The sequence below is a fragment of the Mycoplasma zalophi genome (assembly GCF_025486335.1).
In the GTDB taxonomy this organism is placed as follows: Bacteria; Bacillota_I; Bacilli_A; order Mycoplasmatales; family Metamycoplasmataceae; genus Metamycoplasma; species Metamycoplasma zalophi.
In genome coordinates, this window is the sequence record NZ_JAOOPZ010000001.1 from 115,343 (window position 1) to 173,013 (window position 57,671).

A 57,671-nucleotide genomic window follows, 5' to 3' on the forward strand; every position below is an offset into this window, starting at 1 on the left:
TAACTAATTTTGATTTTGCAATTGAACAAGATTTTGTTAAAAATATTATTGAATGATTATCAGGAGTTGGAGAAATAGCTAATTTAAATATAATAAATAAAAAACTTTTAACGCATTTAAATAACAATAAAGAATTATTTCTATTTCAATTCTTTTTTCCCAATAAACAATGGCTGACTATTAAATTAGATAAAAAAGAAAGTAAATTAATGTTTTATTTTTACTTTACAAACAACTCAATTAAACCTAAAGAAATAAAAAAATTCTTTATTGATAATTTAAACATTTTAAATAAATAATTTGCATTAAAATTTAAAAAATCATTCTTTATGTTTGATTTTTTTATTTTACTTATTTACGGAAAACAAATAATTTTATATTAAAATATAAAGTAATAATGTGAAAAGGAGAGTTATGGGTTTTTTAACAAAACTTAAACAACGTATTTTCAATAATTCAAAAACAGATGATTTAAATAAAGAAACCAAAAAAGTAAATACTTATGTTTCTGGATTAACCAAATCTAATAGTTCTTTTACAAAATTAATTAAAGAAATAGAAAATAAGCACAATAAAATTGATGAAGAATATTTTGAAAACTTAGAAGAAATATTAATAATGAGTGATATTTCTATGAAGCTTGTTGATGTTCTTATTAAAGAAATAAAAAAAGAAGTTAAAATAGAAAATATTGAAGATCCAAAACTAATTAGAGAAATAATAGCCGATAAATTATTTACACTTTATGTTTCAAATTCAACTGTAGATACAGCTTTAGATGTTCAAAAAGGTAGATTAAATGTAATTTTGGTAGTTGGTGTAAATGGAGCAGGGAAAACAACTTCTGTTGCAAAACTAGCAAATAATTTTCAAAAACAAGGTCTAAAAACTCTTGTTGTTGCTGCTGATACATTCAGAGATGCAGCGGTTGAACAATTAGAACAATGAGCAGATAAAGTTAAATTTAATTTATTTAAACCTCTTGAAAATGAAAAAGATCCTTCTGCCGTTGTGTTTAGATCATGTGAAGAAGCTATTGAAAAAAAATATGACGTTTTATTAATTGATACTGCAGGTAGATTACAAAACAAAGTAAATTTAATGAATGAACTTGCAAAAATTAAAAGAATTATTTCTTCAAAAATTGAAAATGCACCACATGAAAGTTTGTTAGTTGTTGATGCAACAACGGGACAAAATGGTATTAGTCAAGCAAAATTATTTAATGAAATAACTGACTTATCAGGAATTATTTTAACGAAAATGGATGGAACATCTAAAGGTGGAATTATTTTAACTATTAGAGATGAAATAGGAATAAATGTTAAATTTGTTGGATTAGGTGAAAAAGTTGATGATTTAATGGAATTTGATTTAGAAACATTTATTTTTGCTTTAATGAAGGATGATAATGACAAATAACGACATAGAAGAGAGAGAATTTTTTTCTATTGCATTTGAAAAATACCAAAACTTACTAACCCAAACACAAAAGCAAGCACTTTATTTACATTTATTTGAAGATTTAAGTTATAGTGAAATTGCAAAAGAACTTGTAACAAGCAGAAGTGCAGCTTTTGATGCTGTAAAAAAAGCAAAACAAAAATTACTTAAATTTGATAAAAAAATTTCTGATTAATTATTTAATTGCATTTTTTAAAAGTAAAATAAGCATTAATAATGTAAAATAAAAGAAATAAAAAGAGGGGATTATGGAATACAAACGGGTTTTAATTAAATTATCTGGAGAAGGATTAGCAAATAAACAAAAGTCATTAGCAATAGATTATGAATTAGTACAAAAATTTGCATCACAACTTAAAAAAATTATAAATAGTGGTGTTGAAGTTGCAATAGTTGTGGGTGGTGGAAACTTTTGAAGAGGAACCAGCGCTGAAAAAAATGGAATTAACAGAGTAAGAGCTGATTATATAGGTATGTTAGCAACTACAATGAATGCACTTGCACTACAATCTGGATTTGAAAAACATGGACTTGAATGTCGTGTATTATCATCACTAACAATGGATCCAAAAGTTTGTGAAGTTTATATTAATGAAAAAGCAAAAAAATATTTATCAAATAAAGAAGTGGTAATATTTGCAGGTGGAACAGGAAGACCTTTTTTCACAACTGATACAGCATCAACACTTTTTGCAAGTGAAATAGAAGCAGAAGCAATATTAATGGGCAAAAATAATGTTGAAGGTGTTTATGACTCAGACCCTAAAATAAACCCTAATGCAAAAAGATTTAGTGAAATTTCATACACCGAGATTTTAGATAAAGATTTAAGAATAATGGATTTAACTGCTGTAAGTATGGCTAAAGATAACAATATTGAATTACTAATTTTCAATATAAATGAAGAAGATTCATTGCTAAAGGCAATAAACGGAACAATAACACACACAAGAGTACACAAATAGGAGAAACATGGAAATAGATTTATATTTAATGGAATTAGAAGAAAGAGCCAAAAAAGTTATTGATAATTTTGATAATCAAATGCAAAAAATTGCTGTAGGAAGAGCAAATCCAAATTTAGTAAATAAAATAAAAGTAGATTATTACGGTTCAGAAATGACTTTAGATGAATTAGCTTCTATTGCTATTGCAACCCCTTTACAATTACTAGTAAAACCTTATGATGTTGGTTCAACCAAAGAAATTGAAAAAGCAATTAAAGATTACAATTTACCAATTCAAATTGCAAATGAAGGTAACCAAATTAGATTAACTTACCCTTCAATGACTACTGAAAAAAGAAAAGAAATGGTTAAAGAATTAAATCATTTAACAGAACAAGCAAGAGTTGGAATTAGACAAATTCGTCAAGATATTAATAAATCAATTAAAAATGATAAAGAATTAAGTGAAGACATTCAAAAACATTATTTAGATGTAATTCAAAAAAATGTTGATTCAAATATCGATAAAATAAACAATTTATCTTCTGTAAAAGAAAAAGATTTATTAACAATATAATATGAAAAATATAATAAAAAGATCGAAAAGTGTTTTAATATTACTACTGATTTTAATACCTCTAATTTTTATAACTTATTATGGTCAGTTTGTTGGTAAAATTATTGGCTTTTCTTTTTATTTATCGATTTCAACATGAGCAGCATATGAAGTTATAAAACATACTAATTTTAAAGAGATATCCAAAATTTTTATTATTTTAGCTTCACTGAGCATTTGAGTTTTTCCACTTAATTTATTTACAAGCGACTTATTTTTTAATGATTTAACAGGTTATCCTATTGAGTTTACAAAAATTAGTTTGAACTTTGTAATGTACCCTATCGATTTTGGTAAGTTTGCATATTTTAATGTTATTTTAGCATTTATATTTTTAACAATTGCTTACTTTATAAGCTTTGGAAAAGTTACTTGAAAAGATTTTTTAATTGCTACATTTTCCGCAATTTTTATATCATGATTTTTTAAAATTTTGTTTGTTATCAATATTGCTAATTTTTATTATTTAATTGCTTTAGAACTTATTGTTGCAGCAGTAGATACTTTTGGATATTTTGGAGGTTATTTTTTAGGTCATAAATTTATAAAACAAAATTTAATGCCAAAAACTAGTCCTAATAAAACTTATGAAGGTGCTTTCTTTTCTTTATTTTTTGGTTTAATAGTAACCTTTTTAGTTGGTTACTTAGGATATCTAACTCACAATTCTTTTGCCACTATGTTTACAAATACTCCACAAATAGTTTTAGCTGTATTACTATTGAGTCCTTTTGCTATTTTTGGTGATTGAATGTTTTCAAAAATGAAAAGGTATTTTGGAATCAAAGATTATAGTAATTTAATTCCTGGTCATGGGGGAATTATGGATAGATTAGACTCTTTGAGTTTCGTTACAATTATTTGAACAATTTTATTTATTTATGTTTAGGAGAATATTATGGATAAAACTCTTTTAAAATTTTGTAATGAAATAAATTTTCAACCCGATGAAGATTTTGAAAAATGCTTTGTTGACAATGTAGAATACTCAGAATCAGAAGGTAAATTACATTTACATATCGTTTTTGATTATCACATTGGTATTCAAAAATATAAAAATTTCTTAGAAGCTACTAAGAAATTAAATATTCCACTAGACCTGGAAATTTCTGTTCAAGTTCCACAATATGACCCAAAAACCATGCTTGATTATTTACAATTTGGATTAGAAAAAGAAAATCCCAGCATTGCTTCAATTACAAAAGAATTATCACATATAAATATTGAACATAAAGACCCAAATATTTTAATAATAAAAGGACAAACAGAAACATTCTTAAATAGATTTAATAAATATAAAGAAGAATTTGAAAATGTTTTACATAAATATGGTTATCCTGAAATAAAAATAATGATACAAAGATTTGATCAAGTTCAAAATAAATCTAATGCAAGCAACATTTACAAAAAAAGCATTGAAGAATTTTGAAAAAATGAAGACAATAAAAAAGACCAACCCCAAAGCTTTTCAAAACCCGAAAATAATTTTTATAAAAAAAATAAAAAAGAATATAAGGAAGTAAAAATTGATGAGCTTGATACTGAGTTTGCAGTAAATTTAAAAATAAAAGGACAAATTTTTAATGTTGAATATAAAAACATAAAAGAAAATTTTACTATTTTAAAATTTACAATAAGTGATTTCACAGAAGCTAAAATAGTGACACAAAGAAATCCGGAAATTAAAGATCTAAAAAATGGTGATTTTGTTGAAGTTTCAGGAACAATGGATTATGATAATTATTTAAAAATTAAACTTATGAACGCTCACATAATTCAAAAAATCAATCCATTATGAAATAATTTTTTAGACACTGCAGCTAAAAAAAGAATTGAGCTTGCAATAAGGGGTAACTTATCCACTCAAGATGGTTTAAATTCTACACAAGATTATATTAATTTAGCACAACGATTAGGTCATGAAGCGATTGCTATTACAGATACAGATTCAGTACAATCTTTTCCAGATTTAGAAAAAGAATCAAAAAATGCAAATATAAAACCTATTTATGGAGTAACTTCAAATCTTATTAGTAAATCTAATGAAATCGTTTATGGCACAAAAGATTTTGATTTAAAAAATCAAAAATACATTGTGTTTGACTTAGAAACAAGTGGTTTAAGTCCTATTTATGATGAAATTATTGAATTTGGAGCAGTAATAATTCAAAACGGAGAAATATTAGAAAAAATTCAATTTTTTATGAAACCCACAACTCCTATTTCAGCATTTACAACTGAGTTAACTAAAATTGATAATGATATGTTAGAAAGTTTAGGACTAAGTCAATTAGAAGGTGCTATGAAAATTCATAGTATTTTACAAAGCGGTGTTGCAGTCGCTCATAATGCTTCTTTTGATATTGGGCATGTTAGAGAGTTATTTAAGAAACACAATTTACAAGAATTAGATATTTTAGCTTTGGATACATTAAATATAGCAAGAATATTATTTCCTCAAAATACACGTTTTAGACTTTCTTCTGTTTCTAAAAAGTTTGATGTTTTTTATGACGATGATAAAGCACACCGGGCAGATCAAGACGCTAAAGTTTTAAGTGATGTTTGAATAAAAATGATTATAAAACTAGAAAGAGATTTAAAAATCACTAATTCAAGTCAATTAAGAAATTACATAGATAGTCTTTATTATTCAAAAAAAATACCTTATGAAGTACGTATTTTAGCGAAAAATCAAACAGGATTAAAACAGCTATTTAAAATTTTTTCTCAAGCTTCAACTGATAATTACAACGCAGGAGCAAGAATCTTTATTGAAGACTTAGAATTTTCAAATGATTTATTTATTGGCACCTCAACACACAACTCATATTTTTGAAATACAGTTTTCACAGGAACTTCAAAAGATGTTGAGGAATTGATAAAAAAATACGATTACATTGAGTTTGCACCTTTAAGTACTTATAATTATCAAATTAAAAAAGGTCAAATTTCAGAAAATCAACTAAAAGATGCTTACAAATGAGTTATTAAATTGGCTAAAAAATATAACAAAATTCCTGTTGCAGTTAGTGATTGTCGTTATATTGACGCGATTCAAAAATTAGCACATCAAGTGTATATTTTTGCAGATCAAGTAAATGCTAAAAAACATTGATTATTTAACTACAAAACTAAAGACATTAATTTTTATCCTACTTTAGATTTTAAAACAACAAATCAAATGCTAGATGAATTTAAATTTTTAGAAGATAAACAAACAATTGAAGATTTAGTTATTAATAATACACATTTAATTGCTTCACAAATTGAAAAAATTCAAGTTATTAAAGATAAATTATATGTTCCTAATTTTGATAATAGCCCCGACAAATTGAAAGAAATTGTTTACAAAACAGCTTATGAAAGATATGGAAATCCTTTACCAGAACTAATTGAAACTCGAATTAAAAAAGAATTAAACCCAATTATTGAGTATGGATACAGTGTTATTTACTGAATAAGCCACAAATTAATAAAACAAGCTGGCGATGATGGATGATTAGTTGGAAGTCGTGGATCTGTTGGATCAAGTATTGTTGCAAACTTAAGTGGAATAACTGAAGTTAATCCACTTCCACCACATTATTTATGTCCTAAATGTAAATATTTAGAAATGTTTGAAACAACGGCAGAACTATCATGTGGATGGGATTTACCTGATAAACATTGTCCAAATTGTAATGAAGCTTTAATTAAAGATGGGCATTCAATACCATTTGAAACATTTTTAGGTTTTAATGCTGATAAAGTTCCTGATATTGACTTAAATTTTTCAGGAGAATATCAAAATATAATTCACAATACAGTTAAAGAAATGTTTGGAGAAAAACACACATATAGAGCTGGGACTGTTTTAAAAGTTAAAGAAAAAACAGGATATGGATTTGCTAAAAAATATGACGAATTAATAAATGCTGGTCAAGAACGGTTTTCAAATCAATTTTTAGACTTTTTAGGAAATCAATGTACAAATGTAAAAAGAACCACAGGGCAACACCCCGGGGGAATAATAATAATTCCAAAAGAGTTTGACGTTGAAGACTTTACACCTGTTGTTTATCCTGCAAACGATGATCAAAATGAATGAAAAACTACTCATTTTGATTTTAAATCTATTCATGATAATGTTCTAAAACTTGACTTACTAGGAAAAGATGATCCAACCACTATAAAAATGCTTGAAAATTTAACCAACGTTAAATATGATAGTATACCTAAATCAGATCCTAAGGTATTATCTTTATTTAATTCAACAGAAGCTTTAAATATTACTCCTGACCAAATAAATGAAAGAACAGGTGTAAAAGGTATTCCTGAATTTGGTACACGTTTTGTTCGAGGAATGTTAAAAACTTATACAGCAACATCATTTGCTGATTTAATCAGTTTAAGTGGACTTAGTCATGGAACAAACGTTTGAACTGGAAATGCTGAAGAATTAATAAAAACAAGGCATTTAAAATTAAATCAATTGGTTTGTTGTCGTGATGATATTATGGCTTATTTAATGAGAAATAAAGTCGAACCTCTTTCAAGTTTTAAAATTATGGAAAAAGTTCGTAAGGGAAAAGGAATAACTGACGAAGAAGAAAAAATGCTTCTTGAGCACAATGTTCCTTCTTGATATATTGAATCTATGAAAAAAATTGAGTATATGTTTCCTAAAGCTCATGCTGCTGCTTATGTAATTATGGCTTGAAGAATTGCCTGATACAAAATATATTATCCTTTAGAATACTATGCAAGTTACTTTACAACAAGAGCAAGTACATTCGAAATTGAATCTATGACCAAAGGTAAAGAAGTTGTGGATAAAAGAATTGTTGAAATGAATAAAAATTCTTATAAATTATCATCAAAGGAACAAGCAGCTTTACCTGAACTAGAAATAGCTCAAGAACTTTATGCTAGAGGATTTAAAATATTACCTGTTTCTATTGAAAAATCACAAACAAGTGAATGAATAATAGATTATGATCAAAACGCTTTAATACCACCATTTACAACTATAGACTCAATGGGTATCTCTGTTGCTCAAACAATTGTAGAAGCAAGGAATCAATATCCAATTTTAAGCGTTGAAGATCTAATGACAAGAACAAAAGTTAATTCAAGAATTCAAAAAACAATGCAAGAATTAGGAATTTTAGACGGTTTACCTGAAGACAATAGAATTAGCTTATTTGATTAATTAACTAGTGCTTTATTGCGCTAGTTTTTATATTAAAAAAGAAAGCCTAGCTTTCTTTTAAAATAATTATTTTCTCTTTGAATTTTGTACAAACAAGTTCAACATACTTACAACAATTATTCATGATGATACATAAATAAATGAACCTCATCATTCAATATCTTGACCAAATAAAATAATAAATTCTTTGGTTGTATTTGTTTGTCCAGAAATTCCTAATCCTTCTAATGCAAAATGCTTAATTAAATTACTAATTTGAGTAGATGGTATTAAACTTGATATTTCTGCTATTCCTCTAGGAAAAGTTTGTAGTGGAACAAACGCTCCAATTAAAAATCCTGCAATTGCACTTAATGCAGCTGATATAGGGCTAAAAGCAGAACTGCTTTTTAAAAAACTTAATAAAAATACAAATATTGAGCTATTTAATAAACAACCAACAATTATAAATATGAAAATATAAAAACCTTTTTCAACATCGATAGATTTTATACCATTTACTGTAAAAGTTTTATCTATTAACATTCATATTATACTTACTAAATACATTAATGTGGTAATGATTATATTTAAAAATATATTAAATAATAAGTAACTTACTCTTACTATACTGCTTTTTACTGGTGTCATATACAAATCGTTTAATATTTTTTTCTCAGCATCAGATATCATAACCGATGATAAACTAATTGCACTAGTAAATGTAGTAACTGATAAAAGTCCAATCATTAAATTTATATCAGCATATTGATTTTTAATATTATCAGGTACCATTTCAGGTAATTGTGCCTTATATATTGCTCTAGCAAACAGAATAAAACATAAAAACACTATCATCGGGCTCATAAATGTAAAAAAAATTCTTTTTTTATCTTTGATAAAAATTAAAAAATGTCTTTTGTATAAATGCCATAATTGACTTGTCATTATAAACCTCCAAATAGTTGTGTTACATTTAAAAATACTTCATCCATTGTACCTTTATAGAATTCATAATCTAAAATTTGTTCTATATTTTCTTTAATTCATTGAGAACCTTTTTCAAAACTTTCAAATTTAATTACATAACTTCCATTTACCACTGTACAGTTTAAATAATTATCTAAATTACTATCTAATTTTTCTTTTAAAATTTGTGAACATTTGTGTATTTTTACAGTACTACTTGAGTATTTTGTCTTTAATTCAGCAGGTGTACCTTCAACTAATTTTTGACCTTTTTGAATAATAATAGCATGATCACAATTATCAGCCTCTTCCATATAATGAGTTGTTAAAAGTATTGTTAATCCTCTTGATTTTTGAATCTTAGTAAGAATTTCTCAAACTAATTTTCTTGTACTTGGATCAAGACCAGTTGTTGGTTCATCTAAAAATAAAATTGATGGTTTATGAACTAATGCTCTTGCAATATCAACTCTTCTTTTTTGTCCACCACTTAATTTTGAATAATTTCTATGAACAAAATCTTTTAATTGAAACTCTTCAATTATTTCATTAACAACTTCTTTTATATTTCTATCTTTAAAATAAGATTTATACAAACTAGCTCTTACCAATAAGTTTTGATAAACACTTAACCCAGGATCTAAAATCGATTCTTGAAATACAATACCAATATCATTTCTAATGGAAACAATATCATCATCTATTGATTTGTTATTTATATATATGTTTCCACCATCTTTTTTTAACAAGCCTAAAATTATATTTAGTGTTGTTGTTTTTCCTGCGCCATTTAAACCTAAAAATCCAAACAATTCACCTTTTTTAACAGAAAAAGATATTCCTTTTAAGGCCTGAAATTTTTTAAAATTCTTTTTTAAATTTTCAATAATAATTACATAATTATTATCATTTGTATTAACTACATCACTCTTTTCTTTATTCATAATTAACCTTCTACACTTATAATTATAATATTAATTAATAAATTAATATGTATATATCATATGGTTATAATGTATAATTTATAAACATACAAAATTACAAATATTGAAAAATTTTCTTTTTTTGGTACAATTATTAAGAATAAATGCGAAATGGACAGGATATAGATGAAAGACTATACTTAGGTGGTTTAACGCGTTAAATTAAAAAACAAAGTATAAAAATGAAAGGATTTAATATGGCAAAACAAGATTTTGACCGTTCAAAAGCTCACGTTAACATTGGAACCATAGGACACGTTGACCATGGTAAAACTACTTTAACTGCTGCTATTGCTACAGTTTTAGCTAAAAAAGGGTTATCAGAAGCTCGTGACTATGCATCAATCGATAACGCTCCAGAAGAAAAAGAACGTGGAATTACAATTAATACAGCTCACATTGAATACAATACACAAATTCGTCACTATGCACACGTTGACTGTCCAGGTCACGCTGACTATGTTAAAAACATGATTACAGGAGCTGCACAAATGGATGGAGCTATCTTAGTAGTAGCTGCAACAGATGGTGCTATGCCTCAAACACGTGAACACATCCTACTTTCAAAACAAGTTGGAGTTCCAAAAATGGTAGTATTTCTAAATAAAGTAGATATGCTAGAAGGTGAAGAAGAAATTATCGACTTAGTTGAAATGGATATTCGTGATTTATTATCATCATACGGATTTGATGGAGATAATACACCTATTATTCGTGGATCAGCTCTAAAAGCACTACAAGGTGATGCTAAATATGAAGCTGGAATCGAAGAATTAATGAATGCAGTTGATGCATGAATAGATGAACCTCCTCGTGAAACAGATAAACCATTCTTAATGGCTGTTGAAGACGTTTTCACAATTACAGGACGTGGAACAGTTGCAACAGGAAGAGTTGAACGTGGACAATTAACAATTAACGAAGAAGTTGAAATTGTTGGACTAAAACCAACCAAAAAAACAGTTGTTACAGGAATTGAAATGTTCCGTAAAAACTTAAAAGAAGCTATGGCTGGAGATAATGCTGGATTATTACTACGTGGAATTGATCGTTCAGAAGTTGAACGTGGACAAGTTTTAGCAAAACCTAAAACAATTATTCCTCACACAGAATTCAAAGCAACAATCTATGCACTTAAAAAAGAAGAAGGGGGACGTCACACACCATTCTTCTCACACTATAAACCTCAATTCTACTTCAGAACAACAGACGTTACAGGTGGAATTAAATTTACTGATGGACGTGAAATGGTTGTTCCAGGAGAAAACGTTGACTTAATTGTTGACTTAATCTCACCAATCGCTGTTGAAAACGGAACCAAATTCTCAATCCGTGAAGGTGGAAGAACAGTTGGTGCTGGTACAGTTGTAGAAATTGTTAAATAATTTCAAATATTTAAGCAGAGCAACAATGCTCTGTTTTTTATATTTTCAGTGATTTTTTGTGTTAAAATAAGTATGCCATAAGAATAATAACCTTGTAACCTGGTCAGGATGGAAACATAGCAGCCACATCGAGAAGTGTTATGTCTTATGGTTTTTTTATAAATTTAATGAACTCTTTTTTGAGTTTATTTTTTATTAATTTAAAAAATAAAACAATGTATATAATATTATTTAATTCACAAAAAAGGATAACTATGAAATCATTAATTTTAACATCACTTAATCTTTCTATTGTAACAACAACACCTTTTAATAATTTACCTATAACAAACCAAAACTTAGAACATAGTAATTCAAATTATTCAGAGTAAGAAATTAAAACATTAAAAGAATCATTTATAAGTATTTTTGAAACTACATTTCAAAATGACTCCATTTCCATACAAAATGAAATAAAAAACATTGACCAACAGCAACCTAAAAATCAAATCAATAATCAAATAAATAAATATGTTAATGACTTTTTAAAAACAATAGTAGGCAATTTAATATTTGAACAAAATAATAATACATTTAATAACAATCAAATTCAACAAGAATTAAATAACCAAATCAACTCAATAAATTTTATAAATCCAGAAGTTATAAATAAAACAATACAAAATATATTTAAATATCTAGGACAAAGATGAATTGATGAAAATAAAAATAATTTTAGTTACGAAGAATTAAATAAAGATTTAAATAAATCACCTTGAACAATAAAACAAGAAAATAAGAAAAAATATGAATATTGAGCAAATCAAGCTAAACAAATTTTTAGTGGCTTTTATTTTAGTGAATTAGATAATAATAATTCTTGATTTGTTAATGATGAAACTCAAAGAACTGATGATGAATCACAAAATATTTATTTTGAACATGTAATAAAACCAAAATTATATTTATTAGATTATGATCCAAAATTAGAATACAATCAAAAATCTAAGAAAATAAAAACTAATGCTGAACTTGAAAAATTAATTAATAGTTTGAATCTTAATAATCTACAAACATATAAAAATCTTTTAAATTATTATGCAGAATATTTTAAAGATGAATTTTATAGATTTCATAAAAACATTAATTATACATTTTTTGAAATATGAAGAATAAATCCTTCAATTATTTTTTCAAACGAAGAAATTTTAGACCCAAAATACATTCCAAAAGAAAATGTAAAAAATATGGTTAAAAATTTCTATTTAGAAGATATAAAAACTTTATTTAACTTAAATTTAAATATTAATGATATAAACTGAAATAATAACATTAATTTCACAAATAAATTAAATGAAAATGCTTCATTAATTTATAAATACATAGCAAATCCTTTAATTGATTACATAAAATCTAATGTGTTAGAAAATTTATTTACAAAACATAAAATTACTCAGCAAGATAAAACAAGAATTTTAAACCTATTAAATGAACCTAAGCAAGAACTTAGGTTATTAATTGATACCGTAGGAATTTATCCAACAAATAGCACAACCCCTATAAGTGTTTCGTTACCACAAATAGCATTTTTTAACATAAAACTAAAATTACAACAAGTAATAAATGAAATTGGAAAAATTGTAAAACCAAATTTAAATAGTGACTCTGATTTAAATTTTTATAACTACAAAATTAATGATTTAGATGCTGAAAATGAAAACAATGAAAACACATTTATTTCAGATGTTGCAGAAACAAATACAAATGATGAAAATAATAATAATTCTACAGAAAAAATAGATAATTCTAAAACAAAATTTTCACAAGATGCTAATGAAATTTCAAATAATAATCAAAATAATTCAAATACAGATAATGTAAAAAAAGAAGATAAAACAGCAAATTGAAATAGTAAAAAAGAAAATGATTTAGAAACTAAAACTCCAGAATCAGATAATAAAAACAACAATACCAACACAAGTACAGAAACCAATAAAACAAAAGAAAACACTGAAAAACATACTCAAAAATCACCTGAAAATGATACAAAAGATATAAAAGAAAAAACAAAAAACTCATTAAATAAAAATAATAGCAATAATAAACTAATAATTTTTATTTCTGTTTTTTCTTCATTATCATTTTGTTTGGTTTTACTAGCTTATTTTTTAAAAAGAAAGCAACACAAAAGAAATAAAAAAACCCACTAGGGGTTTTTATTTTAAAAATTGTTATTTTGTTGTCTTAACTTCATTTGCAAATGCTAAGGAATTTGCAAAAAATTTAAAACTAAGAATAATTATAGTTAATGAGCTAATGATGGTTACAAAGAAATAAGGATTTTGTGACAGTGATTCAATTGATTCTTTTAATACTACACCTATTGTGGCATATGATGAATTATTAATAAAATCTAAAAAACTTATTGCACTTACAATTAAAATTCCTAAAGCTATTCTTTCAACAAAGAAAATGGAAACAACTGAAAAAATATTGCTGAATATATCAGTAAAAATAATTTGAAAGTTATTTTTCCCAATAGCCTTAGATGCTAAAATAAAATCTAAATTTCTTAATCTTTGTACCTCTTGTTTTGCAAGTTCATAAAAAGGTATTCAACTAATGACTAAAAAACTCACAAAAATACTTAAAAGTGAACCATTATATAAAGCACACAACAAAATTATTCAAATAATTTCTGGAATAGAAGATATAACATAAGAAATCATAACAACAATCTTAGAAATAAATTTATTTTCATTTAAGGCAACATAAGAACCTAAAAATGTTCCTATTATTGCATTTAAAAATGTAACAATTACCAATATTGAAATTGTATTGAAAATTGAATATCAAACTCTTGATCAAATATCAATTCCATTTGCATTTGTTCCTAAAATAAAATTATAATTATGTACTTCTTCTGAAAGACCGTTTAACTCAATTGCTTTTAATAAATCATAAGGATTATATATTAAAGTAACTATATCAGTATTTATTGTTTTATTTCCTCCGCCTGCTAAATAAGATGAATCAAACAATATTTTAAATACTGGATCAATTAGCAGATTTTTTGCTCTTATTTCTTCTAAATCTCTTATTTTATAAACAAAATTTAGTGTATCACCACGTTCAAAATTTCTTTTTATAAGTGGATTTAATGCAGGATTTAAATTATTTACTAAATCATTTTCAACACTGACTGATTGTTCTGGATTATATTGAATAAAAATCCTAAAACTTATCAAACATACACAACTTAATATAAAAAGTACAAGAATAAAGTAATTTATTTTTTTTGAAAAAAATCTTTTTCAAAATTGTTTTTGTTCTGTTTGTTTTAATGGTACTTTATCATTATTGTAAGTTCACTTATCAATAAATTTAAAATTATTTGGCTGCATACTTAAACCTTCTTACTGAAAAAATTGATAAATTATTTTGTTGCAATGTTTGTTGGGGATTTAAAGTATTTATTAAAATGTCAAATAATGTTTGAAGTACCACCATTATTATTAAAGAAAAAGTAAAAAAGAACATTAATATATCAATTTCTGCTCTATTGTAGGCAAAACTTATTAAAACGCTTTGGCCAGGAATATTAAATATTCTTTCAACAACTAATGAAATTGTGATTAACGTTGTATAAATAGGAAATAAATATTTAACTTGATTAATAACTAATTGCTTTAAAATAAATTTTTTAAAAATTGTTATGTAACTAAACCCCAAAGCTTTTGCAAAAGTATAATGTTCTGAATTTATATAATCTAAATATGCTTTTCTTGATTTAAAAAAGAAAAAATTAACTGTGCCTATAAAACAAATAAATATAGGTACTATTATTGAAAATTCAGTATATTTTGAGTTAATTATGTATTGAGAAGGAAAACCTCAAGCACTAGAAAAAACTAATAAAATAATCATTAATATAATTAAAGGTATTGAAGTAAAAATGTTAATTATTGTTGTAAATAATTTATCAGGAACATTATTTATATATTTAGCACTTATAATACCTAAAATATTACCAATAATTAATGAAAATAAAAATGTTATTAAACAAAAAATTAAACTTAGTCCAAAATAACTAAAAAACAAATAAGGAATTGATACATTTGTTTTTGCAATAGTTTCTGAATAAATTTGACCAAATGAACCATTAAATATATTTTTTACGTAATTTATAAAGTTTAATAATATATTTGTTTCGAAATTGTTGTTTGTATTTTGTTTAATTTTTGATTGCATTAAAATATTTATAATAAAAAAAATCACAGTAAAACTGACAATAAAAATTAATATGTTTATTAAAAATTTATTTTTTATTTTTTTTATCATTCTTATAATCCTTTAACAAATTATACATTTTTTATGTAATAAAGTTTCTTTTTTTAGTGTATTTTATATATTTAAATTTAAATAAATTTATAATTATTATATGGCTAAAAATAAATGAAAATATTTAGTTTTATATACTTCGATAACTTGCAGTTTAATTCCTGTTTTTTTTGTCATTTCATGTAAAACTTATGATAAAAACAGACCTAATTGAGAAAATATAAGTAACAATTCAGATTCATTTTTTTTAGATTTTACAACAGATAATAGCCCATCTTCACCTATAATTAATCCCAAATATAAAGAACCAGATAATTCTAAACCTAAAAACAATAGTTCAGAAACACCAAAAAAACCCGGAATTGAAAATCAAAATCCTTCAAAACCAACAACAAAATCACTAACAAGTTTATTTGGCTATAAAATAGTAAACTCAGTTGGAAATTGAGATAATTATTTTGAAATTCATCGATCAGAAACACAACCTATTTTAGAAAAAATGAATTTCAAAAAGAATATAGATGTTGCTGACATAAGTGTTAATGAATTTATTGAATTATTTAATAAAATTAAAAAGCAATTAATTAAAGCAAATGATTGAAAAAATTATCAAATAGATTATTTTCAAATTTTTAAAGATGAAGAGATAAATAAATATTTTTCAGTTGATATGCCCCCTTTGGATTCAATTGAAAGGAGATCATATCGAAGTTATATTGATATTAGATTCTTTTTTGATGTTGTTCCAAATAATCCTAATTTAATAAAATTATCAGTTCAAATTAATCATGACGCAAAAAATCATTTAGATCGTAGAAGAAGATCAACAGCATTATTAAGAAGACGAAGACATGATCCAACTGTTTATTTAACACCTTTATTCACCATAGAAATACCTTGAAACACAAATTAAAAAATCCAGTGTGAATCACTGGATTTTTATTAATAACTAATATTTGTCGCTTTCTTCTACAGTTGGTATCATTTGTGAAAGAACTAATTCTTCTAAAACATCCAATGGAATATTTCCATATGATAGATATAAGTTGAACATTTTTTTCAATGTTTCTTTGTCTTCTGCAAATTCTTTTCTTGTTTTTCCTGAAGCTTTTTGAACTTTTTTGTAGATATCTTTCATAACTTCTTTACCTGTGTTGTAAGAAGTAGCTTGTCCTAAGTATCCTAAGTAACGTTTTGGATATGCATTGATATCTGAAGGTAATTGTAAGTGTTTTTTCATGAATTCTCTTTGGTCGTTTATGCTAATTCCTGAACCAATGTATTCATCTGGTGAATCAATAACACCATGTAATGCTGTATCTAGAGCTAGACGGTTATCACGTAAAGTAGCTTCGTTAATTGCTCCATAGTATTGCATTAAATTACCAATTTGAATTGCTATTTTAGCTGCTTCAGTATCTGTTAAATTTGTTTGAACTGATTTTGCTAAATTTCAGTATGTTCCTCCAGCAACTTCTTTTAAATATGCTATTTCTTCAGTTGATGCTTGTCCATCATTTGCTAAAGCTGGTAAATATCCATCAATTGCATGGTAGAAGTCTGTAGGAATTTTATCATAGTTATTTGCATCGCTATAATCTGGTGTTCCATATCATCCTGTTTCAATAGCAAATCATTCCATAAATAATGCTCAACCTTCAGCATAAGCAGTAGAATCAAAAATTTCTAGTTTTTTATCTCCTTCTTTGGCTGCATATGATTTTGTGTATCATAATTGGTTGTGGTGTCCCATTTTTGATTCATGGTTAACAAATGATGTTGTTGATCATTTTGGTAGTCCCATGTATGGTTTTAGGTTGAAGAAGAATGCACCTTGTTGTGTACTGTATGAACCTAAGTCATCTGAATCTTCATCAACAGGAACAATCTTAACATTTTCTATACCTTCATTGAAGTATGAAGATGCAAAATCTTGTGTTTTTTCTCTTCAAATATTGTATTGTTTTAGAGCTTCTAATCCTGAAGCATACATTTGTTTGTTTGTAATTGATTCATTAAAGTCATATTTATCATTTGAATCTTTATATTTTGCAAATCCTTTAGAATCAGCTAACGCAACATATTCAGCATATGCTGGATCTTTAATTATTTGATCAGCTTTTTCTGCTGTCATTGTAGCTTCTAAACCATAATACATATCGTCTTGGGTTAATCATTTGTATCATTCTTCAATGTTTAATTTTCCACCGACACGAATATTTAATGTAACATCTTCAGAAGTAGCTTTATTATTAGATGTTGCATCTAATTTAATTGCATTATATTTAACTGTTGGAGTTCAATCAGCGCTTTCTGAACCTGTAACTAATGTTGCAATTTTATTCGCAACAAATTCAAATGCCGCTAAGTCACCTTTTGATCTTTCAACTCCTCAATCATAAATTTCTTGAGCTGTTTTTTTGATTGTTAAATTACTAAATAATAATGCTTCATATATTTTTTTAGCAGCTTCTTTGTTTTTCATTCCACCTAATCCAACATTTTTAGCTGCCAAATCAGCATTTGTATATCCTAATCCATATATTTTGTCATCTAATGTACCAGGTAATACATATGTGTCTTCTTTTTCAAATTCTGGCGCTTTATCATTATCTGAGAAGTTTGATTTTGATAATGTAATTGTATCTAAACCTTCACCATGGGCTTTTGCTAAATATTCTGTTCCATAGTATTTTAAGAATTTTTTAATAATTTGTTGACGTGAAGTTAATTCACCCATTAAATCTGTATCATCTAAAAATGCATTTAATGTCAATTTATCTTTACCATCTGCCTTAGTTTTAAAGAAATTGTCTAGTTGTTTTTTGAAATCTCTTTGTAATAATGTTGCTACACCACGTTTTACATAAACTTTAGAGTTTGTAATTCCTTTTTCAGCTCCTGCTTTTAAGTTAGCGATAATTTGGTCAATATATGCTTCTGTTGCTCCATAAAATTGTCAGTAAATTCCACTGAAGTAGAATTGAAGCATTGAATCACTTGCTAAAGCAGCTGCATCTCCACCAACATATCTAATGTCTGATTCAACTAATGCAATATCTTGTTGAATTTTGGTTATTATTGATCCTATTCAAACTCTTTCACTTGTAGAAATTTGTTTTGTTAAATAAGCTTGGAATTCTGCTAATTTAGCTTTTTCATATTTTAATAAAGCTTCTTTAGTTTCATCTGTTAAAGCTCCAGCTGTTTCTCCAAATAATTTTTCTCTTTCAGCTGTAAATGAATTGTACATTTTAGTGATTTCATCTACATATTCAGATGTTGATTTACGTAATTCATCTAAAGAAGGTGATTTAGCAAATTCATTTTTAAAATCTGTATATTTTTGTTGTAAATTATCTACTTCTGTTTTGAATGTGTCAGCATCTTTAATGTCTTTTAAAACATTAATTGATTGTAATATTCCTAGCAATTGATTTTTGTAATTACTAAATTCTTTTGCTCATAATTTGTCATTAATAAAATTACTTGCACGTTTTGTAATATCTTGTATACGAGCTAGTTGTGCTTCAATAGCTTGTTTATCTTGTTCGTTTTCTACTACCTTACTTGGTGTACATGAAGCAGCAACTGCTGGTGAAATAGTTGCTATCATTGCCGCAGTACCTAAAAATAAGTATAAAGAACGTTTTTTGAATTTCATTTTTTGGTCTCCTATTTTTTCAAAAATGCAAGTACATTTAAACAAATGTACCTATTAATAATTTTAGTACTTTTTAAGCCATAAGACAACTAATTTAAACGAATAATTTTTAATATTTATTAAAAAACAAAAATTCCTTATATAATAATATAATTAACTTTTTTGTTTGTTTATAAAAATTTAATTAAAATATCATTATTAATTTTTTTGTGATATATTTATATACAAGCAAATTTAATGGCTGAATAAACCTTACTTGGGGTTAAAGCATTTTTTCTTGGGGGTGAAATTCCCTTCCAAAAGAGAAGCTAATGTATAGCAATTGAGAAAAAAGTAAAAATTAGCTGTTGGTTGTTAAAAAGTATTCTATAACTCTGTTGCTGTAAGAAATTGTGAATGTGAGAAAGCAATTTCTTGATATCAAACAGTAATTTCAGTTGAAACATAGTAATATGCGTATAAAGAGTCTGTATAGAAGTAGAAACGAAAAACTGAAGAAGAAAACTTAGATTTTTCAATAATCAAAGGCAAGTTTCTTGGGTAAAACCTCACAATACATTCGAAATAGCTAACCGAATGGTGATGACTGAATGTTTAACAATTTGATAGTTAAGTTGGGATAAGTGATTCTTATTTCTTAAATTTGCATAAAGCAGGGTAACTTTTGTACCCTGTGTTTTTTATAAAAAAATCACCCAATTAAAAAGGGTAATTTTTGTTTCTTATTAGTTTCATTTAAATGGCAATGCTAATAATCCATAAAAAGCAAGTACAACAAAAGCTAATCCGACTACTATTACAATAAAGCTAAAAACTAAACGTTTTTTACTTCATATTGTTTTTGTTATTTTTTTAATTTTTTCTTTTGTTTTAAATGTCATAATTATCCTTTTGTGGCTTGACCTTGTCTTGAAATAGCATTCATAATACGTTTTCTAAAGAAGAAATAAGTTATGAACATAGGTAAAATTACTAAAATTACTGCTGCCATACGAATGTTTATAAATACACGTGAAACTTCAGTTTCTGTACTTTTTCCAGTTGTAAATAGTCATAAGTTTAAAACGCTATAACCATTATTATTTGATCCACTTAAAATTAAACTTGGTCAAATAAAACTGTTTCATGCTGCAAAAGCTGTAAGAATTCCAACTGTTCAGGTTGTTGCTTTAACCATAGGAATTGCTACTTTAACAAAGAATTTAAATTCACTTGCACCATCAATCATAGCACTTTCTCTTACTGAATCAGGAATTGCTTCAAATGCATTTCTATACATAAAACCAGAAAATACTGAAGCAACAAATGGCATAGATAGTGAAACTAATTGCATTGGTCCAGATTGTCATCCTAATGTTACTGCTATTTTATATTGTCCAGATAATAAAGCTACTTCTGGTAATACTAATAAACTTAAAAATAACAATCATGAAGCATTTTTAAATTTTCATTTTCTCAAACTAAATGCATAACCAAATGTTATACTGAAGAATATTTTTCCTACAACACTTATTGCAGTTACACCAGCTGTCATAACTAGTGATTTAAAATATCCTGATTGAAAAGCTTGTTTAAAGTTTTCAAAATGTAAACTTAGTCCATCTCCTTCAAATTTTTTAGGATAAATGGGTAAGTTAGAATTATCTGATATCAATACAACTTGTGTGTCAAGTAATGACATAGAAATCATAAAATAGAATGGGAATAGGATTAATAATCCAAAAAATACGAACACAAAAAATTTAAAGAAGAATCCAAGTAAGTTTCCAATTAAATTCGCTGTTTCAACTTGTTTTGAAATTTTTTCTTGTTTAGAAGCTAAAGATTTTTTTAGATACTTTTCTTTTATTCATAATTTTGTTCGAAACATTTTTAACTCCTAAATTTATACTGATATTGTATGTAATTGTTACTAATCGTCTTAATGTAAATGAAATAAATACTCCTAAAACAAATAAAACAAGTGACGCAGCTGCTGCTAGGTGTACATCTTCACGCACAAAGTAGAAGATGTATAACATAATACTTGATCCTCCATTATGGAATCCTTCTAAAGCATTATTATTAAATAAGGCTAATGGGAATATCTTGATTCCACCAATAATTCCAATCGTTATTAAAAACGATACTGTTCTTTTTATTGATGGTAAAGTAATTGAGAAAAATTGTTGTAATTTATGAGATCCATCAATACTTGCTGCTTTATACAAACTAGGATTAACAGATAACATAGCTGTTGTTAATAAAAGAATTTGAAAAGCTAAATTACCTCATACCCCTCTAATTAATATAACAACAAAAGCATAAAATGATGAAGTTTCTCCACTAGTTAATCAAGGAATTGGTATTTTTTTATCAATAAGTTGATTAATAAAACCATTTTGAGTATCAAATAAGAAATAGAAAGTAACTGATACTGCTATTCCGCTTGTTACATAAGGAATAAAGAATATGGTTTGGAAAAATCCTCTTAATTTTTTTCTTAAAACGTTTGCGATTGCCGAAGATATAAGTAGTGAAATTACTAGTGATATAGGTAATGCAACAATCGCATAAATGATTGAGTTTCTTACACCTGCTACAAATCATTTATCTGCTTCATATGTTTGTGTTACACCATCTGAAGTAAATGTTCCTCCAAATAATTTAACGAAGTTACCATGACTTAATTCTAAATTACCAGCATTAAAGCTATTTCTTTGAATTAAGAAAGCATCCATAATAACTAATATAAAAGGTATTAATGTAAATAATAATATTGTCAATAATGACGGTAAAATCAATATAAAAGGTTTGTAAAAAGGTTGTTTTTGATTTATTACGCTAGCCGCATTGTAATGTTTTTTAATACGGTATTTTTTAATAAATCTTAATTTAATTCAACTAAGCATTATTGTTCAACTCTTTGTGTGGTTTTTATATCGAATAAGTGTATTTTATCTACATTTTTTAAATTTAGTGAAATTTTTTCACCAATTTCATAGTGATCTTTTTTAGTTAAGTAAACATTAGCTAATACATTTAAATCATCTAAATAAATTTGTGATTGAATTTCTTTTCCTAAATATTCTACGGTTTTTAGGGTACCATTAATAATTCCATTTTTAGCTTCAACTAATGTTTCCCCTCTAAATCCAACTTTAATTTTGTCATTTTTATAATTTTTAAGCTCTAAAATTGGGTTTTTATTAATCATTACTCAGTTATCTTTTACTTCAGCTTCAATAATTGTCATTTCTGGCATACCAAGGAATTTTGCAACAAATTCATTTTTAGGTTTTTCATATAATTCCATTGGTGTTCCTAATTGTTGAACTAAAGCGGTTGACATACAAATTATTCTGTCACTAATTGACATAGCTTCCTCTTGGTCGTGAGTAACAAATACTGTTGTAATACCACTTTCTCTTTGTAAATCACGTATTCACTTTCTTGTTGAAATACGCAATTTAGCATCTAAGTTACTTAGTGGCTCATCTAAAAGTAAAATTTTAGGTTTTTTAACAATTGCTCTAGCTATCGCAACACGTTGTTGTTGTCCACCACTTAATTGTGTTTGTCTTTTAATTAAGTTTTTAGTTATATCAACTCTACGTGCAACTTCTAAAACATCACGGTTAATTGCTTCAGAAATAGTAACTATTTCTTTTGCAAGTTCTTTTATTTCTGTTTGTAAGTCAGAAGGTAATTTTGTTTGCAATTCAGTAATTTTTGAACTAAATGTTAAAGCTTTAATATTTTCTTTTTCAAAAATTGGATTAAATAAGTTAATAATAGATGTTTTGTATTTTTGTTTAATATCTTTTTTTATTAAATTATTACGTTTTTGTGTTTCTTTAATTTTTGAATTAATTTCATGTTTACGTGATAAAAGTGAGTCAGCGTGATACATTTTTTTTGCTGCATTAAGCTCTAATTTGTTTCTTAGTGAAACTATTTTATATTCTAATTTGTAAATATTTTCTAGAGTATTTTGATAAACACCATACATTCTAGAACTTAGAATATCATTTGAATTAATTTTGTCAAAATCTGCAAATGCTTTTACTAATAATTGTTCAATATTGTCTTTTAATGTTTTAAATTTAGTTTTTAATTCAGATAATCTTGTATTTTGTATTTCAAATAATTTATTTATATTTGCACTATATACTAATGATTTTTGATAATTTAAGTAACGTTTATTTAAACATTTTAAAACACATTTTGTTTCTTTTGTTAAATTGTAATTTTGTTTATTTTCAAGAGCTAGTTCTTTAGTTTCCTTGTTTGATTTTAATTTAAAATCTTTAAATTCAACATCTCTTAATTTTGTTTCTTCTTTTGAAAAGTTATCTGAGTAACTTGAAAATTCCGCTAATAAAGTATTAATATTTTTTTCAATATTTAAATATCTTTTATCTGTTTTAAAATCAATAAATGATTTAGAAACTTTTAAATTTGTTTTTAAGGTATTTATATTTTGAATTAATTCTTTTGTTAATTTATTACCTTGAGCTAGTTTTTTAGCTTCTAGTCTTGAAATTTCATTTGTTGAATGTTCAGTAATATCATTTTTTTGACTTTTTAATTCTAATAAATATTTATAACCTTCTTTAGGGTTATCAATAGTCATAAAGAATTGTTTTTGTAGTTCTGATAGTTCTTCTTCTGAAACAGTATAGTGTTTTAAAATTAACTCATATATTTTGTGTTGTGCGCGACGAGAATTTTCAATTGTTTCTGCTTTTCAATGTTCATCATTTGCAAGAGGAAAAGCAATATTGTCATAAACAGTCATATGAGGATATAATGCATAATTTTGAAATACTAAACCTAATTCTCTTTGTTGTGGTGAGTATTTAGTTACATCAATTCCACTAAAGAAAATCTTTCCACTTGTTGGTTTTAATAGACCACTAATTGCATTTAAGGTTGTCGATTTACCTGAACCACTAGGTCCTAGTAAAGTAACTAATTCACCTTTATTGATTGAAAAAGAAACATTATCAACAGCAATAGCATCGCCAAAATCAATAACTAAATCTTTGATTTCAATTGCAGGGGTTGATTTTTTATTTTCAAAACGCTCTTGAGCATATTGAAACATTTTTTCTTGATGTTCTTCAATAAAATCAGCCATTTTTTCTCCTTTATTTATTATTCTTTTCTAAAAATTTAAATATATTATTTTCTTCATTTACTGCTTCTCTATTATTTAATAGTGAAGGTAAATACATAAATCTTGATAAAACATCCCCATGAGAACCATAGACAGCTTCTTGAAGTTCTAATGGTGTTTTGAATTTTTCATAAAATGCTTTGTTATTTAAAACTGCATGATTTGCAGCATATGCAAAATCCTTTAAAAATAATCCAGGGATTGAATCTTTTTGTTTTTTTGAATATTCAGATTTAAAACTATTAATATCTACAAGTGTCATTCTAGATAATGTAAATCCATCTTTTAACATTTGGAATTCAAAACATTTTTCAAAATTATCTCCAAAAAATGTAATTCCAGTTCTTCTATCATAAGTAGAACCACTTGGGAAAAAGTATGTTCTTACTGCTTTTCCTAAAATTAAACTTTTAGCATGTTCGGTATCTCTATCAGAATATTCTTGTTCTAAATCAGATACATTAGGTGTATGAACAGATTTTGTTTCTGGTGTATCAATTCCTCAAGAACGAATTTTTTGACTAACAACATTTCCAGATTCATCTTTGTATTCTAGTAAATATGTATCGCCATCATAAACTTGAACAACAGTTCCTTCAACTGGTTTAAATTGTTCTCAATATGTTAATTCTTTTTTTACTTTTTTTGTTTTAAAAAAATCTTCTCACACTTCAACGGTAATAGTTTCATTTAATTTTTTACCAATATTTTCATCAAAATCTAACTTTATTTCTTCTCTAAATTGCCGATCACTTGATTCTTTATCTTTATTTTCATAAGAACAAGAAACTGCGGTTGTTAAAAAACAAACAAAAGCTGAAATAGCTAATGTTGATAAAATAAGTTTATTTTTTATTTTTTTGAATTTCATTTTATTATTTTAAAGTTTCTTTAATTTTGCTTACAAATTGTTCAAATGTAAAATCTTGATTTTGAACAGCTTTATCAAATGCTGCTCTAGATGCTGATTCAAGTGCATTTCTTAATGTTTGTGATTTAGGAGCTGCAACGTCTTCAACAATTTTATTTACAGCTGGTGTATTAGAAATAGCTTGAAGATTTTTAAATAATAATTTATTCGCAGTGTTTAATTCTAATGTTTGTAGATCTTTTGCTAACAAGTCTTTTGATGGAACTACGTATGAACCAAAGTCTGCTAAAACTTCGATAGGTGTTTGATTTGTATAAGTTTTTGTAGAAGTTTTGCTTTCTGGAATTTCAATAGTTTCTGTTTTATTTGTTAATAATCATTTAACAAATTGTGTTGTACTTTTATCTTCTTCTGCATTAGCATGAATTCCAATAATTGATGGTCCTTGTAATGTAAATTGGCTTGTTGTAGAATCTTTTTTAAATTTTGAAGGAGCGTTTAAAAATGCTGCTTCATTTTCTTGTAATGTTTTTTCTTTTGGTAAATCAACAACATTAACTAATGAAGTTGGTAAGAAGAAATGATCAAAGAATTTTTTACCTTTTTGTCCTAATTTTCCAATTTTAATTGCACCTTCTAAGATAATTGATTTATCTTTTGAAACTTTGTATACTACCTTCCCATTTTCTTCTTTAAGTTTATTATCTGAAGTTAAAACCCCGCCAATTGAACTTGCTGTTAAAGTATTTAATTTTTCAACTGTTGTTGTATCACCTGCTTCAGTTCCAAGGTCATATTTTCCATCAGCATCTGTTAATGGTCTAGCATATAAATTGTTAACATGCTCTGAACCATCTTTAATTGTAAAAATTGAATCTGCCTTAGATGTATTTTTTTCTCCTAGTAAGTTAGCATATTGAATTGAACCTTTTATTGCTAGATTTTTATTAAAATCAAATGTTACTTTTTCTCCTTTAACAAAGTTGTATGTATATCCAGCTGTTGAACCGATACTCATAGCCATTTTATGTGTTGTTAAAGTTGATGATCCATATGATCCTGACCCACCAATAAATAATGCTTTTGTAGCAATTGCTTGTTTAATAGCATTATAGATTTCTTCTAATCTTTGGTATTCTTTTGTTCCTGGTGTTGTTAAAGCATTGAAGTCAAATCCACCATCTCTTTGGTTGTTGTCGTCCTTAACAATTAATGATCCGTCAGCTGAGTTATTTAGTGAAGCTGCCATTACAAATGTTGCATTTGGAAATGAATCTAACCCTATTACATAATTATTATTATTTGCATATAAACTTTTTGCTAATGTTGCAAATTTTAATAAATCAACATAGTTATCAAGCATTGTTTTTGAAATTACATAACCACTTATTGCAGATTTAGCTGTTTCTAAGTCTTCCCCAGTTGTTTTTCCTGAAGCTCATTCTGAGTCAATATAATCATGTTCTGCTTTAAATTGAGCATTTGTATATTGATTAATAAATTCATTTGCTCATTCTTTTGAATCTTCTGCTATTGTTGCTCCATTATCTTGTAATTCTTTTAGGAATTTTCCAAATAATGCTTTGTCGATTGAATTCATTTCTCCAGATCTTGTTGTTGGAATAACTAGATATTCTCCATTTTTATTTCCAGCAATACTTGAGTTGATAGCTGTAAATTCTGTACTGAATACGTTATCTATTTCTGTTTTAATAGTGTTGAAGCTTAAATTCATGTCATATTTAGCAATTTTGGAAGCTACAGTTGGATAGTTAATCATTAAGTTAAAGAATGTTGATTTATCTTTAGCTGCTAATTTTGCTTCTCATTCATTATCTGAATAACCTTTTGCACTAGTGATAATTTCAACCGGCATAAATCCAGGTTCATTTTTTTGTGACTCGTTGTATTTTTCTACAACAGCTTTTAAAGCTATTCCTTGTTTATTTGTTTCAGATCAAGAAGATAAAATTTTAATCTTTCCATCATTTACTTGGTCAAAACGTGTTTCTTTAGTACATGATGCTGCAAGTAGAGGAGCAGCTAATAAAGTTGCTAATCCTAATCCAGCAATAACTGAAAGAATTTTTTTATTTTTTCTCATAATTTCTCCTAAATATGTAATAAAAAAACGCGATTTTAAAAGAGAAGTTAAACTTCCATTTTTAAAAATGCGTTTATTTTTTTATTGTTTGTTTTTGTGTTCATAATGTTATATTTAAATTGTAATACATTTGATAAATTTTTGAAAATATTTTTTATATTAATATAATAAATATATAATTTTAAAACAAATGAGTATTTTAAATAAAATAAAATTAAGGAGGAAATATGGCTAAAAATACTTATAAAATTGCTGTTGAAGCAATTAATGAAGCTAAAAATATTTTTATATTTCACCATATTAGACCAGACGGCGATTGTCTTGGATCTCAATTTGGATTAGCAGAACTAATAAAAACAAACTTACCTGATAAAAACGTTTATGTAATTGGAGATAGTAAAAATATTTTTCCATTTATGAATTTTAAACATGACAATATAAATGAAATTCCAACAGAACACTTAGAAAATTCATTAGCAATAGTGGTTGATGCTAACTCAAGTAATCGAATTCAAGATGCCGATTTAATAGTTAATAAAACATTTACTAAAACTTTAAGAATTGATCATCACCCAGTTGAGCCAGATATAAATTATGATTACACTTGAGAAGATGCTGAATATGCAGCTTCTGGAGAACAAATTGCATACATAGCAATGCAAGAAAATTGAAAAGTGACAGACAAAGCAGCTAGATATTGTTATTTAGCAATTAATACAGATAGTGGAAGATTCAATTTTCATAGTGTTATAAAAAGAACTTTTGATGTTGTTTCTTATTTACACCAAGACAATGGATTTAGTGTTTGAGATGTAAACTTTCCACTTGCAAAACGCGACGAAAGAAAAGTTCGTTTCATGGCTTATGTATTATTAAAATTTAAATACGAAAAAGAAGTTTCTTATTTTTATGTTACAAAGAAAATTCAGAAAAAATTTGGTTTAAATGAAGATGAAGCTAATGATGTAAATATATTATCTAACATTGGTGATACAAAAATCTGAGTGTTTTTCATTGACATGAATAACGGAGATATTAGAGTAAGAATAAGATCAAATGGAATATGAATAAACCACATCGCTCAAAAATGAAGAGGTGGTGGACATGAATTAGCAAGTGGTGCAATGTTAAAATCAAAATCAGAAATGAAATTAATAATAAAAGATTTACAAGATGAAATTATTAAACATGCAACTAACAAATAAACAACTTGAGATATACAAAAACATTGAAACCAAAATTAAACAATTTGATAATATAATAATTTTTCACCACATTAGACCTGATGGAGATTGTTTAGGTTCACAATTTGGACTAAAACACTTAATTTTAGAAAATTTTGAAAATAAAAACGTGTATACAATTGGTGATAGTAAGGGGATATATAGTTTTTTAGACTTTGATTTTGACAAATTACCAGAAGAAAAAATACCTAATTCACTAGCTATTATAGTAGATGCTAATTTTAAAGAAAGATTAGAGTGTCGTAAATATTTAGATAATAATTATTTTGATGAAGTTATGAGAATAGATCATCACCCAAATGATGATGACTTAGATGCTTCACTTGTTTATGTTGATCCTTTAAGTCCGGCAGCTGCACAAATAATTACTGAAATTGCATACGCATTGAACTGAAAAGTTAATGCAAAAGCTGCAACTTACTTATTTTTAGGAATTTATACAGATAGTGTAAGATTAACAACTAATTTAACTAATTCTCATTCTTTAAATTTAGTTGCTAATTTATGAAAAGATGGAGCTCAAAAAGATTTAATTTTTGAAAATCTTCAAAAAAAATCTTTAAAAGATATACAAATTGAAGCTTTTATTCACTCAAATATGAAAATAAATAATAAGGTTGTAAGTTTCTATTTTGACCTGGAAACACAAAAGAAATTTGGTATTTTAGACCCACTACAGGCAAATAGACCTTATACCTTAGCAAATATAGATGACAATAGAATATGAGTATTTTTTACTCAGGAAGCTAAAAATCAAATTCGTTGTGAATTTAGATCTAATGGGCCAAGAGTAAGAAATGTTGCTGTTAAATGAGGTGGTGGTGGACACCATAGAGCAAGTGGTGCTCAAATTTATGATGCAAACTTAATAGATCAAATCATAAAAGATTGTGAAGCTGAAATATTAAATCTTGCAGATTATGATAATTTATAAAAAAATGAGGGGTTTTCCTCATTTTTGTTTTTAATTTTAAAAAAATGGCTACGGCACCGTATACTTCCTAACCTAGTCTTATAGATGCATTATAACAAAAAATATTTTTTAAAAACACATATAATTTTTTTATGACAATAGAAGATTTAGATGTTGTACCTAATAAAACGGGTGTTTATTTTTGGCTAAATAAATGAAATGAAATAATTTATATAGGTAAAGCAAAAAATTTACAAAAACGAATGAAACAATACTTTTTAGGTTCAATAAATAGCTACAAAACTACAAAACTTGTAGAAGAAATTGCAAGTTTTGAATTTAATATTTTTGCAAACGAAAAAGAAGCGCTTATTTTTGAACAACTATCAATTCAAAAACATAAACCAAGATATAACATTTTGTTGCTAGATGATAATAAATACCCTTATTTAAAAATAAAAATTTTAGATAAAAAACTACTGATTCAAAGAGCTTTTTATTATAAAAAAGAGCCTAATGCTATATATTATGGACCTTTACCTCTTGGATATGGAGTAACGGATTTAAAAAAATATTTTGAATCTAAATATTTGTATAAAAATGGCTTAAAAATTGAACATTTTAGTCAAGAATATCTTAAACAAGTTTTTTTAGAAATTAAAGAAATATTGCATTTTAAAGATAAAAAGTTTTTATTGGAATTAGAAAATAATATGCAAATAGCTGCTGAAAACTTTTTATTTGAACAAGCCAATATTTACAAGAAAGTGATTGAACTTGTTTCTAAAATGCAAGAAAATCAAGTAATTGAATTGCAAAATTACGAAAATTTTGATGCTTTTTTCTTTATAAAAAAAGATACTTACATTGTACTTAGTGTCGCAAATTACCGTTATGGTACACTTTTAAATACTTCAACAACTGCAATACATGAAATTTTTAATTTTGAAGAAACTATTAACTCTTTTTTAAATGTTTATTATTTAAAAAATGAAATACCAGAAACAGTGCTTTTTACACATGACATAAAACAATTTAACTTAGATATTACACAAAAAACCAAATTAAAATATCCTGAAAAAGGTATTTTTAATAAAATTCTTTTAAATCTTGAACAAAATACAGTAAATAAGGCTGATATTGAAATAAATAAATTAAATATTTTGGAATCAAAAACTATTATAAATATTGAAAAATTAGCAAAAATACTTGAATCAAATTCTTTAAGAGATATTGTAATAATTGACAACAGTCACTTGCAGAACACCAACCCTGTTTCAGCAATTTTAAGAATAATTGATGGTAAATTATACAAAAGCGAAAGAAGATTTTTTAATCTAGAAATAAACGAAAGCCGTAAAGCCGATGTTGAATACATGAAACAAGGAATATCAAAATTTATTAAGTTAAATCCCGATAATATCCCTAATTTAATCATAGTAGATGGTGCTTTTAGTCAAGTTAATGAAATTAAAAAAGTTCTTAATAAATACAATTGGCATTCAAAAGTTATCGGATTAGTAAAAAATGATAAACATAAAACTGATCATATAGTTACTGATTTAAATAAAGTAATAAAAATAACAGATATAGATTTATTTAATTTTTTAGCAAATATACAAATTGAAGTAGATAAGTTTGCTAAACAAAAACATTCTAAAAAATCAAATAGTTCTAGTTTTCAAGGTTTTTTAACACAAATTAAAGGTATTGGAAACAAAACAGAAGAAAAGTTATTATCTTTTTTTGGCTCATACAATAATATTTATAATTCTTCATTTGAACAACTAACAAAAGTAGTGTCAAATGAAATTGCTCAAAAAATTAAAAAATACTTAGAAAATCATTAATAATTAAATTATTTAATATAATAAGTTTTTAGTAAAAAATAAAATATGAGTTAAAATTAACTTCAAAACATTTCAGAATGTTACTTTTTTTAATGTCATAATTTTTTTTGTGCTAAAATATAATTACACAATAAAAAAGTGGTCGCGTAGCTCAGCTGGATAGAGTACGTGCCTTCTAAGCATGTGGTCGTGGGTTCGAGTCCCGCCGCGATCGCCATTTTTTTTATTTTCGGGAACTTTTTATATATTTTTATTTAAATTTTTTGTATTTAATTGTTAAAGAATTATAATTTTATTATTATATATAAATGAAACAAAAAGAGGAAATTATGAAAATATATTTAGGAAAAAGTTTTTCTCCTTATATTACTTTACCTTATGAACAAGCCTTAATGGAAGATACAGAATTAACTGAAGATATAGTTTATTTTTATCAACATGAAAATGCAATTATTATTGGTAGAAATCAAAATGTATTTGAAGAAGTTAAAGTAGATGAATTAGAAAAACACAAAATAGAATTAGCAAGAAGATTAAGTGGTGGTGGAGCTGTTTATCACGATTTAGGAAATATTAATTTCTGTTTTATCACTCAAAAAGATAAAAACCAAAGCTATGAAAAATTCTTAACACCTATTTTAGATTATTTAAAAAGTTTAGGTGTAAATGCTTATTTCAAGGGGCGTAATGATTTAGTTATAGATGATAAAAAATTCTCAGGAAATGCACAATACATTTTAGGAAATAAAATTTGTCACCACGGAACTATATTATTTGATGCAAACTTAGAAAAATTAGGTCAATTTTTAATTCCCTCAAAATTAAAAATGGAATCAAAAGGTATTAAAAGCGCTCGTCAGCGTGTTACAAATGTAATTGACGTACTAGAAAATAGAATTTCAGTTGAAGAATTTATTAAAGGTATGATTAGTTTTTTTGAAAAACATTACAATGGTAAGGTTGAAGAATTACCTGAAAAATACCAACCAAGAGTAAAAGAAATTAGCGATTACGTACAAACAAAAGAATGATTATTTAAAAAACAATTTCCATTTTCAGTTTCAAATGAAGCAAAATATACTACAGGAATACTGAAAGTTAAATATTCAATAAAAGAAGCTCGTTTTGAAAATATAGTATTTGAAGGGGACTTTTTAGCTCTAACCGATCACTCAGAAGTAACTAAAAAGTTAATAAATTCTGAATATAATAAACAAGAAACAAGAAAAATATTAAAGAGTTTTGATAATTTATCTGAAATGTTTGGTGGTTTAGATATCGAAGAAATTATTTTAACTATTTATGGAGAATAATACTTTTATAAATTTATTAGGCGAAAAAATTCATGTTTATGTAGAAAGCACAAATAAAAAAAATAAAGTGTTGCTACTGCATGGATTCAATTCGTCTTTTAATATATATAAAAATTTAATAAATGAAAAAGATCGAAATTTTGATATTGCAACTTTCGATTTTCCGGGCTGTGGATTAAGTTCTTATAATAACAAAATAAATTTAGAGTTGTATAAATTAATAACAATTGAATTTATAAAAAAATACAACTTACAAAATTGTGTAATTATTTCACATAGTTTAGGAGCAATAAGTGCACTAGAAGCACTTAAAAATAATTTTGCTCAATATGCTATATTAACCAGTCCTTTTAATTATTTTTTAAACTTAGAATCATTTATAAAAAATAATACACCTACAAAAGAATTAATAAAAATACAAAAAAATAACAACCAAAACACAGAATTAAAAGCAAAAATAACTAAAAAGCTTGATTTTGCTAAAAATTTAATAAATTCATCTAGGTTTAAGAATTTATTAGCCCAAGAAATGCTAAATAAAAAATATGTTCAAAATCAAGTCAAACCCTTGTATTTTTTATCTGATAAATATTCAATTGTAACTGGAACTATTGATTTAATTGTTCCATTACTAAGTTGTAAACAATTGGCAACAAATACTAATAAAGAGTTACTTACTTTTAAATATTCACATAAATTTTGACAAAATATTTCCAATATGGATTTACAAATTTTAATTGAACTGATAGAAAGGTCTTTTAGTGCTTAATAAAAACTTAAAAAATTGACACAAACACAAAAAAATTCACAAATGATTGTATCTTCTTTTTATTGTAATAATTTTTGTAGAATTTATAAGTTCTATTCTTTTGTTAGCCCTTTTAAAAGTTTCTTCACAATGAATAATTAATATAAGTTTTTTAAGTATTTTTGTTTTAATAATGTCGCTTATTTTATGATTTTTATTTAATTTAATATATGCAAGAAAAAAATTAAAATACTATTACATTTATTTATATTTTTATCATAAAAATATTAATTATATAAATAAATTAAGAGGTTTATATTTTCCTTTTAAATATTTTGAACAAGATTTTTTAGAAACAAAAAATTATTTAAAATTGCTGATAAAAAATAGTGATTTAGAACTTTATAATAAAATGTTTGAATAATAAAAAAAGTGCGAACGCACTTTTTTGTTTTATTTTTCTTTATTTTTTAATAATTCTTGTTTTCTTACTTTTAAATATAAACTAGCAAAAACTATTGTTAAAATACATGTAACAGCACCAACAGTTCCGGTGGTTATATAAGAAATTCTAAGTATGTAGCCTCAAGATAAGGCTCATCCAAATTGATCTCATCCACCTTCACTTTTAGATCCTGAAAACATTATAGCGATTAAAATTATTGTGGTTAGTAATAATATTGCGCTTATAATAGCAAAACTAATAAATAGTTTCTTTAAGGTTGATTTTTTCATTTTATATTACCTCTTTAAATTACTAAAACTTTTTTGTGTATCAAATACAGAATCACTACCTAAAATTTCTTCGATTACTAATAATCTATTATATTTTGCAATTCTATCTGTTCTAGAAAGTGAACCAGTTTTAATTTGTCCAGTGTTAAATGCAACAGCTAAGTCAGCAATTGTTGTATCTTCTGTTTCACCAGATCTATGACTTATAACTGCTGTATATCCATTAGATTGTGCTAATTTAATTGCTTTAATTGTTTCGGTTAATGTTCCGATTTGATTCATTTTAATTAAAGCTGAATTAATTGCTTTATCATTAATTGCCTTTTGAATATATTTTGGATTTGTAACAATTAAATCATCTCCAACTATTTGTACGCGGTTACCAAATTTTGCAACCATCATTTCAAACCCTTTTCAATCGTTTTCACTATGTGAGTCTTCGATTGAAATTATTGGGTATGAATTTATTAATTTTTCATAATAATTAACTAATTCTTCGGTTGTGAAAGTAGATTTATAATTTTTATAATCTTTAAAATTTTCAGGATTTAAATTTTTAGCAAATTCAAATTTTTTAAATGTATAAACTTCTTTATCTTCATTATAAAATTCACTTGCAGCAGCATCTAATGCTATAGCAACTGCATTTTCACCTGAAGTTGCTGGATTATATCCCGCTTCTTTTATTGCTTTTATAATAAAATCTAATGCTTCTTCATGTGTATGTAAATTAGGTGCAAATCCACCTTCATCACCAACTGTTGTATTTTGATTTGCTAATTTTAAAAGTTTTTGTAAAGTATGAAAAACTTTATTAGCAATTTGTAATGATTCTTTAAATGTTTTTGCTCCTAAAGGCATTATCATAAATTCTTGAAAATCTATTGTATTTGCAGCATGCGCACCACCATTTAAAATATTTAACATAGGAAGAGGTAAAGTTTTTGAATCTTTTGTTCCTAGATATTGATATAATTCTATTTTTTTTTCTTGAGCTGCTGCTCTAGCTACTGCTATTGATACTCCTAAAATAGCATTTGCACCTAATTTACTTTTAAATTCTGTTCCATCTAATTCAATCATTTTGTTATCAATTAATTCTTGTTCAAATACATCCATACCGATTATTTCTTTTGCAATAATATTATTTACATTATCAACGGCTTGCATTACACCTTTTGAACCAAATCAATTGTTTGCATATTTAGAATTTTTATCTCTTAATTCTAAAGCTTCTCTAGAACCAGTGCTTGCCCCTGAAGGAACTTTTGCAACTGCTTTAGTATTTTCTGTTTTTAGCTCAACTTCGATAGTTGGATTACCCCTACTATCTAAAATTTCTCGAGCTTTAATGTCTATAATTGAAGGCATTTTTACTCCTTGTTTTTTAATAAATCATTTTTTATTTATTATACTTATATAATATAATATATTTATTATAAACGTATTAAAAAACAATAATATTTAACAAGAATTTAATATTCTTATTAAGGAAACAAATGAATGAACAAGAAGCCAAGGATTTTATAGATAAAATTCAAGAATTAAAAAATAGTGATGCTATTTTAGCTTTATATGATTTACATCAAAAAATAATTAACAATCCTTTATCAAAGCATACTGCTGTATTTAGAGAAATGGAAAGAGATTTAACCATTTTTATATTAAAAGAGTGAGAACAAACCACATCGTCTTTACAAACATATAAAATGATTAAAACTATTCAAAATATACAAATTGATTATTATTTTATGATTATGTATAATCAATTAAAATTAAGAGATTTAAAAGAATTTGCACATGAATTTCAGTATTTTTTCAGTATGGATGAACAAAATGATCTGCTTTTGACATTGATTTATAATTTATTACATTCTCAAAAAATAGATTTTAATTTTAAATTTAATGATTTAATAATAAATCCTTCAAAATTAAAAAATATTGAAGATAATAATGAATTAAAGGAAATAGAAAAGAAAATTCACACCCATTATGAAAAAAATCCAAGTGAAGCAAAAATAGCAATACAAGTATTTAGTAAATATATTACTTCATACTGAATAGATATAATTTTTGAAAAAAATATTATAAGTCCAAAAATCATTGAAAATGTTACTGATTTCTTATTGGGCAAAAAAACAATTGAAGATTTAAATGCACAAGAAAAACAGTTGGCAGAAAAATTTTAAAAATTATTATATAATTTATAAATATCACACATCAAAGGAGTAAAAATGATCGATAGAAAAATTAACAAAGATACTTCAGAATTAGTTATTACTGTTGAAGTTGATAGCAAAATCTGAAAAGAACAACAAGAAAAAAGTTTAAATAAACTACGTAAAGAAGTTCAAGTAAAAGGGTATAGAAAAGGAAAAGTGCCAGCAGAAGTTGCAGATAAACACATTAGTAGTGAACAAGTAAAAGGTGCAGCACTAAAAGGTACTTTAGATGGAGCTATAAAATTAGCAGCAGAAAAAGTTACTGATGACGACTTTGTTTTGGATAGTGCGGAATACCACATTAAAGAAATTTCAGATGATAATATTACAATAGAATTCATATATCCATTACTTCCTGAAATTAAACTAAATGATTATAAGAATTTAAATGTTAAATTAGATAGCATAGAAGTTTCAGAAGAAGATGTCAAAACTCAACTAAAAACCTTACAAACAAAAAACGCTGTTTTATACGAAGTAGAAGAAGAAAAAATTGAAGATGGTGATCGTGTAAACTTTGACTTCAAAGGATTTATTGATGGTGAAGCATTCGACGGTGGAGAAGCTGAAGGATTCCAATTAGAAATTGGATCAAAATCATTTATAGCAGGATTTGAAGATGCTTTAAAACAATTTAAAAAAGGTGATGAAGGCAGTTTTGAAGTTACATTCCCTGAAAATTACCACATGGAACACCTAAGAAACAAAGTTGCAACTTTTAAAGTTAAAATTAACAAAATTGAAAGAGCTCAACTTTCAGAAGTAAATGAAGATTTTATTAAAGAAATAAATATTGAAAACGTTACAACACTTGAAGAATTAAATGATTATTTAAAAGATTTAACAAAACGTGAAAAAATTGAAAAAGCTAAAGAAAAATTCACAACTGAAATATTTAACAAAATCGTTGAAGAATCAGAATATCCATTACCAAGTGCAATTATTCGTAAAGAAATGCAAGCTTACTACAAACGTTTTGAAGATTCATTAAAACAACAGGGTGTTAATGTTGAACAATACTTAGAAGTTACAAAATCAACAAAAGAAAAACTTTCATTAGAAATCAATGCAGAAGTTGTAAGAAACCTAAAAGTTTCATTTACATACACACAATTAGCTAAAGATGAAAATATCAAATTAAATGATGAAGATTATACTTTAGAATACAAAAAATTATCTGATTTATACAAAATGCCTGTCGAAGAAATTGAAAAATACATTACAAAAGAACAAATTCAAATTCCACTAATAAACCAAAAAATTGTTGCTACATTAGCAAAATACAATGATCCAGAAAATTACAAAACATACTTTGGTGATATTTTAGAAACCAAAGCTGAATAATTAAATTGGGAGTATTTCCCAATTTTTTTATAAAAAAATAAGCATATAAATGCTCACTTTATAAAATATTGATTTCATAAATTGTTGTTTGATTAGTTTTACCAGATTTTATTACTTTGAATGAAATTTCTTCTTGATAAATAAATTTTTCTGTTTTGTTTAATTTATGTCCATTTTTAAGGGTTATTCAATTTGCTAATTCCATATCTGATTCTTCATCAGAAAGTTCAATTTCAATTTCAAGTTGTTTGAATAATGTTTTTATATCAACGTCACCATTTGCTCTTGATTTTTCTAATGAAATTTCATATATTTCTTCATCTGTATCGTATTCATCATAAATTTCACCAACTAATTCTTCTAAAATATCTTCAATGGTGATAATTCCTTTTACTTCATCTGAAGTATTATTTTGAGTAACAAATGCCATTTGACTACGATTTAATCTCATCTTTTCTAATGCTTTTGATAAACTCATATTAACCGTAACATTAGGAATTTTTTTAAGATAATTTATAACTTTTCCTTGTTTTAATAAAAATATATCCTTTAATAAAACAATACCAATAAATTTATTATTTTTTCTAATTGGTAAACGAGAATATTGTGTTTCATTAAAAATATTTAAAGCTTCTTTTATATTTGCAGATGATTCAATAAATGAAACATCCTTTAATCTAATGTAGTGGCTTAAAACTTTTGTTGAATCTAAATCTAGTGCATTTTGAGTTAATTTAGCTTCTTTTGTTTCTAAAACTCCCTCATCATTTGCTATATTTAGCATTGATTTTATTTCTTCTTCACTATTTGTAACTAAAACTTTTTTTCCAAGTTTTGAGATAAAGAAAGTAATTGGATAAGTTAAAATGTATCAAAAGTGAATAAAATAAACTGCAAATTTTAAAAATCCGACTGTATGCGACTTTGCAATTAGTTTAGGGAATATTTCACTAAATACCACAATAATTGGTGTTAAAATAGCCGTTGAAATTATAGGAATCAGCTGACTATTTGCACCAATTCATATACCTAAAATATATGAAGTTAGTGCTGATGATCCAATATTTACTAAATTGTTTACAAACAAAATAGTGCTTAGTGTTTGATTAAAAGATAGATAGTGTTTTTTTATTAATTTCGCACCTTTTTCTTTTTTTTCTAACATATTTTCTATTTTTGCTAAATTTAAAGAAGTATATGCTGTTTCTGAACCAGAGATAATTGCAGATGTAATTAATAATAAAATTAAAACAATTAATAATGTAATTTGTAAAAATAAATTGTTATTTGATATTTGCTCAATATTTTCTAATCCATAAAGGTTCTTCGGGGATTCTTCTAACATGTTTTCCTTCATTTTCTAAATAATTTATATTGTAATTATATAAAATAACTTAATTTTTATCAACATAATATTTTAAATTTTTAAAATTGTTTTTTCTTTGTTATAATACTATTATTATTTATAATAATAATTTCTTGTATTTCAAAAAAATAATTAGGAGAAAAAATGATACCAACCAAGTTATGGGGAATGGGCGGATTTCAAGAAATTGGTAAATCAACCCTTGCAATTGAACACAATAACAAAATATTTATATTAGACAACGGAATTAAGTTTCACGATTCTTTTACAACAGGAATAAAAGGTTCTATACCCGACTACACTTATTTAAAAGATAACCAAGAAAAAGTAATGGGTGTTTTCATAACTCATGGTCATGAAGACCATATCGGTGGGATACCATATTTAGTCCAGCAAGTTGATGTAAAACGTATATATGCGCCAAGATTAGCTATACAATATTTAAAATTAAAATTTGCAGATTTTAAAATTAAAGTTAACGTTGAATTTATTGAACTTGAAAGAGATTCTAAATATATTTTTGATGATGTTGTTGTCGATGTTTGAACAGCTCAACACTCAATTCCCGATGCTTTTGGAATAAGATTTACAACACCAAATGGTTCTATTATGTGTACTGGAGATTTCCGTTTTGACTACACACCTATTGGAAACTTAACTGATTTTTCTAAATTAGAACAAATTGGTAATGAAGGGCTTGATATTTTATTAAGTGACTCAACAAATGCAATGAGACCAAACCACTCTCCTTCTGAATCAGATATTTTAAAAGACATAAAAAAACATATGGAAGCCGCAACAAAAAAAGTTATTATAACTGCATTTGCTTCAAATTTAACAAGAGTTAAAGTAATAATAGAGCTTGCTGCAAGTATGAATAAAAAAGTTGTTGCTTTTGGAAGAAGTATGGTTCAAAGTGTTCAAATTGGAAGAAGATTAGGATATATTGATGTTCCTGATGATGTTTTTATTGATAAAAAACAAATTTCTAAATATCAAGACAATGAATTATTGGTTCTAACCACAGGTTCACAAGGTGAAGAAATGGCCGGACTTGCTAAAATGTCAATGTCAAAACATCCACAAATTGATATCAAAAAAGGTGATGTTATTATTTTTAGTTCAAGTCCAATTCCAGGAAATAGATCAAAAATTGAATTATTAGTTAACAGACTTTATAAATTAGGTGCAATAATAAAAGAAAATGGTGTTGATGGTTATTTACATACATCAGGTCACGCTTACAAAGATGAACACAAAACTATTTTTAAATTAACAAAACCTAAGTATTTTATGCCTTATCATGGTGAGTATAGAATGAGTGTTGTTCATGGTTACACAGCAACTGAATGCGGTGTTAAAAAAGAAAATGTTGTTATTGCAAAAATGGGTGAAGTATATCAATTATTAGATCATAAGTTAAGTTTAACTGATCAAAGAATTCATATCGGACCGGTATTTATTGATGGTGAAATTGTTTCAAAAATTAATTCAAATATTTTAAAAGAAAGAATGGAATTAGCTGCAAATGGATTTGTACACGTAATTGTTGCTATTAATAAAGAAAAAAATATAATTTTAGGAAAACCTAGAATTGTAAGTCGTGGTGCTTTTTATGTAAAAAATTCTACTGAATTAGTTGATGAAGCTAAAAGATTAGTTCACTCTGCTATTTTATATACAATAAGAAACAAAAAAGACTGAACTATTCCCGAATTAAAACAATTAATAAAAGATAGATTAGAGCCTTTCTTTTACAAGGAAAAAAGACGTAATGTAGTTGTTGTTTCAACAATACTAATGGCCGATGGATTAAAAAAACAAATAAATAACACTTCAAAAAATAATAAAACAAAAACAACAAAAGATACAAAACTAAAACAAACAAAACCCAAAACCAAAAAAGTTACTAAAAAAGTTGATGAAACAAAAACAGAAACAAAAAAACTCAAAACAAAGAAACCTAAAACAGAGAAAAAGGTTTCAAAAACTAAAAACCCAAAAGTTAAAAACAATAAAGCTGTAGATAAAAAACCAAAGGAAAAATCATAAAATCCTTTGGTTTTTAAATATAAGTGTTTTCTTCTAAAAAGTTTCAAAGTTCTTCAAATATTTGTCTGATATAAGATTTGTTAAAATTTGCTTGATAATCATCAAAATCTTTGTTTAAAAAATAAACCGACTTTAAATATTCTATTTCTTTTGTTTTATTTGAGTGTTTAAAACATAAATATCCACCTTGATAAAACTCAAAATCTATTATGTTATCTTTTCTTTGGCAAACTACACACCCTTTATAGTTGGGATAAATTCCAAAACAATGTAGTGACTGATTTAAAATATATAAAAATATTTTGTAGTCATTACCATGGCCAAATAAATTAAACAAATGAAAACAAGTATCCGTCACTAAATAAAAATTTTCTTTTACAGCATTTAATAGTTTTAAAAGATTTATAACCACTCTTTTGTCAGTATCTAAATTAAAAAAAATTAGTGTGTTGGCTTTTTTAAGTTTAGATACTTTTGTTGCAAGTCTAGCTTCAAAAATTTCTACTTCTATAAGATTTAAAAGTTGTAAAGCAACTCTATTTTTTGATAATGGTTTTTGTGTTCCTTTTGCTAAAAAAGTTATTTTTTTAGAAGGTGTTAATATTGTTACTATTTCATCTGCATCAGCATACAGTTGTTTATTTATTACAATGCCTCTATATATTTTTTCCATACATAAATTATAAAAAGAAAAAAATATAATTTTATTTATTATAATTTTATTAACATGAAATCAGTTAAACGCACATTACTTTACTACCGTATAATCATGCCAATTTTATGAGTTGGTATTTTTTCTATGTGAATAATTTTATATTTTGAGCCCGCTTTTGTTGAAACACCATTTTCAACTGCAATGACTCCATTTTTAGTATTGTTACTGTGATTTTGTTATAAAATACTAAAATTGACTAAATATAAAAGAACATTAGAGATGTATTATATTCAAAAACTTTATCATAAAAAACATAATAAATTTCTTGCTTTTTATGTGAAGTTGTTAATTGGATGATATGAATACGACAAATTAATCAGTGAAATAAATAATTATCAATCACTAGAAAAAATTATTGATAATTATTCAAAATACACAAAACAAGAAGAATTATTCAAAACAAAAAAATTAAATAATAGTACTATAGAAACAAATTTATATAAATCAAAAGTTTTATATAAAGCATGTATTGTCTTAAGTTGAACATTTTTATTAATTCCATTTTTATATTTGTTATTTACAATTGCAGTTTTTGGTTTTTTAGCTCCACTTGAAGAAAATATTGTTAAAACAAACAAACCTTATAACTATATAATGCACTGAGTAATTCCAAGTATTATGACAGCTGTGATACTTGTTAAAAAAATTTTAGTTAAATATGTATTTGTGAAATATTATTTACTATACATTTATTCAGTATATACAAAAGAAAATCAAGAATATCTTTTACATCTTTGAAGATTTAAAAATGATGAGTTTTTGGTATTTGTTAAAAATATTAAATTAAACCGCAGCACAAAAACAATTGCTGGTGAAATATATTTTTTAAATAAAAAAATTACTCTTTAATCAGGACACGAATTCTTGTCCTGATTTTTAATTAAAAATCAGCACTATAAAATGCTGATTTTGTAATTTTTATTTGAAAATTGATTCTCTAAAATTATTTGTTTTTTCATTGAATTTTTTAATTATTTGTTCTTTTAGTTGAAGTTGATTGAAATATACTTTTTGTGGATTTAATTTTATATCATTAAAATTATCATCATATGTTTGCTTTAATAATTGTTTAATGTCATCTCCATTTCTTATTAAATAATCTCTATTGTTGTATCTTACAGTAATTTCTTTTATTGTGTTTTGTTTAGCTAGACGTTGTTTATACATTGTTTTTTTAAATTCTGCATATGAATTGTATTGACCATTAAATATTTGTGAAAATACATATGTATCAGATAATTTTTCATTATTTGTTGCATTTTGAGCAAGTGAATCAGTTGCATATTTTATAAACCCATTATCTCAACCGTATTCAGCAAGTAACTCAAATGCTGTTTTTCTAAACATTAATCCACCTGAAGTTCCTGAATCATTTGCATATGCTGCAAAAATAGGGTTATATAGTGAAACAAAATAATAATTTAAATTATTTGTTCTTTGTGCTGTTTTTTGTTTTGTTTCTGAATCTCTTGTTCATGCAAAGTTTTCAGATTTAGATATAACATTATTATCAATTAAAGCATCTAATGATGTCAATTTTGATAATTCTTCTTCAGATAATTGTTCAACTTTATCTACACCATGTACATACCCTTTTTGTATATCTTTATCAGTATAAAAATAAATGTGTTTAGAATTTTTATCTCATTTTGATGCATCGTCTTTTTCAAGAACTAGTTTTTCAAGTATTTGAGATTTTTCTTCATTAGTTCTATTTGAAATAACTTCCGCTTCAAGTCCTTCAATTAAATAAGTTACATCAAATAAATTATGTAAGTATGATTTAAAATCTTCTTTTGATTTGAATCTATCAATTGAGTTATTTGTAGTTACTTCACCATTTAAATTAGCAATGAAATTAAAGCTATAGTAAGGAGTGTTATTACTTGTTGCTGATTCAAAGAATCCTAAGGCATATGCTTCAGGTCCTTGACCTGGTCTATAATTGTGATTTTGTAATCAAGTTTTTTTATCATAAGCATGAGTTAATTCGTGAGTTAATGTTGAAGCTCCCTCAATACTTAAAACATCAGCACTATCAAATCTTATTATTTTTGTGTTTTGGTTAGCATATGCTCCATCTTTTTTAGGTGATTGTGGATAATATTTACCAATTGGTCCAAAGAAATCTTTAATTGGTGAGTAGTTTTCATCAAATCTATCAGCTCATCTACGGCGATTATCAGAAGATTGTTTATAATCAGGACCATTTTTTGAAACTATTCAATAACCATCAAAAATTTCAGTAATAGTATTTTGCATTTCTCTTTTACCTTCGTCATTTGAAACTGAATACATTAATTCTAAGAAGTTTTTAAATTTATTTGCAAAAAGTTTTACTTTATTTTTGGTTTCTTGTAATTTAGTTTTGTATTCAGGAGAGTCTTTTGCAATAGTTTCATCAATATTTCTTCCATATCCACCAAAGTATATTGTTGCAAAAGTAGAAATTACATAAATGTTATCTTCTTTTACATTTAGAAGAGGTAGTATATATGATCTTGCGGTTGATTTATTTTTTAGTCTATTATATAAAGAAACATCAACGTTATTTTTTTCTGATGAAAGTTCATATATAAATGCATTTGATGATTCTTTTAGTCATTCTGACATAGTTTTGTTGTTAAATATTGAATTATTTAATTCTAAAAATGAATATAAATCTTTATTTGCATCTTTTGAGTGTTTATTTAATGTGTTAAATATTTTAGTAAAAGTTGAATAGTTATTTTCTAATAATAAATCTTCAAATGATAAATTACCTATTGATTTTATAAATTCTATATTATTTATATCATTATTGTAAAATGCAGGATTAAACATCAAAATATTTTTTATATTATAATGACCAAATTTTATGTTATAAAGTCTTTCTAAATATGAAAGCCCTAACATTATTTGTACTTTGTTATCTAATATTTCTTTTTTAACTACTTCTTTAATTTTTAAATCATTATAATTTGCTACCTTATAATTTGCAAGAATTGATTCTAAATAATTATCTATATTATCTTGAACATGTTTAAATGTGTCATTTAAATATAATCAATTCATATCTAAATTTATGCTTTGATTATTATTTTTATCTCTTAATTTTTGAACATATTCATTCATTTTTACGTGATTAATAAATTCTTGTGAATTTAGTTGTAGTTGTTTAAATTCAGATTTTAGTTCATTAATTAAATCAGAATTTTTATTTAAAAATTGATATGGTGTATAAATTAAATTATTAAATGAATATTCAAAAATATGGCTATTTTCAAATTCTACCGGAGATGATAATGTAAATGTTGTGCTTGTGTTATCTTCAAAAGTAATAAATATTTTTTTGATTTCATCTTTATTATATAAATTACCAACAAAATTATTATTATCATCTAAAGGCATTAGAGATGAAATACGTTTTTGATATAAGACATCAGAAGTACTTATTTTGTTTCCATAAGAAACTATTGTATTTCTATCATAAAATGGAATTAATTTAGCTACGTTATCATATGCTATTTCTCTTTTTGAATCATAATCTTGAACTAATGCAAAATTAACATGAGCAAAATCGTTTTTTTGTTGAGTTTCCACTAAAATTCCTAGCTCTAATAATTTTTGTGTTAATTCACTTTTTTCAATTTTTTGCAATTCGTTAGGTTGATTATCTAATGTAGTAAAACTTGCTGAAATTTGTGCTGAATTATTGTAAGTTTGACCAAATATTAAATTATATGAACCACTTTGAACATCTACAATAGTTTTTTGAATTTCTACATTTGAAACATTTCCAACTAATTTACCAATTTTAGAACTTGAATGATTTCTATCTAATTGAATATTCCCTTTTATGTAATTATTAGAAATATCAATTGAGTGATTGTATCCGCTAATTTGTGAAGACAATATTCCATAATATTGTGAATCTGTGTCATTTGCAGAAATATCTAATGTAACATCAATTGTGTTATGCGTAAATGTAAGACCCAGTACAGTTCCAAAAACACCACCAATTTTTTCTGTATTTATTCCATTTTGTTGATATTTTAATTGACCTGTTATTTTCGTATTTTTTACTGATGAATCTACAACCTCAGATGCTAAAATTCCTGATGTTGAGTTTGAAGTAACGTTTGCATTTAAAATGTTAATATTTTCAATTTTTGCGTTTTCTATTTTACTAAATAAGGGTTTTTTAAGTCCATTAATTGCAAATATTCTTCCATTAGAACTTTTTAAAACACCTTTAAAAGTTTTTGTTACATATGAATTACTTGTTGTATCAGTTGCATCTAAATCTGCACCAATTATAATTTCTTGATTATCAGTTGCATTATTTAATTTAGTAATTAAAGTGTTAAAATCAGTAATTTCATTATCATTATGAGATATTTTATCCACTGCAAAAGTTAATTTTTGAATTGCATCATTATCTTTATTAAAGTAAACTATTTTATCTAAATCAACTGAAATAATATAACTTTGATTTTCTTCTTCTGCTGCTTTAATTGGCAAAATAAATTCTTTATTATCTGATATTATTCTTGCTTTATAATCAGTAAAATCAATAATTTGTTCAGTAAGTGCATTGATTTTTTCTGTTTCATGTGTGCTTGAAACTTTAAGTAATTCAATAGTTTCAATGTTTTTTAAATCAATAGATTTTTCAGAGAATTGACCATTTAATTCATCCATAATATCTTGTAAATTTCAAACATTTTCATCTACTTTATCTTGATTTTCCGGATTGGCTAAAACTTTTTTAGCTTCTGCTAAAATTTCATCAAATTTATCTTTTATTTCTTGTCTATTTTCATAAATATATGTTGATGATTTTTTCTTTTCATCCGCTAAGTTAATTGTTTTTTCAAGTTCAACTGTGTTTATAACAACCGGAGTTTTATCTTGAAGTTCAATTGATAATTGTGGGTAATTATTAGTAGCAACAACGCTAAAATAATTTCCTTGTACCCGTGAAGTAATATCTTGATTATTAAATAATATTGTTTTAACTTCTTTACCTTCAGGAATATTAACAATTTTAACTAAAATTTTATCTCCTGCATTTAAAGAATAAAAATCTTTAACTTGATTATTTATTTCAAAATGTTGATTTTGAGATGAAATAATCATTGCTGAGCCTTTATTTTGATTTGAACTTCTAAATGTAACACTAACATTAGTATTTTTAGTTAAATTTAAATCAATAAATGTTTTATCTTCATTCATATTTTCTAATTGATTTACATCATTAACTAATAAACTTTTAATTTCTTTTCCTGAAGGAATATTTATAAAAATTCTTACTGACTGTGTGCCTTCAACGCGGTCTTTATTTATATCATCTGAAACAACTAAATTCTCTCCTAGTGTCAATGAATAATATTGCTTTTGAGATGATATTTCTTTAAATTCAACACTTATATCAGTATTATTTGTTATTTCAAATGTATAAACATTATTATTTACGCTGTGTCTTCTATCAGAACCATTAAGTAATAATTTTGCTATTTTTTTGTTATTAGGCACACTAATATTTACTGAAACACTAGTTCCATAAGATATTTTGGTTAAATCTAAATCACCATTCACTGACAATTCTTGACTTTGAAGATTTAATGAATATGTATTAACTTCATATGTAGCAACAATATCATAATTCTCTTTATCTGGTGTAAATGTAAATGTGTTATTTATAATTGAATTTTTATTATCTTCTCCATTAACTGTAAGTGTTAATAAATGATTATTTTCAGGTATATTTAAATGTAAAGTTATTGCTTCATTTTGATTAACTTCTTGAGTATTTTCAACAAAACCTTCTAAATTTATTGTTGATTTTTTTACTTTTTCTTCAATATTTGTGTTTGAATCTGAATCTGAAGTGTTTTCGGTATTTGAATCTCCAGTATTTTCTTTATTTTCTTCTGAATTACCATCAGCATCTACATTATTTGTATCAGTTAATGATTCGCCATTATTATCAGTTGTTGAAGAATCATTATCAGTTTCTGAATCTGTGTTTGAATCTGAATTTGTATCTTTATTTTCATTGTTATCAGTAGATTCAGTTACTAATTTTAAAACACTATCTTCCTTAATTGTTATTAAAAATTTACTGTCACTAATGCTATCTTTTATACTCACATCATTTAACAGTAAATCCTTAATTACAGTGTTTTCTAAATTATTTATTAAAAATTCAACTTGAGTATTTTCAATGACGCTATCAATATTTATATTTTCAGTTAATACTTGAATATTTTTTGGTAACGTAATAGAATAAGTTTTTTGATCACCATCTTTATATTTAACCTCTATTATTCTTGTTTGAGGCTGCAATTCTAAAACGAATAAATTATTTTCAATTTTTACACTTGTTTTTTTATTATTTACTAATAAATAATCAAATTCTTTGTTTTTTGGTGTTAAAAGCTTAAATTTTACTTTTTGTCCACTATAAAAATTACTTTTATTTTCAGTATTTTCCAATCCTCTTAATACTAATTTCATAGGTGCATTTTTATTTATACCTATAACCGCACCGGCAGTTATAGCAGCAGATGTAATCAACGCAGTTGTTCCTAACACCGTTCAAACTATTAATTTATTTTTAGCCATATATCTCCTTTTGTTTCTAAATTATAACACAGATTCCAACTCAAATTTTTACCTGTAAAAGAGCAATTTTTAATCATCTATTTTTAATATTTTTGAAAGTGCATATATTTTAAAATAATTATGTTTTTTAAGAATTCCATATATAATGTAGTTTAATATACCTTATTTAAGGTAAAAATTACTTTTTATAAACAAGATTGAGGTTTTATGCACAAAAAATTATTATTATTGCCGCTTGCTGTATTGCCGGTTTTTTCGCTTGCCGCAGCAACTTATAATTCAAATATAGATAAAACAGTATACAAAAAACCTAATCTTGCAACAGTAACAAATACAAGAGTAATTGCAAATAATTATTTAGCTACTGATCGAATGAAAGAATTACCTGATACAAGACCTTTATCTTCTTTGAGTTTACCTGGTACACACGATTCAACTATGTATAACGGATATGGATTTTTATACACATTTGGTGGTTCGCTCTTAGCTACAACACAACACTTTAATTTTGAAGACCAATTAAAAATAGGAATTAGAGCATTTGATTTAAGAATGCAAAATGATGGCCGGTTAGTTCATGGGGTTATTCCTTCTTATCAAACCTTAGATGATGCTTTTAGATTTTATGCTGATTTTCTTAAAAAACACCCCACTGAATTTCTTGTTGTAAGAATTAAAGATGAAAATTTTAATGTGGATAAATCTTATTATGCAAAACAAGCAAATGAAGAATATAAAAAAGTGGTACACAGCAAATACAGAAATTATGTTTATAATCCAGAAGGTAAGGATGTAAATGAAATTGCTCGTACAAAAGGTTTTAATATTGGACAATATCGTGGAAAAATTATTGTTTTAAACCATTTGCACCATAAAATAAATACCGATAACGTTGGTGGTTTTAGATATAGAACTATAGTAGCAAATGAAACAACACAAGATAGATATGATGGAATAAATTCTAGTGAAGAAAAAGTAAAATATATTACACAACATTTTGAAAAATCAAGCAGTAAACAATACTGAGATGGAAGATTATTTGTGAATTTTACTTCATATGCAAGTGGACGTAGACCAGATACATCATCTCCTGAAGTTAATCAAAATGTAGTAAATTACATTAATAGTCACAATAATTTAACAACACTTGGGTTAGTATTTAGCGACTTTCCAGGTCCATCATTAGTACAATCTATTTATAGAACTAATTTTAATTACACTGATTATCTTTTAGAAAATGGTGTTTTGGGTGATAATGTTGAAAATTTAAAATTTGAACCCATTTATGAGGGAGATAAAAAAATAACATTAATAACCAACGATAATCCAAGTGCATATCGTAATTTAAATATTGAAATAACTATCAATAATCAAAAAATTAAATATTTAACAAGTAGTAATTTTAATTCTAATAAAATTGTTATTAATTTACCTGATGCTAATTTAAAACATTTACAAAAAATTCAAGTAAAAACTTATAAATTAACTCCAGATTATAATTGATTTCCACAAAAAACATATAACCAAAAAAATACAGAATTAACAGTGGAAACTAATGAATTTATTGAAAAACAAAAAGAATTAGTAAGGATTCAGGAAGCTAGAAAAGATTTTAATTTAATAAAAGATAATTGACAACAACAAATAAATATTCTTAAAAATAAAAATAATGTTTATCAAAACTTAATAGAAAAAATGAAAAACCTTATCGAAACTCATAACAATATTGTTAACTCTGAAAATGCTAATGTTTCATCAATTCAAAACAGTAAAAACTCTTTACAAAGTTTTTTAAATACCTTAGAAGATGAAAAAAATAAGGCACAACAAAACTACGAAAAACAACAAAGAAAACAAGAATTTGATAATTATAATAATAGTTTCTATTTTTCAGTATCTACAAGAAATAAAACCAACAAATTACCATCACAAATCACAAGCAAAAATTTAATTAAAAATTCCGAAAATTCAAAATACAAAATTTCTACCATCTCTTTAGTTGGTGATGATGACAAAGGAAATATTAAAATAACATATACAATCAGTGATGTTAATAATGAATTTAGAAACGTAAAAAATCAAATAATTCAAGGTTTCATCACTAATAGAGATATATTAATTCAAAATGCTAAAAAAAGATATCAAAATGCTCTTTCTGATGTTGAAACTTTTTTAGCAAAAATTAAAAAACCTGAGTATTTAGAAATAAAAAATAGATTAAATTCACAGATAAATTCTTTGGTAGAAAATGAACAAAAAAATGTATCATGATACGAAAATTCAATTGATAAAATCTACGAATATATTCAATCAGCTAAAAATGATAAAAATGCAAAAGATCAAATGATAGAAAAAGAAAAAAATGATTCAAACAGTCAAGATAATAATCAAACAGAAGAATCAAATGATAAAACACCTACTGAAGAAACAACCAAAGAATCTAATGAAAATATTGAATCATCAGAAACAGAAAATTCAAATAATACATCAATCGAAAACGAAAATTCACAAGATAGTGAAGAAAGCTCTGATTCAACAGCAAATACAAAAAACAATGAAGATTCTTCAGAAAATAAGAATGATAGCGAAGATTCATCAAAAACCAAAGATTCCGAAAACGGTAGCGATACTTCATCAGAAGAAGCAAATTCAACTAGTGAAAAAGAAAGTGATTCAGAAATTACAGGTCTTGAAAATGGTGGTGATTCTTTTTCAAAAGAAGCAGGATCAACAAATGAAAATGAAAGTGATTTAGAAACACCAGCAGATCCTAAAAATAATGATAATTCTTCGAGTGGTGTAGATAATACAGAAAAAGGCACAGAAACAAACACAAATAATGAAGATAATAGTGATTCATCAGAACTAGGAAAATCAAATAATCAAAATGTTAATTCTGATTCAACAACTAATAACACAAAAAAAGATGATTCTTCAAATACTAAAACTCACAATGAATCATCAAATAACAAAAATAAAAAAGACAAAGGCTTAGAAACTGATAAAAACTTAAAAAATAAAATTAATTTAAAAAATGATAAAGAAAAAATAAACAAAAAAGAAAGTTCAAACAAAAATTATTTATTCTTTTTATTTCCATTAGGATTAGGTATTGTTTCTTTATTTTCTTGAATAATTTTCAGAAAAAAGCGCTCTAAAAAATAGAAAATGACGCAAGCGCGTCATTTTTTGTATATTGTAAATCTTAGTTTTCTTCATTATCTGAAACTTCTAAATTTTCTTTAGACTCTTCTTGTGGTTGTATTGAATTTTCTGTTTTAACTTCGTTTATTAATGAGTCAAAATCTAATTCTTTTGTTTCTTCACTACCACCATATTTTTGTTTATCATCAAGAACTTGTGGAGGTAATTGCATGTGTGTTGAAATGTATTCAATTTCTTCTGCAACTATTGTTTCTTTAATTACAAGAGCCTCTTTAATTAATTCTAATAATTCACGGTTTTGTTCAAGAATTTCTTGAGCTTTTTTATCTGCTTCCATAATAATTTTTCTAACAGCTAAATCAATTTCTTGTCCTACTTTTGAACTAAATGATGCATTTTTAGCATAATCTCTTCCTAAAAATGGGTTTGATGAATCTTCTTCATATTTTATTGGACCAAGTTCACTCATTCCTCATTCAGTAACCATTCTTCTGGCTATTTGAGTTGCTTTAGAAATATCATCACTAGCTCCTGTAGAAATATTATCTTCACCATAAATTAATCTTTCTGCAGCTCTTCCTCCCATAAATGAAGTAATTATAGCTAAAAGATCTTTCTTAGAACGATTGTATTTTTCTTCTTCAGGCATCATTAAATTATATCCACCAGCATTTCCACGAGGAATAATGGTGATTTTTTGAACTTTATTTCCACCTTTAATCTTGATTCCTACAACTGCGTGACCTGCTTCATGGTAAGCCACCGCAATATTTTCTTCTTTAGAAATAGTTCTAGATTTTTTAGCAGGACCACTCATTACTCTGTCAATGGCTTCATCTATTTGTTCTATAGTAATAACACCAGTTTTTTCTCTAACACTTAACAATGATGCTTCATTAACAACGTTTTCTAGTTGAGCACCACTAAATCCTGGTGTTCTTTTTGCTACTTGAGCAAAATTAATTGCTTTATCAATTCTTTTACCTCTTGCATGAAGTTTTAAAATAGCTTCTCTTTCTTTTACATCAGGTAATCCAACTGTTATAGTTCTATCGAAACGTCCCGGTCTTAATAAAGCAGGATCTAAAACATCGGTTCTGTTTGTAGCAGCCATTATTAAAATTCCACTATTTTCAGTAATACCATCCATTTCAACAAGTAATTGGTTAAGTGTTTGTTCTCTTTCATCATTTCCACCACCAATACCAGCTCCACGACTTCTTCCCACAGCATCTAATTCATCAATAAATATAATTGCTGGTGCTGATTTACGAGCTTCTCTAAACATTTCTCTAACTCTTTTAGCACCCATACCAACAAATAATTCAACAAAACTTGATGCAGATATAAATAAGAATGGAACTTTAGCTTCTCCAGCTGTCGCCTTCGCTAATAGTGTTTTTCCTGTACCTGGAGGACCTCCAAGTAAAATACCTTTAGGAATTCTAGCCCCTGCTGCAGAATATTTTTTAGGGTTTTTTAAATAATCTACAAGCTCCATTACTTCTTCTTTAGCTTCTTCATTTCCAGCAATATCTGAGAATTTTACTTTTGATTCAACTCTAATTGCTTGACTCTTAGATTGAGTAATTCCAGAAATTTGTCCTGAACTTTTGAAAATAAAGAAGAAAAAGATAATCATAATAAGAGTAACTATAGCAGATGGAATCATTCTTATTCATGAACTTGCATTGTTACTTGGAGATTGAACACCTTCTAAAACTCCATTGTCTCCAGTTTGTGATATTAATGCTGCTTTTATTAAATCAGTATCCTTTGATAAATATGAAACTGATTTATAAAATTCTTCTTTTTGTCATGGCATTGCATAAACATAAAAACTGTTTGTTGTACTACCATCAACCATTGTTATAGCAAAACGCCCTGTATAACCATCATCAATAAATTTAGTTATGTAAATGTTATCGGTCACATCATTTGCAGCTCTTAACACTTGTTGTTGTAAGAAATAAATATCTTTTTTCTCAGTGTAATCTTTTCTTACAAAAACAATAACTAAAATAATTGCGATAATTATTGCAATAATAATAAATGTAATCATTCACTTTGTTGCTTTAGAATTTCAAAATGAATTTGGTTTTTTATTGTTATCATTGTCTTTATTATTTTTCATAAAACCTCCTTTTTTTGTTTTATATTAATAATATTTTAAATTATAGTTGGTTTTTTTATTAATTTAAAATAAGTTTATGCTTCTTTTTATACAAATAAGTGTCATTTTTTAATAAATATTTACTTGTTCTATTGGTTTGTGAAATAATAAACATTCATATTGAAGAAAGTTTATTTCATGAAATTTTAATATCTTTGAAATTATCATGTAATAAATAAAATAAAACATATTGTGGATATCTTATTTTTAAAAGTACTTTTTCTTCACAACTAAATTCTTGTTCTCTTCAAAACTCTATTTCTTTTTCTACTACTTTATTAATATAAGTGAATTTTTTGTTAGAAAAACGAAAAATTTCTATCATTTTTTGTTTTTCATCCTTTGTTAATAATTTTAATTTGTTTCTAATCTTATTTCTTGTATAAACATTTAATGCATTAGTGTAATCTATTGCATATTTAATATTTTTATCTTTTAATTTTTGTTCTATTTCATCTTTTCAATATCTATGAATAAAAGGACGATAAATATTCATTCCATTAAGTAAGTTTCTTTGTTTTATACCGTAATAAAGAACGTGCCTATTTGATGTTTTTTGCATAATTGCTGTTTCTAATCAATCATCTTTGTGATGAGCTATAAGTAATTTTGAACAATTATATTGGTCATATATATCTTTGAAAAAAGCATATCTTTGTTCTCTTGCAATATCTTGAAAATTTCCTTCATATTCAAAATCATCTGCAACACTAAAAATATGCATGGGTATGTTATATTTTTTACAAAAATCAGTAACAATCATTTCATCTTTTCAAGAATCACTTCTCTTATTATAATTAACAAAAGCAACAACAATATTACGTTTTTTATACCTATCTAGCATAAACATGCTATCAGGACCACCACTAACTGCTAAAAGTAAAGTTTCTTCCATATTTAATCTGTCTGTGTATTAAATTGTGTAATAGCAAAACGAATATCATTAAATAAAAATGTTTCTAAAAACTCAACACTTCTATCTATTGTTTTATTAAATGTTTCTTGATCAGCTTCGGGAATTTTACCTAAAACAAAATCTTTTGTATTATAAGTGGGTCTACCTATCCCTATTTTTAATCTTTTTAGGTCTTTTGTGTTTAATTTATTGATTATATCAGCCATACCATTATGTCCACCAGCTGAACCGGTTGTTTTAACAACAGCTTTGCCAATTGCATGATCCATATCATCATAAACAATAATAATATCATTTATGGAAATCTTGAAAAACTGTACAATTTGTTGAACAAAATCACCACTTAAATTCATATATGTTAAAGGCTTTGCAATAATAAAATCATCACCTTTAACAAATTCTCCTTTAAATTTTTCTTTTCAAGAATTTTCCAATTCTAATTTTTTTACTAAACTGTCTACAACCATAAAACCAATGTTATGTCTTGTGTTTTCATAATTTTCACCAGGATTGCCTAATCCAATAATTAGTTTCATATTACTCCTTTATAATTTTTCTCAAAGTTTTTGAATAGAAGTGCTTCTTCTTGAATCTTTATCATTTTTTATTCCTATTTCAAGCGCAGACTTTTGTCCATAAATAATAGAATAAGATTTAGCTCTTGTTATTGCAGTATAAATTAATTTTTTGCTTAAAAGATTTTTTGCTTCATTAAATAATACAGTTAAAACTATTTCACTTTCTGAGCCTTGGTATTTATGTACTGATGTACAATATGCTAGCATTGTTTTTTTAACAAACTCAGATGGCGTATAACTTATTGTTTTACCGCCTTCAAAAACTACAAAAATAAATAAAATTTGCCCTGAATTTGCATTAGTTTGTGAAATCTTTTCAATATAACCAATTTCACCATTAAAAATATTTTTATTTGGGTCATTTTCCAAATTAATGACTTTATCATTTATATAAACAGTTCTATTAAATATTTTGTATGGTTTTTGATTTTCTAATGTTTTATAAAAATCTTGAATTTTTTCATTTAAATTATCAATTCCAGTTTGATATCTATATATAGGACTTAAAATCGCAATATCTTTTTTTGTATATCCTTTATTATGAAGTTCTTCAATTTTATTAATTATTATATTTGCAAGTTGGCTAGATTCAACCTCAATAAAAGATGATCTATTTCCTTTAAATTTAGGTATTTCTGAATCATTAATTTTTTTGGCATCTTCAATAATTTCAAAATTTTCATTTTGACGATAATTTTTTTCAAGATATATTGTCTTAGTAATTTCATTTTTTATAAAATCATTAATTAAATAACCTGAACCAATTGCTGGCAATTGATCTTTATCACCAACTAATATAATTTTTTTAAGATCATAACGATTTAGTGCAAATAACAAATAATAAAACAAGTCAGTAGATACCATTGAAAATTCATCAATTATTAAAACTTTAACGCTCAATGACTCTTCTTTTGCTCCAAAATGTCCGCCTTCTGTATCTCATTTTAATAAAGAATGAATTGTTGATGCTTTTATAATGTTATGTTTATTTATATTTATTGTAGCTCTACCGGTTGGTGTTACAACTGCTATTTCTTCTTCACTGTATTGTTTTCTAAGTTGTTTAATAATTTCATTCGTTACCAATGTTTTTCCTGTTCCAGGAGCTCCGGTTATTAAACTTAGTGGGTCTTTTAACGCTAATTCTACTGCTTGTTTTTGCACACTATCTAATTTATTTGTTTTAATTTTAATTGGGTTTCTATCACCATTTTTTATTAAATATTTTAATCTTAAAATTATATATTTTTCTTGTTCATATAGCCACATAGGTTCAACAAATAAACTATTTAATTTTATAATTTTTTTTGTTTCAATTAATTTTTCTAAAGCATCAAAAAAATCGTTTTGTGATAGATTTGAGTCTTTTTTTCTTACTTCCATTAATAAATTTGCAATAGGAATTTTTGTATTTCCAGAATCAAATAAATAATTATTTAAAATGTCAAAAATAAGAATTTGATTTCGTTCAGGCAAATCTTCTTTATTTAATTTAATGGCAATTTTTAAAATGTCATTAAATGAAATATTTTCAAGTTCAAAATAAAGTGGCCATGGATTGTCTGAATATTTTTTATAAAATTGACTTGCTGGGCATGCTTGAATTAATTTTCCATAAAATATATCACTTAATCCACACTCATAAATAAACAAACGCAATTTAGTTGCAGCTTCATTATTTTTTAAATCATTACACAAATTTTCATATGTTTCAGATGAAATATTTAAATCTACATGAGTTAATTTCTTATCTTTAATTTGGTCTAAAACATCTACACCATAAGTTTCTATAATTTGTTGAGCTTTAATAAGACCAATTCCCTTATAAGCACTAGATGATAAAAATTTTAAAATATAAGCCTTGTCTATATCATTTGTTTCTTCAATATTTTCTATTCCGTATGTACTTGGGTACCGTGGATTTTTTAAATCAATTAAGGTAATTTTATAAATTTTATTGTATTCAATTGTGTATTTTTCGGTACGTAGAGAGATACTTTTAAACTTATTTAAAACAAAATTATTATCTTGTTCAATGACTTGACTAACATTAAAACCCGTTAATCTAAAA

41 protein-coding genes, 1 tRNA gene, 1 other RNA gene and 1 pseudogene (2 of these 44 running past the window's edge) are annotated in these 57,671 nt (G+C 25.5%); 23 read left to right on the forward strand and 21 right to left on the reverse strand.

The window, feature by feature from the left end; all coding sequences use genetic code 4:
- The 7 genes from N8G13_RS00515 to N8G13_RS00545 all read left to right on the forward strand — a co-directional run.
- On the forward strand, window positions 1–299 hold the 3' end of the coding sequence (locus N8G13_RS00515) for a hypothetical protein (RefSeq protein WP_262289001.1). It extends 1,261 nt beyond the left edge of the window; only the last 299 of its 1,560 coding nucleotides appear in the window; its start codon lies off the left edge, out of view; it ends in the stop codon at window positions 297–299.
- Between the two features lie 115 nt (window positions 300–414).
- A complete protein-coding gene (gene ftsY, locus N8G13_RS00520) occupies window positions 415–1,422 on the forward strand; it encodes a signal recognition particle-docking protein FtsY (protein WP_262289002.1) in 1,008 nt (335 codons plus the stop codon).
- Complete coding sequence (locus tag N8G13_RS00525) at window positions 1,412–1,639, forward strand: sigma factor-like helix-turn-helix DNA-binding protein (protein ID WP_262289003.1); 228 nt, start codon at window positions 1,412–1,414, stop codon at window positions 1,637–1,639. The genes ftsY and N8G13_RS00525 overlap by 11 nt, the downstream gene beginning before the upstream one ends.
- A gap of 73 nt (window positions 1,640–1,712) precedes the next feature.
- Window positions 1,713–2,429 carry a UMP kinase gene (gene pyrH, locus N8G13_RS00530; RefSeq protein WP_246529767.1) on the forward strand — a complete coding sequence of 239 codons (717 nt, stop codon included), beginning with the start codon at window positions 1,713–1,715 and terminating at the stop codon, window positions 2,427–2,429.
- 7 nt (window positions 2,430–2,436) lie between these two features.
- Complete coding sequence (gene frr / locus N8G13_RS00535; protein WP_262289004.1) at window positions 2,437–2,988, forward strand: ribosome recycling factor; 552 nt, start codon at window positions 2,437–2,439, stop codon at window positions 2,986–2,988.
- A gap of 1 nt (window position 2,989) precedes the next feature.
- The gene (locus N8G13_RS00540; RefSeq protein WP_262289005.1) at window positions 2,990–3,916 is read left to right on the forward strand and encodes a phosphatidate cytidylyltransferase; all 927 of its coding nucleotides are present in this window, start codon (window positions 2,990–2,992) and stop codon (window positions 3,914–3,916) included.
- Window positions 3,917–3,925: 9 nt separating this feature from the next.
- Window positions 3,926–8,221 (forward strand): PolC-type DNA polymerase III, encoded by a 4,296-nt coding sequence (locus N8G13_RS00545; RefSeq protein ID WP_262289006.1) that lies wholly within the window; start codon window positions 3,926–3,928, stop codon window positions 8,219–8,221.
- Window positions 8,222–8,287: 66 nt separating this feature from the next.
- On the opposite strand, the gene N8G13_RS00550 is transcribed toward N8G13_RS00545, so the two are convergent.
- Entirely contained in the window at window positions 8,288–9,148 is an 861-nt protein-coding gene (locus tag N8G13_RS00550; RefSeq protein WP_262289007.1) for an ABC transporter permease, read from the reverse strand.
- A complete protein-coding gene (locus N8G13_RS00555; RefSeq protein WP_262289008.1) occupies window positions 9,148–10,113 on the reverse strand; it encodes an ABC transporter ATP-binding protein in 966 nt (321 codons plus the stop codon). The genes N8G13_RS00550 and N8G13_RS00555 overlap by 1 nt, the downstream gene beginning before the upstream one ends.
- Window positions 10,114–10,349: 236 nt before the next feature.
- Here N8G13_RS00555 and tuf point away from each other — a divergent pair, with 236 nt between their 5' ends.
- The 3 genes from tuf (at window position 10,350) to N8G13_RS00570 (ending at window position 13,726) form a co-directional block, all read left to right on the forward strand.
- Entirely contained in the window at window positions 10,350–11,537 is a 1,188-nt protein-coding gene (tuf, locus tag N8G13_RS00560) for an elongation factor Tu (protein ID WP_262289009.1), read from the forward strand.
- 67 nt (window positions 11,538–11,604) lie between these two features.
- Window positions 11,605–11,701: signal recognition particle sRNA small type (ffs, locus tag N8G13_RS00565), an RNA gene on the forward strand.
- An 867-nt stretch (window positions 11,702–12,568) separates the two neighbouring features.
- Window positions 12,569–13,726 (forward strand): hypothetical protein, encoded by a 1,158-nt coding sequence (locus tag N8G13_RS00570; RefSeq protein WP_262289010.1) that lies wholly within the window; start codon window positions 12,569–12,571, stop codon window positions 13,724–13,726.
- A 21-nt stretch (window positions 13,727–13,747) separates the two neighbouring features.
- Here N8G13_RS00570 and N8G13_RS00575 read toward each other — a convergent pair whose 3' ends face one another.
- Window positions 13,748–14,920, reverse strand: a complete 1,173-nt coding sequence (locus N8G13_RS00575) for an ABC transporter permease (protein WP_262289011.1) — start codon at window positions 14,918–14,920, stop codon at window positions 13,748–13,750.
- On the reverse strand, window positions 14,907–15,767 hold the full coding sequence (locus N8G13_RS00580) for an ABC transporter permease subunit (protein WP_262289012.1): 861 nt from the start codon (window positions 15,765–15,767) through the stop codon (window positions 14,907–14,909). The genes N8G13_RS00575 and N8G13_RS00580 overlap by 14 nt, the downstream gene beginning before the upstream one ends.
- Before the next feature lie 190 nt (window positions 15,768–15,957).
- Between N8G13_RS00580 and N8G13_RS00585 the strand changes: the two genes are divergently transcribed.
- Window positions 15,958–16,770, forward strand: a complete 813-nt coding sequence (locus tag N8G13_RS00585) for a hypothetical protein (RefSeq protein WP_262289013.1) — start codon at window positions 15,958–15,960, stop codon at window positions 16,768–16,770.
- Window positions 16,771–16,806: 36 nt separating this feature from the next.
- Here the strand turns inward: N8G13_RS00585 and N8G13_RS00590 are convergent, their stop codons facing one another.
- From N8G13_RS00590 to N8G13_RS00625, 8 genes and pseudogenes are all read right to left on the reverse strand, one after another.
- Window positions 16,807–19,521: a DUF885 domain-containing protein gene (locus N8G13_RS00590; protein ID WP_262289014.1), complete on the reverse strand. Its 2,715-nt coding sequence runs from the start codon at window positions 19,519–19,521 to the stop codon at window positions 16,807–16,809.
- A gap of 725 nt (window positions 19,522–20,246) precedes the next feature.
- On the reverse strand, window positions 20,247–20,402 hold the full coding sequence (locus tag N8G13_RS00595) for a hypothetical protein (protein ID WP_262289015.1): 156 nt from the start codon (window positions 20,400–20,402) through the stop codon (window positions 20,247–20,249).
- Window positions 20,403–20,404: 2 nt separating this feature from the next.
- Window positions 20,405–21,391: a carbohydrate ABC transporter permease gene (locus tag N8G13_RS00600; protein ID WP_262289016.1), complete on the reverse strand. Its 987-nt coding sequence runs from the start codon at window positions 21,389–21,391 to the stop codon at window positions 20,405–20,407.
- A complete protein-coding gene (locus tag N8G13_RS00605) occupies window positions 21,333–22,412 on the reverse strand; it encodes a carbohydrate ABC transporter permease (RefSeq protein ID WP_262289017.1) in 1,080 nt (359 codons plus the stop codon). The genes N8G13_RS00600 and N8G13_RS00605 overlap by 59 nt, the downstream gene beginning before the upstream one ends.
- The gene (locus N8G13_RS03310) at window positions 22,412–24,136 is read right to left on the reverse strand and encodes an ATP-binding cassette domain-containing protein (RefSeq protein WP_391510156.1); all 1,725 of its coding nucleotides are present in this window, start codon (window positions 24,134–24,136) and stop codon (window positions 22,412–22,414) included. The genes N8G13_RS00605 and N8G13_RS03310 overlap by 1 nt, the downstream gene beginning before the upstream one ends.
- A gap of 78 nt (window positions 24,137–24,214) precedes the next feature.
- Window positions 24,215–24,643: pseudogene (locus tag N8G13_RS03320) on the reverse strand (ATP-binding cassette domain-containing protein); the annotation flags it as partial.
- 10 nt (window positions 24,644–24,653) lie between these two features.
- Window positions 24,654–25,553 carry a thermonuclease family protein gene (locus tag N8G13_RS00620; RefSeq protein ID WP_262289018.1) on the reverse strand — a complete coding sequence of 300 codons (900 nt, stop codon included), beginning with the start codon at window positions 25,551–25,553 and terminating at the stop codon, window positions 24,654–24,656.
- Between the two features lie 4 nt (window positions 25,554–25,557).
- Window positions 25,558–27,657, reverse strand: coding sequence for a P68 family surface lipoprotein (locus N8G13_RS00625; RefSeq protein ID WP_262289019.1), 2,100 nt, complete (start codon window positions 27,655–27,657; stop codon window positions 25,558–25,560).
- 227 nt (window positions 27,658–27,884) lie between these two features.
- On the opposite strand from N8G13_RS00625, the gene N8G13_RS00630 reads away from it, so the two are divergent.
- From N8G13_RS00630 to N8G13_RS00660, 7 genes are all read left to right on the forward strand, one after another.
- A complete protein-coding gene (locus tag N8G13_RS00630; protein ID WP_262289020.1) occupies window positions 27,885–28,862 on the forward strand; it encodes a DHH family phosphoesterase in 978 nt (325 codons plus the stop codon).
- On the forward strand, window positions 28,846–29,835 hold the full coding sequence (locus tag N8G13_RS00635) for a DHH family phosphoesterase (protein ID WP_262289021.1): 990 nt from the start codon (window positions 28,846–28,848) through the stop codon (window positions 29,833–29,835). Before N8G13_RS00630 ends, N8G13_RS00635 begins: the two co-directional genes overlap by 17 nt.
- 131 nt (window positions 29,836–29,966) lie before the next feature.
- Complete coding sequence (uvrC, locus tag N8G13_RS00640) at window positions 29,967–31,664, forward strand: excinuclease ABC subunit UvrC (RefSeq protein ID WP_262289022.1); 1,698 nt, start codon at window positions 29,967–29,969, stop codon at window positions 31,662–31,664.
- A 140-nt stretch (window positions 31,665–31,804) separates the two neighbouring features.
- Window positions 31,805–31,881, forward strand: a tRNA-Arg gene (locus N8G13_RS00645).
- A 112-nt stretch (window positions 31,882–31,993) separates the two neighbouring features.
- Window positions 31,994–32,977, forward strand: coding sequence for a lipoate--protein ligase (locus N8G13_RS00650; protein WP_262289023.1), 984 nt, complete (start codon window positions 31,994–31,996; stop codon window positions 32,975–32,977).
- On the forward strand, window positions 32,967–33,746 hold the full coding sequence (locus N8G13_RS00655; protein ID WP_262289024.1) for an alpha/beta fold hydrolase: 780 nt from the start codon (window positions 32,967–32,969) through the stop codon (window positions 33,744–33,746). Before N8G13_RS00650 ends, N8G13_RS00655 begins: the two co-directional genes overlap by 11 nt.
- On the forward strand, window positions 33,739–34,149 hold the full coding sequence (locus N8G13_RS00660) for a hypothetical protein (RefSeq protein WP_262289025.1): 411 nt from the start codon (window positions 33,739–33,741) through the stop codon (window positions 34,147–34,149). The genes N8G13_RS00655 and N8G13_RS00660 overlap by 8 nt, the downstream gene beginning before the upstream one ends.
- 29 nt (window positions 34,150–34,178) lie before the next feature.
- Here the strand turns inward: N8G13_RS00660 and N8G13_RS00665 are convergent, their stop codons facing one another.
- Window positions 34,179–34,460, reverse strand: coding sequence for a hypothetical protein (locus N8G13_RS00665; protein WP_262289026.1), 282 nt, complete (start codon window positions 34,458–34,460; stop codon window positions 34,179–34,181).
- Window positions 34,461–34,466: 6 nt separating this feature from the next.
- The gene (eno, locus tag N8G13_RS00670) at window positions 34,467–35,831 is read right to left on the reverse strand and encodes a phosphopyruvate hydratase (protein WP_262289027.1); all 1,365 of its coding nucleotides are present in this window, start codon (window positions 35,829–35,831) and stop codon (window positions 34,467–34,469) included.
- Window positions 35,832–35,959: 128 nt separating this feature from the next.
- On the opposite strand from eno, the gene N8G13_RS00675 reads away from it, so the two are divergent.
- Window positions 35,960–36,649: a hypothetical protein gene (locus N8G13_RS00675; RefSeq protein ID WP_262289028.1), complete on the forward strand. Its 690-nt coding sequence runs from the start codon at window positions 35,960–35,962 to the stop codon at window positions 36,647–36,649.
- 45 nt (window positions 36,650–36,694) lie between these two features.
- Window positions 36,695–38,026, forward strand: coding sequence for a trigger factor (tig, locus tag N8G13_RS00680; RefSeq protein ID WP_262289029.1), 1,332 nt, complete (start codon window positions 36,695–36,697; stop codon window positions 38,024–38,026).
- 58 nt (window positions 38,027–38,084) lie between these two features.
- On the opposite strand, the gene N8G13_RS00685 is transcribed toward tig, so the two are convergent.
- On the reverse strand, window positions 38,085–39,371 hold the full coding sequence (locus N8G13_RS00685) for a hemolysin family protein (protein WP_262289030.1): 1,287 nt from the start codon (window positions 39,369–39,371) through the stop codon (window positions 38,085–38,087).
- A gap of 189 nt (window positions 39,372–39,560) precedes the next feature.
- Here N8G13_RS00685 and N8G13_RS00690 point away from each other — a divergent pair, with 189 nt between their 5' ends.
- The gene (locus N8G13_RS00690; protein WP_391510153.1) at window positions 39,561–41,444 is read left to right on the forward strand and encodes a ribonuclease J; all 1,884 of its coding nucleotides are present in this window, start codon (window positions 39,561–39,563) and stop codon (window positions 41,442–41,444) included.
- A gap of 13 nt (window positions 41,445–41,457) precedes the next feature.
- On the opposite strand, the gene recO is transcribed toward N8G13_RS00690, so the two are convergent.
- On the reverse strand, window positions 41,458–42,117 hold the full coding sequence (recO, locus tag N8G13_RS00695; RefSeq protein WP_262289032.1) for a DNA repair protein RecO: 660 nt from the start codon (window positions 42,115–42,117) through the stop codon (window positions 41,458–41,460).
- A gap of 126 nt (window positions 42,118–42,243) precedes the next feature.
- On the opposite strand from recO, the gene N8G13_RS00700 reads away from it, so the two are divergent.
- Complete coding sequence (locus N8G13_RS00700; RefSeq protein WP_262289033.1) at window positions 42,244–43,008, forward strand: hypothetical protein; 765 nt, start codon at window positions 42,244–42,246, stop codon at window positions 43,006–43,008.
- 69 nt (window positions 43,009–43,077) lie between these two features.
- Here the strand turns inward: N8G13_RS00700 and N8G13_RS00705 are convergent, their stop codons facing one another.
- On the reverse strand, window positions 43,078–48,768 hold the full coding sequence (locus N8G13_RS00705) for a ZmpA/ZmpB/ZmpC family metallo-endopeptidase (RefSeq protein WP_262289034.1): 5,691 nt from the start codon (window positions 48,766–48,768) through the stop codon (window positions 43,078–43,080).
- A gap of 207 nt (window positions 48,769–48,975) precedes the next feature.
- Between N8G13_RS00705 and N8G13_RS00710 the strand changes: the two genes are divergently transcribed.
- Window positions 48,976–51,933, forward strand: coding sequence for a hypothetical protein (locus N8G13_RS00710; RefSeq protein WP_262289035.1), 2,958 nt, complete (start codon window positions 48,976–48,978; stop codon window positions 51,931–51,933).
- A 40-nt stretch (window positions 51,934–51,973) separates the two neighbouring features.
- Here N8G13_RS00710 and ftsH read toward each other — a convergent pair whose 3' ends face one another.
- The 4 genes in view from ftsH to N8G13_RS00730 are tightly spaced (at most 58 nt apart) and all read right to left on the reverse strand, a layout consistent with a single transcriptional unit that may run on beyond the window.
- A complete protein-coding gene (gene ftsH / locus N8G13_RS00715) occupies window positions 51,974–54,067 on the reverse strand; it encodes an ATP-dependent zinc metalloprotease FtsH (RefSeq protein ID WP_262289036.1) in 2,094 nt (697 codons plus the stop codon).
- A gap of 58 nt (window positions 54,068–54,125) precedes the next feature.
- Window positions 54,126–55,001, reverse strand: a complete 876-nt coding sequence (gene tilS, locus N8G13_RS00720; protein WP_262289037.1) for a tRNA lysidine(34) synthetase TilS — start codon at window positions 54,999–55,001, stop codon at window positions 54,126–54,128.
- Between the two features lie 2 nt (window positions 55,002–55,003).
- Window positions 55,004–55,558 carry an aminoacyl-tRNA hydrolase gene (gene pth, locus N8G13_RS00725; RefSeq protein ID WP_262289038.1) on the reverse strand — a complete coding sequence of 185 codons (555 nt, stop codon included), beginning with the start codon at window positions 55,556–55,558 and terminating at the stop codon, window positions 55,004–55,006.
- 9 nt (window positions 55,559–55,567) lie between these two features.
- Window positions 55,568–57,671, reverse strand: the 3' portion of a protein-coding gene (locus tag N8G13_RS00730) for an AAA family ATPase (protein ID WP_262289039.1). 59 nt of this gene lie beyond the right edge of the window; the window shows 2,104 of its 2,163 coding nt (coding positions 60–2,163); its start codon lies beyond the right edge, outside the window; its stop codon occupies window positions 55,568–55,570.